The 57,671-nt window shown below is 39.1% G+C and carries 43 protein-coding genes, 1 pseudogene and 1 riboswitch; of the genes and pseudogenes, 13 read left to right on the top strand and 31 right to left on the bottom strand.

Going from position 1 to position 57,671, the window contains the following annotated elements; genetic code table 11:
- Positions 1–354: 354 nt before the first annotated feature.
- Complete coding sequence (locus GHC26_RS02025) at positions 355–4,914, bottom strand: S-layer homology domain-containing protein (protein ID WP_163969570.1); 4,560 nt, start codon at positions 4,912–4,914, stop codon at positions 355–357.
- Positions 4,915–5,459: 545 nt separating this feature from the next.
- On the opposite strand from GHC26_RS02025, the gene GHC26_RS02020 reads away from it, so the two are divergent.
- The 5 genes from GHC26_RS02020 to csaB all read left to right on the top strand — a co-directional run bounded on the left by GHC26_RS02020 (position 5,460) and on the right by csaB (position 12,831).
- Positions 5,460–7,397, top strand: a complete 1,938-nt coding sequence (locus GHC26_RS02020; RefSeq protein ID WP_163969569.1) for an S-layer homology domain-containing protein — start codon at positions 5,460–5,462, stop codon at positions 7,395–7,397.
- Between the two features lie 138 nt (positions 7,398–7,535).
- Positions 7,536–8,270, top strand: a complete 735-nt coding sequence (locus tag GHC26_RS02015; protein ID WP_163969568.1) for a WecB/TagA/CpsF family glycosyltransferase — start codon at positions 7,536–7,538, stop codon at positions 8,268–8,270.
- On the top strand, positions 8,267–9,823 hold the full coding sequence (locus GHC26_RS02010; RefSeq protein ID WP_163969567.1) for a putative polysaccharide biosynthesis protein: 1,557 nt from the start codon (positions 8,267–8,269) through the stop codon (positions 9,821–9,823). The genes GHC26_RS02015 and GHC26_RS02010 overlap by 4 nt, the downstream gene beginning before the upstream one ends.
- A 35-nt stretch (positions 9,824–9,858) precedes the next feature.
- On the top strand, positions 9,859–11,751 hold the full coding sequence (locus tag GHC26_RS02005; protein ID WP_163969566.1) for a DUF5693 family protein: 1,893 nt from the start codon (positions 9,859–9,861) through the stop codon (positions 11,749–11,751).
- The gene (gene csaB / locus GHC26_RS02000; protein WP_163969565.1) at positions 11,752–12,831 is read left to right on the top strand and encodes a polysaccharide pyruvyl transferase CsaB; all 1,080 of its coding nucleotides are present in this window, start codon (positions 11,752–11,754) and stop codon (positions 12,829–12,831) included. It begins immediately after the preceding gene.
- A 19-nt stretch (positions 12,832–12,850) separates the two neighbouring features.
- Here csaB and GHC26_RS01995 read toward each other — a convergent pair whose 3' ends face one another.
- The 22 genes and pseudogenes from GHC26_RS01995 to GHC26_RS01890 form a co-directional block, all read right to left on the bottom strand.
- Entirely contained in the window at positions 12,851–13,903 is a 1,053-nt protein-coding gene (locus GHC26_RS01995; RefSeq protein WP_163969564.1) for a glycosyltransferase family 4 protein, read from the bottom strand.
- Positions 13,904–14,096: 193 nt separating this feature from the next.
- On the bottom strand, positions 14,097–15,716 hold the full coding sequence (locus GHC26_RS01990) for an aryl-sulfate sulfotransferase (RefSeq protein WP_163969563.1): 1,620 nt from the start codon (positions 15,714–15,716) through the stop codon (positions 14,097–14,099).
- 898 nt (positions 15,717–16,614) lie between these two features.
- On the bottom strand, positions 16,615–18,084 hold the full coding sequence (locus GHC26_RS01985) for an APC family permease (protein WP_163969772.1): 1,470 nt from the start codon (positions 18,082–18,084) through the stop codon (positions 16,615–16,617).
- A gap of 689 nt (positions 18,085–18,773) precedes the next feature.
- Positions 18,774–19,100: pseudogene (locus tag GHC26_RS15825) on the bottom strand (HIRAN domain-containing protein); the annotation flags it as partial.
- Between the two features lie 342 nt (positions 19,101–19,442).
- Positions 19,443–19,595 carry a hypothetical protein gene (locus tag GHC26_RS01975; protein ID WP_163969562.1) on the bottom strand — a complete coding sequence of 51 codons (153 nt, stop codon included), beginning with the start codon at positions 19,593–19,595 and terminating at the stop codon, positions 19,443–19,445.
- 537 nt (positions 19,596–20,132) lie between these two features.
- Positions 20,133–21,350: a Zn-dependent hydrolase gene (locus tag GHC26_RS01970; RefSeq protein WP_163969561.1), complete on the bottom strand. Its 1,218-nt coding sequence runs from the start codon at positions 21,348–21,350 to the stop codon at positions 20,133–20,135.
- Entirely contained in the window at positions 21,347–23,023 is a 1,677-nt protein-coding gene (locus tag GHC26_RS01965; protein WP_163969560.1) for an amidohydrolase, read from the bottom strand. Before GHC26_RS01965 ends, GHC26_RS01970 begins: the two co-directional genes overlap by 4 nt.
- A gap of 30 nt (positions 23,024–23,053) precedes the next feature.
- Positions 23,054–24,484: a sodium:solute symporter family protein gene (locus GHC26_RS01960; RefSeq protein WP_163969559.1), complete on the bottom strand. Its 1,431-nt coding sequence runs from the start codon at positions 24,482–24,484 to the stop codon at positions 23,054–23,056.
- 384 nt (positions 24,485–24,868) lie between these two features.
- Complete coding sequence (locus GHC26_RS01955; protein WP_205599187.1) at positions 24,869–25,591, bottom strand: GntR family transcriptional regulator; 723 nt, start codon at positions 25,589–25,591, stop codon at positions 24,869–24,871.
- A gap of 717 nt (positions 25,592–26,308) precedes the next feature.
- A complete protein-coding gene (locus GHC26_RS01950) occupies positions 26,309–26,956 on the bottom strand; it encodes a hypothetical protein (RefSeq protein ID WP_163969557.1) in 648 nt (215 codons plus the stop codon).
- A complete protein-coding gene (locus GHC26_RS01945) occupies positions 26,953–27,624 on the bottom strand; it encodes an ABC transporter ATP-binding protein (RefSeq protein WP_163969556.1) in 672 nt (223 codons plus the stop codon). The genes GHC26_RS01950 and GHC26_RS01945 overlap by 4 nt, the downstream gene beginning before the upstream one ends.
- Positions 27,617–28,423 (bottom strand): ABC transporter permease, encoded by an 807-nt coding sequence (locus GHC26_RS01940; RefSeq protein ID WP_163969555.1) that lies wholly within the window; start codon positions 28,421–28,423, stop codon positions 27,617–27,619. The genes GHC26_RS01945 and GHC26_RS01940 overlap by 8 nt, the downstream gene beginning before the upstream one ends.
- Before the next feature lie 14 nt (positions 28,424–28,437).
- Positions 28,438–29,751 carry a nitrous oxide reductase family maturation protein NosD gene (nosD, locus tag GHC26_RS01935; RefSeq protein WP_163969554.1) on the bottom strand — a complete coding sequence of 438 codons (1,314 nt, stop codon included), beginning with the start codon at positions 29,749–29,751 and terminating at the stop codon, positions 28,438–28,440.
- Entirely contained in the window at positions 29,744–30,310 is a 567-nt protein-coding gene (locus GHC26_RS01930) for a hypothetical protein (protein ID WP_163969553.1), read from the bottom strand. The genes nosD and GHC26_RS01930 overlap by 8 nt, the downstream gene beginning before the upstream one ends.
- Before the next feature lie 110 nt (positions 30,311–30,420).
- Entirely contained in the window at positions 30,421–32,283 is a 1,863-nt protein-coding gene (nosZ, locus tag GHC26_RS01925; protein ID WP_163969552.1) for a Sec-dependent nitrous-oxide reductase, read from the bottom strand.
- A gap of 18 nt (positions 32,284–32,301) precedes the next feature.
- Complete coding sequence (locus tag GHC26_RS01920) at positions 32,302–32,793, bottom strand: cytochrome C (protein WP_163969551.1); 492 nt, start codon at positions 32,791–32,793, stop codon at positions 32,302–32,304.
- 702 nt (positions 32,794–33,495) lie between these two features.
- Entirely contained in the window at positions 33,496–33,636 is a 141-nt protein-coding gene (locus tag GHC26_RS01915; RefSeq protein ID WP_163969550.1) for a hypothetical protein, read from the bottom strand.
- Positions 33,637–33,813: a hypothetical protein gene (locus tag GHC26_RS01910; protein WP_163969549.1), complete on the bottom strand. Its 177-nt coding sequence runs from the start codon at positions 33,811–33,813 to the stop codon at positions 33,637–33,639. It abuts the gene before it with no gap.
- Positions 33,810–34,373, bottom strand: a complete 564-nt coding sequence (locus GHC26_RS01905; protein ID WP_163969548.1) for a hypothetical protein — start codon at positions 34,371–34,373, stop codon at positions 33,810–33,812. The genes GHC26_RS01910 and GHC26_RS01905 overlap by 4 nt, the downstream gene beginning before the upstream one ends.
- A 758-nt stretch (positions 34,374–35,131) precedes the next feature.
- On the bottom strand, positions 35,132–36,211 hold the full coding sequence (locus GHC26_RS01900) for a glycosyltransferase family 4 protein (RefSeq protein ID WP_163969547.1): 1,080 nt from the start codon (positions 36,209–36,211) through the stop codon (positions 35,132–35,134).
- A gap of 384 nt (positions 36,212–36,595) precedes the next feature.
- Positions 36,596–38,680, bottom strand: coding sequence for an LPXTG cell wall anchor domain-containing protein (locus tag GHC26_RS01895; RefSeq protein WP_163969546.1), 2,085 nt, complete (start codon positions 38,678–38,680; stop codon positions 36,596–36,598).
- 684 nt (positions 38,681–39,364) lie between these two features.
- On the bottom strand, positions 39,365–41,431 hold the full coding sequence (locus tag GHC26_RS01890) for an O-antigen ligase family protein (RefSeq protein ID WP_163969545.1): 2,067 nt from the start codon (positions 41,429–41,431) through the stop codon (positions 39,365–39,367).
- Between the two features lie 183 nt (positions 41,432–41,614).
- A riboswitch (TPP riboswitch) is annotated at positions 41,615–41,724 on the top strand.
- Between the two features lie 200 nt (positions 41,725–41,924).
- Here GHC26_RS01890 and GHC26_RS01885 point away from each other — a divergent pair.
- The 7 genes from GHC26_RS01885 (at position 41,925) to GHC26_RS01855 (ending at position 46,832) form a co-directional block, all read left to right on the top strand.
- The gene (locus tag GHC26_RS01885; protein ID WP_163969544.1) at positions 41,925–42,932 is read left to right on the top strand and encodes an ABC transporter substrate-binding protein; all 1,008 of its coding nucleotides are present in this window, start codon (positions 41,925–41,927) and stop codon (positions 42,930–42,932) included.
- Between the two features lie 189 nt (positions 42,933–43,121).
- Positions 43,122–43,412 (top strand): thiamine-binding protein, encoded by a 291-nt coding sequence (locus tag GHC26_RS01880; protein ID WP_163969543.1) that lies wholly within the window; start codon positions 43,122–43,124, stop codon positions 43,410–43,412.
- Positions 43,409–44,173 carry an ABC transporter permease gene (locus GHC26_RS01875; protein WP_163969542.1) on the top strand — a complete coding sequence of 255 codons (765 nt, stop codon included), beginning with the start codon at positions 43,409–43,411 and terminating at the stop codon, positions 44,171–44,173. The genes GHC26_RS01880 and GHC26_RS01875 overlap by 4 nt, the downstream gene beginning before the upstream one ends.
- On the top strand, positions 44,170–44,898 hold the full coding sequence (locus GHC26_RS01870) for an ABC transporter ATP-binding protein (protein WP_163969541.1): 729 nt from the start codon (positions 44,170–44,172) through the stop codon (positions 44,896–44,898). The genes GHC26_RS01875 and GHC26_RS01870 overlap by 4 nt, the downstream gene beginning before the upstream one ends.
- 68 nt (positions 44,899–44,966) lie before the next feature.
- Positions 44,967–45,371, top strand: coding sequence for a hypothetical protein (locus GHC26_RS01865; RefSeq protein ID WP_163969540.1), 405 nt, complete (start codon positions 44,967–44,969; stop codon positions 45,369–45,371).
- A 228-nt stretch (positions 45,372–45,599) separates the two neighbouring features.
- A complete protein-coding gene (locus GHC26_RS01860) occupies positions 45,600–46,343 on the top strand; it encodes a threonine/serine exporter family protein (protein ID WP_163969539.1) in 744 nt (247 codons plus the stop codon).
- A 42-nt stretch (positions 46,344–46,385) separates the two neighbouring features.
- Positions 46,386–46,832, top strand: a complete 447-nt coding sequence (locus tag GHC26_RS01855) for a threonine/serine exporter family protein (RefSeq protein ID WP_163969538.1) — start codon at positions 46,386–46,388, stop codon at positions 46,830–46,832.
- A gap of 55 nt (positions 46,833–46,887) precedes the next feature.
- On the opposite strand, the gene GHC26_RS01850 is transcribed toward GHC26_RS01855, so the two are convergent.
- From GHC26_RS01850 to GHC26_RS01835, 4 genes are all read right to left on the bottom strand, one after another.
- The gene (locus tag GHC26_RS01850; RefSeq protein ID WP_163969537.1) at positions 46,888–47,208 is read right to left on the bottom strand and encodes a hypothetical protein; all 321 of its coding nucleotides are present in this window, start codon (positions 47,206–47,208) and stop codon (positions 46,888–46,890) included.
- Between the two features lie 750 nt (positions 47,209–47,958).
- The gene (locus tag GHC26_RS01845; protein WP_163969536.1) at positions 47,959–51,021 is read right to left on the bottom strand and encodes an efflux RND transporter permease subunit; all 3,063 of its coding nucleotides are present in this window, start codon (positions 51,019–51,021) and stop codon (positions 47,959–47,961) included.
- Complete coding sequence (locus tag GHC26_RS01840; protein ID WP_163969535.1) at positions 51,018–51,884, bottom strand: efflux RND transporter periplasmic adaptor subunit; 867 nt, start codon at positions 51,882–51,884, stop codon at positions 51,018–51,020. The genes GHC26_RS01845 and GHC26_RS01840 overlap by 4 nt, the downstream gene beginning before the upstream one ends.
- A gap of 6 nt (positions 51,885–51,890) precedes the next feature.
- Positions 51,891–52,775 carry a TetR/AcrR family transcriptional regulator gene (locus tag GHC26_RS01835; protein WP_163969534.1) on the bottom strand — a complete coding sequence of 295 codons (885 nt, stop codon included), beginning with the start codon at positions 52,773–52,775 and terminating at the stop codon, positions 51,891–51,893.
- A 1,338-nt stretch (positions 52,776–54,113) separates the two neighbouring features.
- Here GHC26_RS01835 and GHC26_RS01830 point away from each other — a divergent pair.
- On the top strand, positions 54,114–54,305 hold the full coding sequence (locus tag GHC26_RS01830) for a YjfB family protein (RefSeq protein WP_163969533.1): 192 nt from the start codon (positions 54,114–54,116) through the stop codon (positions 54,303–54,305).
- 51 nt (positions 54,306–54,356) lie between these two features.
- Here GHC26_RS01830 and GHC26_RS01825 read toward each other — a convergent pair whose 3' ends face one another.
- The 4 genes from GHC26_RS01825 to fabZ form a co-directional block, all read right to left on the bottom strand.
- The gene (locus GHC26_RS01825; protein WP_163969532.1) at positions 54,357–54,836 is read right to left on the bottom strand and encodes an RDD family protein; all 480 of its coding nucleotides are present in this window, start codon (positions 54,834–54,836) and stop codon (positions 54,357–54,359) included.
- Between the two features lie 14 nt (positions 54,837–54,850).
- On the bottom strand, positions 54,851–55,849 hold the full coding sequence (gene sppA / locus GHC26_RS01820; protein WP_163969531.1) for a signal peptide peptidase SppA: 999 nt from the start codon (positions 55,847–55,849) through the stop codon (positions 54,851–54,853).
- A 159-nt stretch (positions 55,850–56,008) separates the two neighbouring features.
- Positions 56,009–56,395, bottom strand: coding sequence for a hypothetical protein (locus tag GHC26_RS01815; RefSeq protein ID WP_163969530.1), 387 nt, complete (start codon positions 56,393–56,395; stop codon positions 56,009–56,011).
- A gap of 510 nt (positions 56,396–56,905) precedes the next feature.
- The gene (gene fabZ, locus GHC26_RS01810) at positions 56,906–57,325 is read right to left on the bottom strand and encodes a 3-hydroxyacyl-ACP dehydratase FabZ (RefSeq protein WP_163969529.1); all 420 of its coding nucleotides are present in this window, start codon (positions 57,323–57,325) and stop codon (positions 56,906–56,908) included.
- Positions 57,326–57,671 lie beyond the last annotated feature (346 nt).

Raw genomic sequence — 57,671 nt, 5'->3', positions numbered from 1 at the left:
CTACTACTTTCAAAAAAATAAAAGATTAGTAGGTTATTTTATTACAAATACATACGACTGAATATTGGTAATTAATATATAGTTTGTAATTATTAATAATTGTGTGCTGCAATCCTTAACTGACCTATCGTGTCTTTCATGCGAATATATGAATTTTTTAAATGCGAAAATACACGACAAACTTCGGGGCGTCACTGTGACCTTACGTTACGTTAAAATTCAAAACTAAATTTAGCTTAAAATTAATTTTTGCCCTGCTATCCATTAGTGCATATTCTGTCACTCGCAAAAAAACTCTGTAGAGAACTAACTCTACAGAGCTTTAATAATTTTATCTAAAGTACTTAGAAATTTTTATTGCAAATCTGCTGCTTCATCGCCAGTTCCTGGCTCCGAAGTATTGGTAGATAGTACATCTGAAATACTCTTTAACAATGGTGCTAAATTAGTACCTTCATAACTAGATGCCGCATCAACAATGTTATTTTGAGTAGTTTGTTCTAAACCATCATCACTAATTGCAGCAATTAAATCATCTAAATCAGATACAAATTGAGTAAGTGATTTATCATTAATTGTGATGAAATCATTTAGTGTTTTTTGACGATTAGTAACAATTTTTACATTTTCAAGAATATTAGCTACATCAGAAACAGTTGCATCTCCATTTAGTGCTTTTGAATCAACTACAGCTGTTTTGAAAGCAATTCTCATTTGTGTAGACTCACTTATTCTCGTGGTTACTTGTTTAATACTAGTGAAACCTTCTTCAACTGGTCTTGTTTCGAAAACATCTTGCGCTACTGGGCCAGCAAAGGAATAATCAACGCCTTCTTTATTATACTCTGTTATGAAATCATTATCTACATCATTAATATTTACTCCTAATAAATCACTATATTCTGTTAGTGCATCAAGAGCAGCTTGTTGAGTTGGAGATGCTAGTTCATCAGCATTTAAATCATTTAAAGCTTTAGCAACAAGCGCTTCTTCAGTAACATCAAAGTTAATTACTAGGATATCATCATTATACTGAACGTAAACATTAGCATTTCCTACACCTTTTGCAGTAACATCAAACGTGTCTTCACCTTCAATAAACTCAACGTCTAACACTGCTGTGTCGTCAGTAGTAACTTTGGCATCATTAACTTCATCATCACTGATGACAAATGGGTCTCCAAACTGGTCAGTAGCAGTTAGTTGTAGTCCTACTACACCATTTTCTTCATCATTACCTTCACCATCTAGTGCAATTTGTAACCCTTCAGTTTCTTCATCTGCATCTAGTTCATCAGCATCAACAATAGCTGTTGTTCCAGTTACAGGTGCTGGACTTTCACTGCTGAAGTTTAAAGTGATTGTATCTTCTTTAATGTTAGAAGTTTGAACTTTATAAGTTACTGAACCACTAAATTCTGCTGGTACTGTAATAACTCCTTCAGAATTAATATCAAAGTCTTCTTCATTTATGTCTTCTGATGATTCAATTGTATCAACGAACCAATCTAAATCTTCAGTGTTTACAGCTACCTTATTATCAGAAGAATCATATGCAGTAGCACTTAGCTTAACTTCTTCTAGTCCACCTTCTGTACTATAAAGTGATGCAATATTTTCTTCATTAATTTTAACAGTATCAATTAAATTACCTACTGAGTCTACAATTAAATTAATAGTAGTTTGAACACTATTTTCTGTTTCTGCGTCATTGTCATCGAAAGTAAATGAAACTTCGTCAGCACCTTTAGCTGCACCTGTAAGCGTTACTTTATAGCCTACTATCGCACCTGTCTCATCATCTGTAACTTCTTCGACTTGACCAGCTTGTACATTACCGTTTGCAGAAGAAACTTTTATAGATTGTTCTTCTTCAAGTGCCTTAAATGCTTCATATTGGTCTTCAGGAGTAATTAGTACATCTGTTGACCCTTCTAAAGCAACCGTATTATTTTCAGCAACTGCTGTTAAAGAACTAATTGCACGAGCATCACCTACTTCAACTGTGAACGAGGACGAAACTTCTGATTCAACTTTTGTTAGAGTAACAGTATACTCATCTTTAGAAAGTTCTTCAGCCGCTTTTACTTTAAATGCCACAATTTCATCGGTATTCGTTACAGAAACATCTGCATATTTATCCGCTTCTGTTTCGATTTCATCTTCACTAGCACCACTAGATGTTTGATAAGAAAGAAGGTCTGAAAAAGATACTTCTTCACCCTCAGAATCTTCAATTGTTAACTCATAGTCATCACCATTTAAAACTTCTTCAGTTAGAGTGATTTCTTTACCATCTTGGTCTAAGAAGTTAACGGTTTGATATTTAGCGTATTCATCTTCATCTCCTGCAACAACACCTGTAATAGTTTCTTGGCCAAAACCAATTGTGGTTAGTTCTGCATCAGCAAAATTTAAGACATAATCATAGCGTTCTTCACCGACTGTTAATCTTACATTCACTTCTTGAGCACTTGGTGAGTTTACTGTTAAGCTGGTAACATTTCCATTTTCATCTTCAACAAGTTCTGTAGTTACATTTGAAGGGAATTTCTCAACGTTAATATCGCCATCAGTAGCATCTATTATTTCGTTATGTTTGTTACGGAAAGTTAATTCTTTTTCTACTGTTGTACCTGTCTTTAATTCAGTAGCATCAAATTCTAATTCGTCCATTGAAACAACTTCGTCGTTAATAGTAGTTTCTAATACAATTTCATTTTCAAGAGCAATTGTATTTTCTGCATCAACAGACTCACCCACATAAGGTGTGATACTGTAAGTTCCAGCTTCTGTTGAAGTTGCTTTAATTTCGATGTCCCCATCCTCATTTTCTTCTGCAACAACCGTTACATCATCTGCAGAAAGTTCTTCATCTTCTGTTTGAATATCGAAATTAATATCAGATGCGTTTAAGATTGCACCAGGATTTGGTGAAATAGTTCCTAGTAATTGTTCTTCATGATTATATTTTTCATCACCAGTAACTTCGTCAAAATCTAATGAAGATAATTCAGCATCACCTACTACAAATGTAACTGAACTAGAGAATCTAGCATCTTCTTCATAATAAGCGGTTACCTCATATTCACCAGCATCATCTGGATTGAATTTATAATCATTTGTTATTAGTGCATTCTCCCCATCATCTAAACTTGGGTCTACAACTACACCATTAACTACCCAACGGATTTTATCACTTCTATTAATTGGGAAATCATGGTTGTATTCGTCTTTCGCATTGATAGTTAATTCAGGTGTTTCAGAACCATGTGCAAATTCTGTTGTATCTGCACTTAAGGAGAATGAATCTAATGTATCTTCTTCTGTACCTTCAATTACTGTATACTCTAATGTCGTAGTGAATTCCTGTACATCATCATCTTCACCAACAGTGTTTTTCAATGTAACAACAACTTCGTCCGCTTCTTCAATTTCATGCCCAGTAGTAAAATCATCTGTATTAAAAGTTACTTTGTTATTTTCATATTTCACTTCAGTGTCAATAGTTAATGGCATACCATTAACTGATGCACTATCAATTTCTACACTCGTATCATCAGTTTCAAAAACTTCACCGTATTGGTTTACAAATTGAACTTCAAAATAACCGTTATTTTGAGTTAATTCAGTAGATACTTTTTCAAAACCAGCAATATACTCATCTACAACACGAGCTTGGAAAGTACCTTCATCGAATTTAGCCCAATCAGCAGAAACAGTATATTCAGCCGCATCTTCTAATTCAGTTTCTTCAGCTAGTTCGAATTCTGCTACACCTTCTTCAAGGCTTTCTGCAACATATGTAGCTTCTAGTTCTGTTTCACCTGATACTAGTGTTACTACTTTATCTTCTAAATCTGCTTCTTCAACGTCTTCATCTACAGAAACTTCTACTGTAGTAGCATCTGTTGCTGTTACTTCAGAAACTTGAATTGGTGCTGGAGCTACTTCGATTGGTGCTTCAGGCTCTTCACCTTTAAAGCTAACCAAGTTATAAGATACACCTTTTTCTTGCTCAGTAGTAATTAGGGTAACAATTGTTTGAACTTTTGTTTCTTCAGGAGTTTCTGCAAGTTGGAATGCTGCAACTTGTAATGGAACTTCTTCAACAATAATATCGATAACTTCTAGTCCATTATCAAATTGGAAATCTTCAGGAGAAAGGTCTTCTTCAGATACAGAACCATCTAACACTACTTGCATTGTTGTAGCGTCAATCGCACTTACACTTTCAACTGCTGGAGTTTCTACTTCTGCTTCTCCTGCTTTAATAGCACGATCTAACATTGTTGCGAATTGTGCACGTGAAATTGTTTTTTGAGGAGATAAGAATGTTTCTCCATTTACCTCTTCACCGTTAAGCACTTCATTCTCAACTGCAATTGCAAAATAGTTTTTATCTTCGATTGCCCATGCAGGAATGTCGTCAACATCTGAGAAAGATGATAGGTCTGCTTCACCTTCTAAACCAAATGTTTCTACAAGTGTTTTCACAGCTGCTTGACGAGTAAGCTCTCCACCTGGATTAAATTTATTGCCAGGGATCCCGTCCATATATCCAGCTTCTACAACTGCGTTTACTGCATCTGCATACCAAGCATCATCAGATACATCATTAAACCCAGCAGATTCGCTAGCTTCTAACCCTTTTGCTTTTTTAAGGGTTTGTGCTGCTGATTGACGAGTCATAGCATCGCCAGGGTTGAAATTACCACTTTCATCCCCTTCTAAGATTCCAGCACCTACTAAGTTATAAACAGCGTCTTTGTACCAAGTATTACCAGGATCGTTCTCAACGTCAGGGAAACTAACGCTTTCAGCTGCTACAGCTGCTGGTACAACAGCTGATGCTACTAATGCTGCACTTGCTGTTGTAGCAAATACTTTACGATTTGTCTTTTGTTTAGACATTAATGTATTCCTCCCTACAAGAATTATAATTACTATTATTCTGGGAACATATAAAACTTATGTACTAAGTATTTTGGAAGTGTTTCCAAGAATAATAGATTGTTTGAGCAAATAACCAATGATTCATTTTTTAGTATATGAAATATAAAAATATGAGTCAACTGTCGCGGTCTAATAACTGAGATTTTTGATAGTTTCATGGATCATTTGCTTATGATACTATGATACACCAATCATGTGAAATTTCAACTGGTATAACTCCTATTTTACTAGAAAATATTAGTTGTTTGATCTTAATTTGGTAAGATTTTCTCATTTATGAACTAGTTTACAGTCAATGTATATGTAACCTCTATCTAAAAACCTTTACTTCATAGGTATCTGTGGACCATAAGAGATTATCTCTATAAACCATATTACCTATTACTCTAGATTAATAGTTTCCCTTTTTACTTATTTTCGATATATACAGGTTCTTCGTGTTTGGTCAATATGTTACTATAAGTTTAACTCTAATAGATTGATAGTCAGGGAGGGACCAAACGGTGAAACGTAGGATAAGAACATGTATGACATTCATTCTAACTCTATTCATCCTATTTCCTAGTATTGCTGAAGCAAGCGATGATATCACAGGTCACTGGGCAGAGGATGATTTACGAGTACTTATTGCAGAAGAGATAATGGAAGGATCTCAAGGGAAGTATAACCCGAATGAAAAAATTAGCCGTGCAGCCTTTGCGGCCCTAGTCAAACGAGCTTTGGATTTACCTGAAGCAACTAATACAAAGAGCCCATTTTCAGATGTTGAACCAGATGATTGGTTTTTTGATGAAGTAATTACTGCTAATAAATATGGCATTGTGAATGGAACAGACAAGGGAACATTTAAACCTGAAGAAACAATTAACCGACAAGCAATGGCTGAAATCATTAAAAATGCATTGGATTACAAAGGTATTCAAACAGAGGCAGGAACGCTTTCGTTTAATGATAGCGAAGAAATTGACTCCTGGGCACGTCCTGCGGTGAAACATTTATTAGCCTTTGACATTATTAAGGGAAAACCAGGCAATACATTTGCACCATTAGATGATACTACCCGCGCAGCAGCAGGAACCGTTATTAAACGAATGCTAGATACATTTGAGAATACGGAAGAAGATCCTCCAGAGGAAGAGACAGATCATCAATATAATGAAACGCTTTACGATGTTGATTTTTCCCGTTTTATAGAAATACAAGCTAACGTCTCTCCAAAAGTAGATGGAGCTGGTCGTTTTATTGCAAGTAAAGAATTAGTAGAGTACTATGCAAACTCCTATAATGTTGCCATCGATTCACCTGAATACTTGCAATTTCTTGTATTATCAGAATCAGCAAACCTAGATGCAGAAGAGGTTAACAACAGTATATTAAACGATAAAGGAATTCTCGATGCAAAAGGGGCTGACTTTGTACAGGCTGGTGAAACGTACAATATCAATGAAGCGTATTTGCTAGCACATGCACTGCATGAAACAGGAAATGGAACATCTCCATTATCTGATGGAAGAATTAAAGTAGGAGAAGTAGCTGAAAACAAATGGGCTGTTAATCATCCTGATGGTATCTTTATTGCTACTTATGTCCATGATGAAGAGAATGATCGATACTATTGGGATATTACGCAAAATGATAGCTTTGATATGAAGAAGGCATCTACTATTAAGGAAATATACAATATGTTTGGAATTGATGCTGTTGATGAATATACCGATATTCGCGGTGCTGTTCACGCATACCAAGAAGAGTGGTTTGAACCAAAGGATGCCATTATTGGTGGAGCAAAATTTGTCCGAGAGTATTACATTGATCGTGGACAAGATACTCTCTACAAAATGAGATGGAATCCAGATGAACCAGGTACACATCAATACGCAACACATGTAAGCTGGGCCATCAATCAAACGGATCGAATTAAAGAAGTATATGACAAACTTAATACGTATGAACTCGTATTTGATATTCCAGTTTTCGAAAATCAACCAGACTCATCACCAAAACCAACAGGTGATGCGCAATATGCAGTAAATACGTCATTAGAAGGTGCTATCGGAATTACAAATACAAATGACTTAAACTTTAGAGACTACCCTGTGGTCACAAGTACCAATTTAATCCGCAAGCTTGCAATAGGTACAGAAGTAGAAATAATTGGTGAAAATGGTGGGTGGTATAAAGTGAACGTAGCTGGAGACCAAGGATGGGTTTCTGGTAATTATGTTGACTTAAATGTATTAACCATTACCAATATTAATACATCATTAAATGTGAGAAATGAACCTAACATGAATAGTGACGTAGTGGGATCCCTAGAGAATAACGATGTTGTGGCTAGTTACCTCGATGAAAATGGTAATTTTATAAAAGAAGGTAACTGGTACAAAATTAAATTTAATGGCGAAGAAGCATGGATACATGGTGACTATGTAAGAGAATAAAACGAAGCCCGTAGAGAATTATCTCTACGGGTTATTTATGGCATCCCTTTTTATTTTTAATATATCTACTATTGGTTCCCTCCCTGATATGTTATATAATTAAACAATACTAGTATTTAAATTAAAGGAGAACATCCTATGAAACAGGTAGACCTATTGGGTATCCCATTTCTATATACAAACCTTCAACAATTTGTTTCCTTATTAGACAAGCGTATCCAACAAAAAGAAAAAACGTTTGTTGTGACAGCTAATCCGGAAATGGTAATACTTGCACGAGATGATGCAGCATTTATGAATGTCATCCATCAGGCTACATATATTACTGCTGATGGAATTGGCATTGTAAAGGCGGCAGGTTTATTAAAAAATCCCTTACCTGAACGTGTGACAGGCTATGATACCATGTTACAACTATTAACATTAGCAAACGAAAAACACTATAATGTTTTCCTATTAGGTGCACATGAGAACGTATTACAAACTGTCAAAACTAAAATCGAAATCAACTATCCGGGAATACGTATTGTCGGGGCTCATAATGGATACTTTAACTGGGAAGATAATAATATAGCCGAATCGATAAAATCGGCAAAGCCAGATATTACGTTTGTCGCATTAGGTGTACCAAGACAAGAAAAATGGATTGCAGAAAATCTGCACTCTTTTAAACATGGTGTTTTTATAGGGGTAGGAGGTAGCTTTGATGTTATAGCAGGTACCGTCAAACGTGCACCAGCCTTTTGGCAGAAATTAAATTTAGAATGGTTTTACCGGCTACTGAAACAGCCTAGTCGCTGGAGGCGTATGCTCGCTTTACCTCGCTTTGTCCTATATATTGTAAAGCAAAAAATGAAGGGGCCTTCTTCATGAGTAAGTCCACTTTTGTTAAAAGCACACTTATTTTAACGATTGCTACGTTACTCTCAAAAGTATTAGGTAGTATTTTTCGAATTCCACTACAAAATATTGCCGGAGATGAAGTATTAGGGATCTTTAGTTTAGTCTATCCCGTCTATATGGTTGCACTTATATTATCTGTTGCAGGTATTCCCATCGCCATTTCTAAGCTAATTGCAGAAGCAAGGGTGACAAATGATACTATAGCAATTAGTAATATTTACAAAACAGCCAGTATCTTAGGTCTTTTGCTTGGATTAGTCAGTTTTAGTCTCATCTATGGCTTTTCTAATCCTATTGCACAAGCTTTAGGTGGTACAGAAACGAGATTAGCACTAATTGTAGTGGCTGCAACACTACTGATTGCTCCTTATATGGCTGTGTATCGAGGCTTCTTTCAAGGGTATGAAGATATGCGGCCTACTGCTATTTCACAAGTGATTGAACAGTTTATACGAGTGGTACTGATTCTAGGAATAGCCTATTACTTTGTGATCCAAGGATATACAGATGCCGTTGTTGCTGGTGGTGTCATGGGAGGCTCCATTGTCGGTGCAATCGCTTCTCTAATTTATTTACGTATTCGCTATAACCGTTCCCCGTTAAACGTAAAACGCGAAACGGGATATTCCTTCCGTGTATTTAAAACATGGAGTAAAAAAATATTAACTGTATCCATTCCAATCGCATTTGGAACAATTACAATGGCACTAATCAATTTTGTCGATTCGTTTACTATTTCCTATGCATTACGATCAACAGGGGTGGATTCGAATAATATTACGTATTTGTATGGGATATACGGAAGAGGACTTGCTTTAGTCCAAATCGCAACCGTATTTGCCACTTCCATTATTCTACCACTTATTCCCTTAGTAACGAAAAAGCTAGATCAACAGGATGATGATGGATCGAGAGCGATTATTAATCAGACACATACCATGACACACATGATTTCCTGGCCCGCTGCATTAGGGCTATTTGCCTTAACCCTCCCCTTAAACCTAGCATTATTTACCGATTTTGAAGGGAGCTGGGTCCTTGCTATTATCGGTATTAGTTCGGTATTTACATCCTTTACAATTGTCGGGACAGGCATTTTACAAGGATTAAATTTGGCAAATAAAGCAGCAAGGATCATCGTGGTTGGTGTTATGTTGAAGATATTCTCCAACATATTTTTTATTCAATGGTTTGGATTAGAAGGTGCTGCCTTATCAACCTTGCTGATTTATATGCTATTATTTATCATTAATAGCTTCTATATCTTCCAACGGATAACGTTTACTTTCATCAATAGGGACTACCTTAAAATGGTATTTGCCTCTATTACAATGGGTGCGTTTATTGGAGTTCCTACGTTGTTCTTCCATTTGGAGGAATGGACAAGAATACAGGCAATTTTGTATATCATTTTTGCTATTCTTCTAGGCGCAGTTCTTTACTTCCTACAGTTGTTTATGATGAAAGTAATAGACAAAGCTACACTAAAAGAATTCCCTGTTATTGGCAAAATACTAAAATAAGCGTAACGGAAAATAGACAGAAAGGCGGAAGTAACGTGAAAAAACAGTACTGGATATGGGGAGCTATCATCGTACTCCTTATCATTTCACTACCAGGCCTATATGATCGATGGACTACAGAAACAGAGAATAATACGTATGAAATGGTGCTTCCTTATCACGAAATTGAAGAAGTAGCAATAAATGGGGAGCTAACCATTGATACGGCACTCCACACATTAAAAGAGGCAGGATTAACAACTGTTAGTTTAAACCCGATTACCTTAAATAGCCTAGATGATCAGGATAAACTTGATGTATTAACCAAAAGTCAACTAGAGGATGCTCTCTTATTCACGGACCAAGAGCATAATGTGGATTTGGAAGAAGATGGATTCTATACAACCATCCCAACGGAATCATACTATGATGACATTATCCAATCTCACTTTACTGTTCGTGAAAAGCATATTGGTGATTTACCTCTTTATTTTTTTCCAGAGGAAGAGGATCCTAGTCTGCATGCACAGTTAGGATATGATGAAGGAACCATTGATCAAGTTCAGCAACATGGACTCGAGTATGTTGTCCGTTTAAAAAACGAAGATAGTGACAGGAATAAACAATTGGTACAAGACCTAAGGGAGGCATATGATGAGAATGGCTCCAAGATTTTATTCTCTGGAATGGAGGTTATTGGACACTCCGATACGGGGAAAGTAACAACATGGGCAGAGGAGTTACATGGGATCGGCTACCAATTCTATACCATTGAATTTATGAACCAAAAAGGTCTTACTACCATTGCAAACACTACAAATTATGATGTGGTTCGTCTCCACAGTATTAATTTGAATAACGATACCTTTGAAGAAAACGTAGATCGAATCACCCGAGCTGTTAAAGAACGAAATATACGATCGATCTTTTTACATTTGGAGAAAACAGAGCCAAAAGCTAGTATAGAAGGTGCAGCTGAATTTATCCGAACGGTTCAAATAGAAATGCCAAATCAATTTACTATCGGAACAGCAAAACCTTTTCAACCTATTGATGTACCTGTTTGGATTCAACTTGTCCTTCTATCAGCTGGTATTTTATTTACATATCTTGGAACAAATTATATGACAACAAGCACCAAACTAAGTAGTGCTGTTCTTATCTTTATGGGACTAGTAGCAATAGCTTATTTGTTCACACAGCAGCTTATTTTATTACAGGGCTTTGCCTTAATTATTGCAGTAGTGACACCTGTTTTAGCGATAGTAGCTTCTACAAATCATCATATAAACACTGTCATACAGATAACCAAACAGTATGTAAAAGCTATAGGTATTAGTATTGTAGGAATTATGATTGTGGTAGGTCTGTTAAATGGAAATGCGTTTCTTACTGGGTTTGAGCAATTTAGAGGTGTAAAGGTTGTTTATAGTCTGCCAATCGTACTTTTAGCACTATATTTACTCTGGAGACAAGGTCTAGCACTTGCTAATGGAAAAGTACTAAAACGATATATGAATATGCCTATTAGATACTGGCATTTAGCTGTTATATTTATTGCAGGATTGATAGGGTATTATTATATAAGTCGTACAGGCAACGCTGGAATGGTTAGTGAGTTGGAGATAATTGTTCGACAAAAGTTAGAAGAATATTTATATGTTCGACCAAGGACAAAAGAGTTCTTAATCGGATTTCCATTATACATGTTAGGTCTTTACTTGATACCAATTAAAAATATATGGGGGAAACTACTGCTAATCTTAGGTTCTATTGGGTTTTTGTCAATTGTTAATACATTTACCCATTTACACATTCCATTATATATTTCAATTCTAAGAACAGTTTATAGCCTAATTATTGGGTATATCATTGGCTTAATACTCATTTATCTATATAACGTAATTTATCAATACATCTCAAAACGAATTAAAGTGAGGTCATCGTAAATGCATGTCGTTTTATCTGGATATTATGGTTTCGATAATGTCGGGGACGAAGCCATCTTATTATCCATCATTCAAAGCTTGCGGAAAATACAGCCTGACATCGACATTACGGTGCTTTCGAATAACCCTAACCATACACAAAATGCCTATCAGGTAAAAGCTGTCAATCGCTGGCGTTTAAATGAGGTTCGTCGTATCATCAGCCAAAGTGATGGTCTCATTAGTGGGGGTGGCAGTCTTTTACAGGATGAAACAGGGATGAAAACAATCCCATACTATACAGGGATCATAAAGATTGCAAAGTGGTATAAAAAGCCAGTATTTATTTATGCACAAGGGATGGGACCGTTTAATAAGCCTCTAAGTAGATGGATGGTGCGTACTACCTTAAATAAGGTTCACGGGATTACCGTTCGAGATGAGGATTCTAAGGCCCTGCTAACGACTATTGGGGTGAAAAAAGTCATCCAAGTAGTTCCTGATCCCGTCATCGGACTGGATAATCATTCTTTTACTAGTAGTTGGTTAAACGGACAGGAATTGTCAAGTGACTTTATCACGGTAAGTGTAAGGGATTGGTCATCATCTGTTCCCTATCTGGAAAAGATTGCACAAAGTTTAGATCAGCTTGCACAGAAAGGATACGCTATTGTCTTTATCCCTATGCATGGAAAGATCGATGAGAAAGTTTCGAGGAAAACAGCATCTTATATGCATGCAAAAAGCTTCATTGCACCAGGAGAAGCTTCGATTGAAGAGAAAATAGCAGTTATCAGTGAATCAAATTTATTGATTGGAATGCGTCTACACTCACTTATTTTCTCAGCAATTAGCTATACACCATTTGTGGCACTATCCTATGATCCTAAAATAGATGCTTTTGCAAATATATGCTCATTGCCAGTTGCAGGACACGTGGAAAAAGAGGACTGGAGTGGTGATTCACTAACTATCAGTGCGATGGAGCTTTTAGCAACCGAATATGCTCAACTCGATTCGCTGAAAAGGTTAGTTACTGCGTTACGACAAGGTGCACAAGACACGGCAGCACTTGCGATCAAAACACTAAATGCTAAATAAAAAAAGGGTTAGTTTCCCATTACCGCGTGGGAGAACTAACCCTTTTTGCTAACTTCATTATTGGACGATAATTTTTACCGACAATACCTGTGATTTCGACAACGAGTTCTATCACGATCAAGATCGCAATTAGTAGAAACGTAGATCCCCATACAGTGGCACGGGTGAATAGAACTGCTGCTATACTAAACAAACTGCTCAATGCGTAGATCAAAATGACCGTTTGACGATGGCTAAAGCCTAATTGAATTAAGCAATGATGTAAATGTGATTTATCTGGTGCAGATAGCGGCTTTTTATGGATAATACGACGAATAATTGCGAGTGTCGTATCAAGGATTGGTACCCCAAGGATTATAATTGGCACAATTAACGAGAACACGGCAACATTCTTAAATAGACCCATGACAGCTAGTACACTAACCATGTAGCCTAAAAACAAGGATCCTGTATCACCCATAAAGATTTTCGCTGGATGGAAGTTGTATACAAGAAATCCTAAGGTACTACCTAATAAAATAAAGCCAATTAGAGCAATTAGCATATTCCCCATCGAAATGGCCATTGCAGAAATCGTTAATAGAACAATAGAGGATACACCTGCTGCCAGCCCATCTAGGCCATCGATTAGGTTGATTGCGTTGGTCACACCAACGATCCAAAGTATCGTAATCGGGATCCCGATAAGTCCAAATTCAATTCGCTCCCCAAATGGTAGTGTCATAAATTCAATTTGCACACCACCAAGTACGGTAACGAGTGCTGCGACAACTTGTCCTGTGAATTTTGCCTTTGCCGTTAGTTCATAAAGATCATCGAGCATTCCAATTGCGACGATCAAAATACCTCCCACTAAAATCGGCCAAGCTTTGATTGTTTCTGGAAGGAAAACGAGTACTCCAATCAGAAAACTGATAAAAATGGCTAGACCGCCTAAACGGGGCATAATCTTTTTATGGACTTTTCGATTATTTGGTTGGTCCACTGCTCCAATTTTTATAGCTAGCTTTTTCACAAAAGGTGTGATGCTTAATGCTGCTATAAAAGCAATCACTAGAGCTACATACAGCATTTTAATCCCCCTAATACGTTCCCATTTCAAATCTATATACTTATTTATTGGGCGTTCCATTATTAAAAAAGTTTCATTGTTTCATTTATATATAGGGTCATTCTATTTTATTATATATATTTTTGCCATAAAATCAATACAATATTAGGGTGATCTATGAAGAAATCGTGGCAAAGGCATATTTATTGGTACGTCACTCCTCATACAACCTCATCCGCTCGGCTCGATACGCTTGTCGGTGACTTCCTTCCTCAAAGTCTGAGACGATAATCTCATAGACGACTTCTGCTGGATTTTGATCTGTTACTTCGATAATTCTACTATTTCTTGCGTCTTCATCAGCCTCCACTGTTATATAGCCTGACGTAATAAGGCGGTTAGCAGTGTTTGGTAGAAAATCTGCATCTCCAACTATATTGGAGTAAAAGTTAGTTCCACGTTCTTCCCCAAATGACCATACTTCTTCTATTGCCATGTCCTCATCGTTAATACGATATTGCACTGCACGGCTAAATTCCTCACTGACATCTTTGTTTCCTCTTGTAATCACGATATTATTATCAAACAAGAGATAGTCAGTGGTAGCCTCGTCATTATCTTGATCAGGAATGTTCATGATGGCATGTGGTCCTGCCGGGAATTTAAGAGAGTCACCCTGTGGTTCTAGTAAATATTGTTCGAACTCCTCTGGCCATTTATCATGTGCTGCCATAATCCATTTAATCTCGCCATCTGGATAGCCAATTTTCATTGTTAAGTCTTGATGTCTACTCGAAATGAGCAATGTGTTGTCCGTCTCATCAAGATAAACCGCATTTTGGTGGAACCAATCACCATCAGCAGCAGAAGCTCCGTAATAGTCCTCATAGAAGGATGCTGGGAAAATATCTCGGAAATTGAAATTACGAACAGTTTCCCCTGTTTCCCGATCAATTTCTGTCATTTCATCTTCTATATAATCGGAACTGGTATCGTGTGTAGTCGCTAATAGATTTCCATTTGGTAATTCAATCACATCATGGTGCACAACATTGGTATCCTCATAGTTTTCTAGTTGAACGAGATAGGCGTTTTCCACTTTTCCAAGCATGTCCATTTCTAACAGCTCATTATACTGGTCTTGTCCCTCTTCTTTGGTAATGTAGAGAATATTTCCGTTCTCTAGTCGTTTAAAGACATGTGAATTCCACAAGGTAGAATACCAGCGGACATCTGCATTATGATCCACGCCATACACATAGCGGGTACTTGGCACAATAAAGGTTAAGCCTTCTTCCATTTTGGTTGCGTCTGCCTCGGCTACCTCTGTTGTGAGAAAGTCATCTGGCAATGCCTCTGTTTGGATAGATAGTTCAGTAGTTTGAGTGTCCCCATCTTCTGTTGTCGCTTGGACGGTTACGGTGTTGGTGGAATCCGCATACAAGCCGAGCACAGGAATTTCGTGTTGGGTGTTGAAGTCTGAGAACTCTTTTGAAATATCTGCTTCATCATCTTTTCCTTCCACAGTGATGGTGATCTGTGTTGGATCTTCTGTTTCAAACATGATGAGTGCTGTTAATGGGGTCACTCCATATGGATCCACAGTGATGAGTGGGTTTTCTACTGTATAATCCCCATTTTCGTAGGTCTCGTTCCGTTCGGCGTCGATTTCTTGCTGCTCATTGATTCGTCTTTCATCATAGGTTGTTAATTGGTTTATCGTTTGATTATCTGTCTGATCGTCATTTGTTAATGTTTCATCTTCCATCGTCATGGTAATAGTGATGATCGCGATGACCATGATGATGGTTGCGAGTAGTCCTGCCTTATTCATTTGTATCCCCCTAGAAATGTAATGTATCGTTATTATTTTATCATCTTAGAGGGGTTAGTGGGAGGTTCATTTTTACATAGAGGGCTCTTTTGTTAACTTTGTTGTTTTCTACGTCGCATAATCTGTATGATGTGTTTTAAGAGTTATAGCTATAATTTCCGCTACGGAAATACACTACGCTTTCACCAGGGGCATAAGTGCGACATCTGTTCAACTGGTCGTTTCACAGTGTCTTCTTTACCGCGGGTGGCTGGTGAGCCTCCTCGTGCTACTCGTCTTTAGGGGTCTTACCTATGCCTTTGCTCCCGCAGGAGTCTTCGTGTATTTCCTTCGCTGATTTGTGCATTATAATTCCTATCATTATTGTTACTAATACGATCGTTGATTGGAGCGAAGGACAGTCGACTCCTGCAGGAAAAGCACGTGTCCGAAGACCTGAGCAGGAAGTGATCTTCTTCCGATGTCTAGCTACAGCGCCTACACCCTCGAGGTCTTAAGTCAATCCTCTTTGTGGCAAAAACCGCCACACGAGGCTTGGCTTAAGCTTGGCAGATAAGAAAAAACTTACTGCATAAGTGCAACTAAGGCTTTCGCCACTTGGCGAAAAGCCAAGTTTTCTAATCGGGTGTGACCAAGGCGCTTACGCTTTTCTATAGAAGAGGCTGAGGCCGTGCCTGCGGTAAAGAAGACACTGTGAAAAAGAACAGAGAGAGTTTGAACAGATGTCGCACTTATGCCCGTGGTGAAAGCGACTGTCCCGAAGTGGAAATCAGCGGTTTAAAATTGCTGCGCATAATACATCTTATATGCAAGACGTTTCATACTAGAAAGCAACATTCTTTTAGAAAACAGCCACATAGAAAAAACCAGTAGCCATTTTCGACTACTGGGGTTCTGATTAACTTTCTACCTTCCGATTTTTTGCAACAATTTTCTTGCTTCCTAAAATAAGGTAATTGAGCTGTTCTTTCGGGATTTTATTAAATTCTGTTCGTTTGGCAAAATAGAATATAAATCCTAAGGCGATCCATGCGACTAGTGCAATTCTTGACTCGATTCCTAAGAATGCAGGTGAGCCTGGAATGAGTAGTAAGGCGAGGAACGTGATACTTGCAATCATTCCGAGGACAGCGACAGCCTTTTTCCCAGGTGCAACAACGTGAATTTCCTCATTGAAGCTGGCATCTTTTTTCATTTTAAAGAGCGAAAAGGCAGTAAAACATGTGTAGAAATAAGCTATGGTCACACCAATACTAGACATATCAACGACCCATAATAATGCTTCACGGCCAAACCATGGCGCAAACATCGAGACGATAACGGTAAAAATAATCCCGACATATGGTGTTTCATGTTTCGGATGCAGCTTGGAAAACGCCTCAGGGATAATTTTCGCACGGGACATTGCAAATAAAAGTCGACTAGACGAAATAATAAAGCCGTTTAATCCCGTGAAAACCCCCATCGTTAACGCCGTGACGAGTAAGACTAATCCCATCGTGCCTAGGAGTTCTTGTATCGCGACTCCTGTTCCCCATGCGGCACCTTGTTCGGCAAGTCCTTGCCAAGGCTGTGCCATTGCAGTAGCGATCACCATGAAACTGTATAAAACTGCTGCAAAAAGAATGGCCAATATAATTAACATAAATGCTTTTTTTGAGGAAAAGTGGAATTCCTCCGCAGCCTGTGGGACATTATCAAAGCCAACATAAGCCCAAGGTGCAATCGCAACAATAGATATGATCGCTGCAAATGCAGTTGTTTCAGCAGGGAAAAATGGCTGTACATTAGATAAACCAGCACCAGGCTGTGCCCCAACCATAAAGGTAATTACGACAATACTTAAGATCATGACGCTACAAAAAATAAATTGCATACGCCCTGTTAACCCAGTCCCGCGAATATTTAAAAATCCGAATAGACCTAGCGCAACAGATGCAATAATAATTTCCATGCCATAAACATCCCAGCCTGCAACTTGATATAAATGCAAATTCTCGATTAAAGCTGGGAAGACAAATTTAAACATTAACGCAAATGCCGATGCATTTAAAGCAACAATACATATGTACCCAAGCGTTAGGAACCAGCCACTAATAAAGGCATGTGTCCGTCCCAAACTGATGTAGGAATACGCAAACTCTCCACCAGATACGGGAAAGCTTTTAATGAGAAATCCATAGCTCACCGCAATGACCATCATTAACACAGCACCAATTAAAAACCCTAGAATTACCCCAACTGGCCCTGCAGTAGACATCCAATCAATCGGCGACACAAATGCACCCCAGCCAATCGAAGAACCAAGTGCAATCGCCCACACCCAGTGCGCCTTCAAGGATTTCTTTAACGTAGTCCGTTCTCCCATCTGATTCGGTTCATCACTCATAATTTGTCTCCTTTTAATGAAATTTAATAGATTATATTGATGCATGTTGCACGTTGTATTCGTTTACATGCACCACTACTAGTTATATCAGAGTTTAATTTGTGTCCGCAATTTTCATACAGAGAGGATGGCCGACATATAAAGAAGGATTTGATGTAAAAGGGGGATTTATTCAGGAAATGGAAAATTTCATCGGGTTTTGCGCGAATATGGAGGGGGAGAAGGATTTGGGAGTAAGTCATGGAAAATAGAGTGCACGAGTTTGAATGCTTGTTGCACGAGTTTGAGCACATGCCGCATGAGTTTGAGTGCTTGTTGCATGAGGTTGAGCGCATGTCGCACGAGTTTGAGCACATGTTGTAGGAGTTTATGCGCATGTTGCACGAGTTTATCGCGTCTTCGCATGACTTTAAACACTTCATGCACGAGTTTGGCTCATCTTCGCACGAGTTCACATCATCCTCGCATGACTTCCCACATCTCTTGCACGAGTAACCCACACCCGAAGAAAATATGCTAAGTAATAGTAATAAAATATTGATGATAAGACCCATAACCTAGGTAATAGCACGGTGAACTTGGGTAATAATGAAGAAATTTGAACAAGCATCATGACAATAAAAAACTAGTAAGAACAGATTCCCGCTTACCAGTTTTTAAACTATAGATTAAACTATTTCAACCCGCTCCATAATATCAAATTCCGCACCTTGATATTCCGTAATATCACTTTCCCCGACAAATGAAATATTCACCTTTTGTTGTGGATTTGCATCTATATGAACACCCTCTACTTTCGCTTTGTATGTCCCACTATTTTTAATAACATCATGCATAAAGCCATTATAAAAGGCAGGCACATATCCTAATTTATAAGCGGATTGGGTAGTTATGATAACAACTGCTTTTTCATCTTCGGGATTTATTTCATCTAGTTCAAATATAACTTCGTCTCCCACTTTTAAATCATGTAGGGCATTTTCTCCTTCATAATACCTCCAACCAGCTCAAAAATCGAAATCAAAATGATCTTCTTAACGATAGATTGGTGCAACGAACTCATAAGGATCCGTAGCCAATCTTCCACCAATTTCTCTGTTTTCTGTATCCAATCTCTACGGTATAGTAAAAGTTTTACCACCCGCTCTTTATATATGTCACTCATAATGGAAGTAGGTACTGTATTTAAAATCTTGACTATTTAAAAACTTAACAAAACACCGTTATTCCATTCTAGAAATCTGGAATAAATTTATGTATAATGGATATAGATAAAGAGAGAAGTGTTAGTGACACTTCTCCCTGCAACCTCTACCATCAGGGTGGTGGTTGCCAAATTACTTGTTAGTTTTTCGAGAACCACCCTTCTGCTTGCGACGGCGTAGGGTGGTTTTCTTGTATTTTAAAACGTTTTTCCGAAAGAAATAAGCGCTCACCTCACGCACGATTCCTTTCAAAAATTCACGTAGAAAATCAAGAAATGTATCCATAATCATCACCTCCTTTCCTGAAACGGAAAGAAGAATGACAACCAACCACCCTAACAATATTCAGTTGCAATTTAATTCTACCATATTTCTATTTTAACTATTAAAAAAAATAGCCATGCAGAGATTTCTCCCACAGGGTTTTCACAGTATAGGACAAAATACCAGTCCTTACACGTATTGGAATTGCTACATTTACTCAGCAACTCAGCACCATTGCATGAGTTTAACATGTCTTCGCACGAGTTTGTCCCTTTGTTGCATGAGTTTATCTCGTCCTGGCATGACTTTATGCCGTTGGTGCACGAGTTTGAGCGCATGCTGCATGAGTTTGTGCTGTTCTCGCACGAGATTGGTGCATCCTTGCATGAGTTTTCAGCACCCTTGCACGAGTCTAGCACCTTCATGCACGACTTCAACCTTATCTCGCATGACTTTCCCACTATCCCGCACGACCTCAGCACCAAGCCACACTCAACTCACCTACCAATCAAAAAAATCACGCGGCCAACTCTCTCAACCACGTGATTCCCTTCCATTCTACTGGCTCAAACGCACAATTGCTTCATACAACACATTAACGCCTTGTTCAATATCCTCCCAGCGTGTTTCTTCCTCTTCACAATGGCTTTTTCCATTAATACTTGGAACAAAGATCATGGCAGTGTCTGCGATGTTATGCATATACATGGCATCATGGCCAGCACCGCTTGCCATGCTTCGATACGACACTTCTAAATCACGACATACCTCATCAATCGTCCCAACTACGCGTTCGGAAAAGACAACAGGGGGATGTGTCTTAATTTCATCAATCGTACAGGTCAGCTCATCTTCACTCACAACACGACGAATCAGTTCATGCACTTCCGCAAAGTAAGCATCAAATTGGTCTTCATCCGGACAACGAATATCGATGGTAAATGTTGTCTCACCAGGAACAGCATTGATAATGTCCGGGCTCGTTTTAATTTTCCCAACGGTTGCAACCACGCCATCTGGCTTCCCATTCGCCCAATCGGATAGTGCACGAATCACGCCTGAAGCTGTCACAAGTGAGTCCTTCCGGTAAGACATTGGGGTTGTACCAGAATGATTGGAATCTCCATGGACTGTCACTTCCAGCCATGTAAAACCAGCAATACCAGTGACAACACCTACCGTTTCGTCGTTTACTTCTAAGGTAGGCCCTTGTTCAATATGCATCTCAATAAAGGTTTCGACATTTTTCGGTCTGTTTTCTTCCGCTCCAACAAAACCGATTTTCTGTAATTCCTCTTCAAAACGAAACCCATCCCAATCTGTGCGTGCATAGGTATACGCTTTGGAAAATTCTCCTGTGACCGCACCACTTCCGAGCATTTGTGGAGTGAAGCGAGCACCTTCTTCATTCGTAAAAGCAACCACTTCAATTGGGTTTCGATGGTCGATGCCTTGTCCACGAATCGTCTCCACGACTTCTAGTGCACCAAGCACACCGAGGACCCCATCAAATTTTCCACCTTTAGGAACAGAGTCAATGTGCGAGCCTGCCATGACAACTGCTGCATCTGGGTCCGACCCTTCCAAGCGGCCAATGATATTACCAAAATCATCATAACGAACCGCTAGTCCAATCTCTTTCATCCATTGCATCAATAATTCTCTGCCTTGTCTATTTTCCTCCGACAATGCTAGACGTGTAACACCACCATTAGGGGTTTTGCCGATCTCTGCCATTTCCAGCATTCGTTTTTTTAATCTATCCTGTTGAATCACGTAGCATTCCCACTTTCTGCTAACGTATCACTTGCACCATTCCAAAAAATGAGCTCCCCATTTATAAATGTCGCACTAACGTTGATATCTTTAATTTTCATCGGATCAATAGCTGTTGGGTCTGCATCAAGCACGGCAAAATCAGCTAACTTGCCAACTTCAATGCTTCCCACTTCATCCTCTTGAAAATTCAAACGAGCACCATCAATCGTCATTGTGCGTAACGCTTTTTCCACACTAATGCATTGATCTGCACCAAGCACTTCGCCATCACGCGTCACCCGATTAACGGCAGCCCAAATGGAAAATAACGGTGAAATGGGTGTGATTGGACAATCAGAATGCAAAGTGTACAGTAAATCACGATCTGATGCCTCTTTTAACGGATTAATTCTTACAGCTCGTTCTGGTCCAAGGAAGATATTCTTATGTCTGTCCCCCCAATAATACACATGATTAATGAAAAAAGACCCTGCCACATCCAACCGCTTCATCCGATCCAAATCCTCATCTGTTGCCGTTTGGACATGCTCAATACGATGACGATGATCCGCACGTGGAGCAATCTCTAACGCATTTTCATATGCATCTAAAATCGAGCCAATTGCGTTGTCACCATTGCCATGAATCGTCACGCGGAATCCTCGGCGATGGAGGTCAAGCACTTCATCATTAAAAGCGTCCTGATCATTCAGGAGCTCCCCATAAACCGCTTTATCATTGTAATACGGTTTTCGCAATGCGCCTGTCATCCCTTGAATAGAGCCATCCTGAAAATGCTTGGCACTGTCCAGAACTGCTTTGTGATCGGTACGTGCTTTAATTTCGTCATCTAATTGTTCTCTTGTATACCCTGCAAATGGTGCACCTTCCTGTAATAAGTGATGCAAGACCATATATCGCATTCGCAGTGGATTGTGTCCATTAGCAACTGACCTGATATGTGCTTCATATTCGGCAATCCCTTGGTCGAGACCCACTCCAGCATCAGAGCTTGTGGTAATCCCTTCTGCTAAAAAGTCTTCCGTTGCTTCGCCAATCCAGGCAGCTAATTCATCAATAGATGGATCAGGAATTTTTGCCTGAACAGGTGCTAATGCTGGGAGCTCATGCAATACACCATTCAGCTTTCCGTTTTCGTCACGGCCAAAGTGACCCCCTTTTGGATCAGGGGTATCATCCGTTAACCCAGCAAGCTCCAATGCCTTTGTATTCGCCACTGCAAAGTGAACCGATGTATGTCGCAAAAATACAGGATGATCTGGAACAACAGAGTCTAATTCATCTCGAGTTGGGTGTCGCTTTTCTGCAAGTAAGGTGTCATCATACCCCCATCCCATCACCCATTCGTCTTGTGGGGTATTTTCCGCTAATGCTTTTAATTGTTGTAAAACAGTCGGAATATCACCCGCAAGGGATGAACTACAATCCGCTTGTTTACGAAATTGCGCATACATCAATAAATGGTTATGGGTATCGATAAAGCCTGGGATCAGTGTTTTCCCCTCTAAATCGATCACCTTTGTGTCTGGTGTAACCTTAACTGATGGTTCTGCCTCTTCCCAAACATTTACAATTTTCCCATCTGCTACCGCTACCGAACGTGCTCTTGTGTTTGTCTCATCAAGTGTTAGGATATTCGCATTCTTGATGAGAACATCGATCGTTTCCATCGTTCTACTCCTTCTTTCTGTTTTTGCATATTATTGATTAGTAGGATCTGCTGAATCTAAGTCTTCCCAATAAACTGCGCGTACTTGCTCGGTATTATCGTGTTGTGTCATGAGACTAATCACAACCAAGCTGATAATCGAAACGAGGAACCCAAATACCGTATGGTCAAGGGCAATGCCTAAATATGGCCAACCCAATGTCGCAATAAGTGCTAACCCCATGCTGCCAACAATCCCTGCTTTTGTTGTTCGTTTCCAAAACATAACCGCCAAGAATGGGAATACTAAAACAGTTGCAGATAAGCGTAATGCCCACTGATAGGCAGTGGCAATATCTGTCACAAAATACGATACTAATAACCCTAATAACGAAATAATGACAACCGTGATCCGTGCTGTTTTCATCATTTCCTTATTGCTCGCATTTGGCTTCATTAAGCGCTGATACAAGTCACGTGTTAAATTCGAGCTTCCTTGTAAGATAAAGGATGTCGCACCCGTCATTAATGCTGCTAGTAGTCCAATAAAGACAATTCCCCCAACAGCAGGTGGCAATAACTCAGCCGTTACATAAGAAAATAGTAAGTCAGGATCCATGTCTAATGGCACATACTGACGCGCAATGACCCCAATCGAAAATGGTAAAAAGGAAATCGCACCAGCAATAAGAAAGCCAGTAATCCCTGCTTTTTTCGCCACTGCTTCACTTTCTGAGGCAAAAATACGTTGCCATGTCGATTGCCATACCATGTAAAATGGTGCAACAGACAATGCATATAATAAAATTTCCCCTAATCCATCTGGACCAAGTGGACTTAAATATTCAATTGGTGTGTTGGCGATGGTATCTTGAAATCCACCAGCATACACAATACTTGCGATAAATAGGATGATGATTCCAATAATAACGATAATCGACTGAATCGCGTCGGTTAGTATTGTCGCTGGCAATCCACCTAAAATTGTGAACCCTAAAATTAAGGCAAAGGATAACGCAATCCCAACATTTGGTTCAATTCCTAATGTGATTTGGAAAATAGTAGACATTCCAACCATTTGTAAAGCTAGTGTTGGAACAGAATAGATAAATGCGGATAAAACGGATGGAATGATCCCTGCTCTGCCGCCAAACCGCTCACCAAATAAGTCAGCTAACGTGTAAAGGCGCTGTCTCCGTAATGGACCAGCAAAAGCAACGATCAATAATAGTGATAATAGAATTCCTGGTAGAGCAAATTTGAAAAATCCAGAAAGTCCAACAGTAAAGCCCATTCCGACCCAACCAATAAATACCGCGGCACCACACCACGTACTAATGATGGTTCCCGTAATGCGCCAAAATCCTGTATCCCAACTTCCGATTAAATAGTCATCATAGGTTTTCACCTTGAAAAAATAATAAAATCCCATTGCAAACATAATGACAAAATAAATAACGATATAACTTAAATACCAACTCATGACCTTTGTAGATTCTCCTTTATTTCTGATCCGATTTATTTTATATATGTAACATTTTCCGTTAGTTAGACTATCAGAAATAATCTAGTGTATAATAGGAACTTCTCCTCGAATACAGCAACGAATCCCTCCAGTTTTCGTTCTTGATTTGGTTCGCTGTGTTGGTAAAAAATATTGAAAAATCAGCGAGTATTCGTACTAGTTTACCATCATACCGAAAATAAAGGATATTCTCAACATTGTCATAATGTCCGTACCAGTGAATATTCTGATAAGAGTAGATTAATAGAATAGGTTGTGGAGGGAGGATTTCTGGCTGGGGTTCAGTCATTCCAAAAAACCCAGTTTCAGCACACCTTGCTTGTGCCAAAACTGGATTAACGCTTACATTTGATTTCGTGATAATTTTATTTTAAACGAATACATATCTGAACGGTAATATGCATTTTCAAATTCAACAAAATCCCCGTTCACATCCACTAATTTCCGCTCCGCATTCAACATACTGGAACGGATCGGGATATTCAATAATGCCCCATCTTCTTTCGTTAAGTGAGCCGATTTAATAATTTGATCTGCCGCATATGTATTCACATCTAATTGCCTTTCTAGTAATTCATACAATGATTCTTTATTCAAATCATAGTTTGCTAGTTTTAGACCAATTTCCACAGGATAATAATTTGTCTCAATCCCAATTGGAATATGATTGGCATACCGAACCCGCTTAATATAGTAGGCTTCCGCTAAACCTGTAATCTCACGCAAATGGTTACTCAATGTAACAATCTTGGACTCTATTAATCTCGCGCCAGGATCCATTCCCATCCGCTCAATTGTCTCTGTGGTACTGCTTAGGCTCCCAAGCCAGTCATCAATTGGCTTTAACGCCACAAATGTTCCTTTCCCACGCTTTTTCTCTAATACACCTTCTCGAACTAACTGATCAATACTTTGTCGGACCGTACTACGACTAACATAATACTCATCCATCAGCTCCCGTTCACTCGGGATTTTTCCAATATAAATCCCCTCATATATCTTCTGTTCCAATTCATTTTTCAATTGCAAATGAAGGGGAACCGAATTTGTATAATTTAACGCCATCATTTCACCTCTTCAGGAATTGCTCCTTGATTTGGTTGTGTTATTAGGACTATTATAACATATTCATGAGGGTTCGCGGGAGAATACGAGCGCTGTGGATGAGCTTCGGTTATTATGTGGGGTTCTGGCGAGATGTTTAGTCGCTAGGCTGGAGGTTCGGTTGTTTTTTGCCTGAGGTTCAGTCGTTATGGACAAGGATTCGGTTGTCGTGGCCTTAGGTTCAGTCATCATGCCCAATAATTCAGCCAAACAAGGATATCATTTTAAATAGGCACGAAGCTTTTTCCTTTATAATAAAGGCTAATTAATAGTCAACTTTCTCTAAAAAAATGCTCGTTTCGTCATTTATCAACAGACTTGTTTATAAATCTAGCAAGTCATCCACATCACCGACAACAATCAATCCATTAATTTATCAACTATCAACAGATTTATCCACATTATCCACAGATTAGAATCTAAATATCCATAGCATTTATCCACATTTTTAGAAAGGATGTGAATAAATGCGTGGATATGTTGTGGGAAAGTCTAAATTATATTGAATTGTTGTACGAGTTTATTAGTTTATCTGCACGATTTCGACAGCTTCTCGCACGAGTTGAGCTGTAGGCTGCACGAATTTGCGTGTTTCCCGCACGACTTTATTTGTTCCTCGCACGACTTATGTGCTCCTAACAAGAATTTGACCAGAGGAAAAAATCCTACCCAACAAATCTAGTCATTCATACTAACCAAATCAACCTCCACATCTACTAATCTTTCCTGGATTAATTCTTCCAAATTCTCCTGTGCATCAAATCGTAGTGCTCGTTCATCATAGTCTGGATGCTCCTCTTCAACATTTTCCATGAGCCTTACAATTAGTTGTTCAGCTTCAATAATGACCTCATAACGGTTTTGTTCCCTAGACCAAAATTCTTCTACATCAATTCCGTCCATTATCTGCTCATATTCTTCGTACGACTCTACATCTTGACGAACAGACGCAGCCCGTTCCTCTTGTTCAGACTCATCAGCTTTAACGCCTTCCTCTTCGGCAATTTCATGGATCATTTGATTTCGGATTAACTCCTGTATTGCAACATTTGGGGATATTTCCTCTTCCTCATTGCCATAACCTCCTAAAAAGGCAATTACTTCTAATCGTTTCATTTCGTATAACACATCTTCTCCAGTTATGTCATAATCCCCTATTTGTGCTACAACCGTTTCTGAGGTAAGATCCTCCTCTGAAAGCTTTTCTACAACTTCAGATTTTTCTTCTACCTTTTCTTCTTGATCTTCTTTTTCCTCTGTGGCTTGTGCGCATCCTGAGAGTCCAAAACCAACTAACAGAAACCCAAGCATTATCCATTTTTTCATTCAAAAAAACTCCCTTCATATTGTGCAAAAAAATCTTCTACCGCCATTTTGCTTATCTGTTTGTCATGCATAAATAATACGGCTGTTGCGAGTTCCTTTACTTCGTTCATGTGGTGGGTCGTAAATAAAAGCGTCCGGTCAGCTGTCCCCATTTTTTTCATTAACTGTAAAACGTCCATTCGACCAAATGGATCAAGTCCTGAAGTTGGTTCATCTAAAATAAGCCACTCCGGTTTTCCTAAAAGAGCAACACTTAACCCCACTCGTTGGCGCATCCCTTTGGATAGTTGGTTCATCTGTTTCGCTTTATGTTCCCACATATTGGTATGTCTCAGCACATGTTCCACTTCATGCTTTGGAAGTTTTAATGTATCCGCAACATATTGGACATTTTCTTCTACAGATAGTTGCGTATATAACTGAAATTTCTCAGGTAAATAGGAAAGTTTTCCACTCCAAGCTGCAGGACGATGAACTTCTTTTCCATTGATGGTAATCATCCCTTTTTTTGGCCGATTTAATCCTACAATATTATGTAGCAACGTTGTCTTTCCTGCACCATTTTTACCTATAATTGCAACACGTTCTCCTTTTTCAATTGCAAAATTCGCTTGCTCATAAATAACTTGGAATCGATATTTCTGTGTTGTATCAACTACTTTAATCATGGAAGACACCCTTTCGTTTCAGTCCAACAATAGAACCAATCATTGCAGCTCCAATCCATATGACCGTATTGGATAACAACACGACCCACGGATTTTGAAAGGTAAATTGCTCGTAAATCACACTCAAATTAGACAATTGATATACATTTAATTGGACAAACAAGAAATATTGAACCGCATGAATTGGTGAGAGAAAATAAACGATAGAGAATCCAAGTACGCCATCTAACGAAACAGATGGCACCCAATACATTAGGATAAGATCAAATAAATAAATAAGTCCTAGCCATAGTCCTACAATAAATCCAATTAACGTTAGCTTTTGATGAATAACAGATCCGAGTAAAACACCAATAGCAATAAAAATGGTGGCAAGTATGATCATCGAAAGTAAAAATACCGCAAATTCTTGAATATTTAATCCATTAAATACCATTTTTGCTGGGATCATCGCAATCAGATATGCCAATGTGATGGTTGGTATGAATACAGAAATGAGAGCAAGAAACTTTTTTAATACAAACTTTTGAATCGGAAGTCCTCGTGCAACCAAAATCGGCAATGTACCTTGATTCTTTTCTAATGCCATCGAAAAGGCACCATAAAAAGTCGCTAAGAGAGGCAGAAAATAGATCGATGTTTGAAATATAGGAATTAAACCTGTTCGAAATGTGACAGGCACATTCATTTCATTGTATTGGAACAAGACAAACCATGCCGTTAGGACAACAAGTCCAGCTGTTAATAACAACAAAGAACTTCTGTAAAGCTCTTTCCACTCTTTTATTATTTGCACCATTTTACTGCCTCCCTTCAAGTTGTTTTCCAACGCTTCTGAAGCTTCCATAAAAACATTCCTATTAAAAGTACAACCAATACTATATATGGAATGGAGGATATCGAAGTACTTTGGTTGATTGGAAAGAAATCCTCGACTTTCCCTTCTTCTGAACCAAAAAACTTATGTGACTTTTCGTAAAGTGCTAGTGCAGGACTATCTAAAAATAGTGCACCAAGTGGCTGTTCTGCTAGTACTTTTCCATAAGAAGATTGATAGGTATAGGTATCATCCCCGATTCCATCTTGATCGAGATCCACTATTGTATAATCAGACCACGCATTTCCAATACCTTGATCACTCCATTGATTCGCATCTTTGCCACCATTTGAACTATAGGGAAGATTATTTTGGAGAATTTGATTACCTGTTAAGACATTTTCCTTTGAACTAGCCCATATATCGAGCCCAATCCGATTATTGATAATTTGATTGTTTTTTAACGTATTTCCCTTAGACTGATCCATGAAAATTCCTTTTTGATTAAAATGAATAGAATTGTTTTCCAGTTCAATATTGTCTGCCGTTTGTAGCAGAATGCCAAAAGACTGTAATCCATGATGATCGTAAAATATATTTTCCTTTAACGTAATATCTTCTGAATACATAATGGCTGCACCACCAGTATTTTCATAGAATTCATTTTGGTAAAAATCATTATGATCTGAATACATATAATGAAGTCCGTAACGATTGTTAAAAATATGATTTCCTGTAATCTCGTTATTTTCAGCAAATGAGAAGTATATTCCATCTCTCGTATCGTGAATAGAATTATCTTGAATAAGGTTATCTGAGGAATGGAATAAATGAATACCATTTCCACGACGGGATTGATTTACTGATTGATTTCCGACAATGGCGTTCCCAATTAATTCATTATGGTTACTTTCCTCTAGATAGATACCATGCAGTGTTTGTTCGATTGTGATGTCCTTTATTCGATTATGATCAGAAAGAATTTTAATCCCCGCGTAATCATGGTCTAATATCATTCCACTTTCTCTTATTGTTATATTTTCTAATGTGATTCCGTCATGATTGATGGTGATGACATCGCCTGTTCCTGTGCCTTTAATAACCGTATTTTCAGCACCTTTTAATACAATTGACTTATCAATGACGACATCCCCTTCATACACTTGGTTTTTTAGCTGGATGACATCTCCAACAGACGCTTCCTTTATTAGTTCATTTAATGAAATAGTGGGTTCTGCCTTCATGATTAAGGGATCCATTATTAACCCAATGAAACAAATCAATGTGATACCCATTAGTCGTTTAAACATGGCGTTCTTTTCCTTTCCATAATACGATTAGTAATATAATAATGGCGATTGTACAGAGAACTGCTCCATACGAAAAAAATGAAAAGGTTTCAAAGTTTGCAAGTTGGTTCGTTCCAACTATTGGTGGAATAAATGGATCAATGTTAATCGGTGCACTTGGATCTAAGTTGGTTCCAAATGTACGCAACCAACGATATATGTCATAAACGCCAAGCATTGCTAAAACCAATACTACTCCAGTCCAAATCATTAAAGCTGTTCGATTCCGGATGAGAGCAATGATAATGGTTATGAACGCTATTCCTCCTATAATATAAGGAAGATAGTCCAATTCAGGAAATGATGCTTCACTGAATTCTTTCATGCCAATATAATGGTTCAGTGAATTAATAATATCGATTTCCCCGTCCATTTTATATGGGTATACCCAAATATATAATCCTTCTTTATACTGTGGTGCTACTAAACGTAGTGCCCACCATGGAAAAAAGATTGATACCACAAAACATATTCCGGAAATAAATAGCCAAATTACCCCTTTTATATTAATTTGTCCCATATAACCACCCACTCCAATTATTTAAGAGCTTATTAGAAGATTTTGAAGAAAGGTGCAGCCACTTATAGGGCAACACCCTTCAACATCTATCAGGTTTATCTTTCTATTTTTTATTTTGGTTCAACTAGTAAGTATCCGGTCATTTCTTGGTGAAGTGCAGAACAGAAATTCGTACAATAAATTGGGTAGCTACCAGATTTATCTGCTTCAATTGTCAGTGTTTTCGTTTCACCAGGCTGAATTTCAAAGTTTTCGTTATAGCCATTAATTCCCATACCATGTGTGATATCTTCGTCTCTATCAGTGTTGGTAATATGGAAATGGACGGTATCTCCTTCTTTGACTGTTACAGTATCTGGTCGATCAGAATCTGCATCAAAGATAAATCGGGAGCGCATCGCTATACCATAAACATGTACCTCGTCTCCATCACGCTCAATTCGTGTATCCGCTTGATCCCAAACAGCATTTTCTCGGTCTTCGTCTTTATCGTATACTTCTGTTGTATTAATTTTATCTGCGTTAATAATTTGCGCATAGTGTGGTTCTGGTTGTGATGGTGCAGATCCTACTACTTCAATCGTTTCACCACTTATGTCAATTAAGTCCATGCTTTCTGGGTGAGATGGTCCAACAGAAAGATAATGGTCTTTTGCAATTTTATTTAATGAAACGAGCCAATCTCCACCTGGTGCTGCAGTATCTCCTTCAACAGCAGTAAGGTGACCTGGAGAGTAAGATACTTCCTCTTTATCGATTACTTTGCCAGACTCTAGATCCCATTTAACGACTTGTGAATCAATGAATAATGTTGTGTAAGCATTTCCTTTATCATCAAATTGGGTGTGTAGTGGCCCTAATCCAACTTCCACTTCTTTATCGACAACACTTTCATAGGTTAGAATAGGTAATCCTTGTGCTTCCCCTTGGAAATCTTCATTTTCGATAGCTTCAAGTGCTTTTTCAACACTAAACATCGTTGTCGTTGGCGATAATTTTCCACTTGCGATGAAGTGATCTCCATCTGGTGTTACATCAACCCCGTGAGGTGATTTAGGAGCTGGAACTAAGTATACAGATCCAGGGTGCTCCAGTGGATCAAACATTTTAACACCATTCACTTCTTCATAATTTCCTTCTTCTACTTCTTTTGAAATTTGCTCCCAATTAAACATAACAATATAGTCTCTGTCATTTTGAGATGCGTTTATTTCTAATGTTGTCGTTGCTTCCTCTGTGTTATAAGTAGATAGAAAGCCCCAGCCATTTGATTGTCCTTTACCTGCATCGGATAGATCATAAGACCATGGTGGTAACATTACTTGATAGGCAATCTCTAATGAATTATTCTCAAAGTCTGGTTTAACCGCAGACATGACACCTTTATACTCTTCACTAAAATCATCTAATCCGACATATTCATCACCTAATGGAACACTAAATCGAGTTGGTAAGAAAAAGTACTCCGAATTTGGTGTTACAAAAGCGGCACAGTGAGGACCTGAGATATTCGGAATTTCTAGAATATCGGTTGTATGGAATGTTTCCAAATCAACATAAGCTGCACGGTTATTCCCTACATCTGAGGCAAAAAGTGCACGACCATCATATTCTCCTTCTGTTTCAGAAATGGCTGGATGGTGGAAGTCTCCCCATTTGTACCCATTGAGCATTTCCTTTGATTTCTTGTCAAATCCATAACCTGTTGCTGGGTCTGGACTAAATACTGGGACTTGTCGGATTAAACGCATGGAAGGTAAACCATAGACAAATAATTGACCTGAATGTCCCCCAGAAGCCATCATATAATAATCATCCTGCTCACCAGGAGCCACATATACTTTTTCCGCATTTGTTTTATTATCTGCGGATGAGACAGTCTCGGTTTGGTTAAAATCAGTAAAGACAATCATTGCAACTAATAATCCCGCTAAAACTCCTATAATACCTGACATAATTCGTTTTGTATTCATTGTTTGGCACCCCCTAGATTAATTTTCTGCTGCTTGTTTTAGTGCTTCAAGAATTTGTTCACGCTCTTCCTCTTCTAATGGGTTATCAGCTACTACTGTTGACATAACGGCTGATGTTGGTTCTTGCAAAAACTTATCAAGTGATTTACCATGTTTTCCTTCTACTTCGTTATAAGCTTGGGAAAGATCTGGTCCTGTTGTTCCCCCTTCAGCTCCAATTGACTCAACAGCATGACAAGATAAACAACCATTTCGACTTAACGCCTCGGCTTCATCTGGAACCTGTGAAATCGCTTCCGTTTCTTCTGATGCTCCTTCTTCGTTTGCATCGGCGGCTTCATCCGTGTCAGCTGATTCCTCTGTTGCTTCTGCTTCTGTTTCGGTAGAGGCTTCTTCGGCAGTGGAGGCTGAATCAGTTGTATCAGCAGGGCTTCCACTATCAAAGAACAAGTAGCCCACTCCAAAAGCAAGAACAAAACCAACTACAAATATAATGCTGTTCATCTTCATCTTTCTTTCCTCCCTTTTAATTAGATCGTTAATATTGCATGTATCTAGCATAGTGCTGGAGGAGTGGTGATTAATGTGAGTTATATCACGAAAATATTGTGAAATATTTCTGGTATTTGGTTTATTTGTAACGGTGTTGTGAAGATGTGAGGGTGTGTCACGTTTTTGGGGGTTTTTGAGGGAGTGTTAGGCATGGGATAGTATTAAATAAGGCTAAGTTTCTTATAAGTTGATGAGTGTGTTGTAACTTAAGGATACTAGTCGCACGAGTTGAGGTGGTTCTCGCATGACTTTGGAGGTGTGCTGCATGAGTTTGGCTGCTTCTCGCATGAGTTTATGTGCTCCTCGCATGAGTTTGGCTGCTTCTCGCACGACTTTTGAAGTGCGGCGCATGAGTTGGACCTTTCCTTGCATGAATTCAAGATCTCCCCCTTAAACGACTTTAAATAATCCTAATCAAACCTATCCAAAAAACAGGTACTGCATCGACACAGCACCTGCTTCTTTATTAAATATGAATGTCTATTTCTAAATCAACTAGTTGGTCCTAATATAGTTTCTCATATCATTGGTTTATAGAGAAATTCAGTTCTTTTTAACTAATACTGACGTGATGCCATCAAGGTGGTTTTTCCTGTTAAGGAACGAATAATCGCAAGCATTTCCTTCCGTCTGTTGGGTTGAGACTACCCGTTGGCTCCTCTAAAATAATATTATAAAATCGTAAAATAGTATGACACCAAGTCCAAGACGTTGTAGCATCCCTTTTGAATAGGCTTGTATCGACTGATTACGGTCATCCCACAAAGAAACGAGATTAGTTTTTCCTTTATTTTTCATCATCTACTTTCCCCTCACCAAGCGAGACAAAAAATCGCATGTTTTCCCTTCCAGTTTAAGGGTTTCATTTTCGGCTGTATTATCAATTAACTGTTGAGGTGACTCCTCTTCCGCTTGAACAATTGGTGATGCGACCAAAAAGACAAAGGAAAACAATAGACTCCCCATCACCTGTTTCATTTGGCTCTGTCCTTCCATAATGGAATAACAAGTAGTATTAGAACTGCTGCTAACATGAACGCGCCATAGGTGAAATAGCTATTGGTCACAAAGTTTGCGATCGTATTTTCCCCAATCATTGGTGGTACAAATGGTTCTAATTCAATAGGAGCATTAGGATCTAATTCTGTGCCGAATTTTCTTAACCAACGATGCATGTCATAAATACCAACAGCACCACTGACTGCAAATATTCCGATTAAGCCGTAGAGAAACTTTTTATTCCGCAAAACTGCACCGACTACTATTAAGACACTGATTGCAATCACAATGTAGCGTATATATGGTAGTTCTGGGAATGTATCATTACTAAATGGTGTCATGCCAATGTAATGATTTAAGCCATTAACAACATCTATATCACCCTCTAACCCAGTTGGATGAACAATAATATCAAGCCCTTCTGGATATTGTGGTGCGTAAAATTTCATACCCCACCAAGGAACAAAGATTGTCCCAACTAAAATCACTGCAGCGATAACCATTATAATTGCTGACTGATTGGATAGGTTCTTTTTCATTCCAGACACCTCCTAAGATGTTTGGAAAAAGAAAGGGGTAGTCGGTCCCCTTTCCGTTTTCCAGTTAGGGAACCTTATTCAGCAGGTTCCACTAGCCACTCCAAAAGCAAGAACAAAACCAACAACAAATTTAGTACTGTTCATCTTTCTCTTACTTTCCTCCCTTTTGGTTAGATAAATTATTTTTTATTGATCTATGTCTAGCATATTGGGAATTAGATGCTGAACCCGTGATAATTCTCACGTTTTTTGGCGGTAAATGTTTCCGTTATATGGAGTAATTGTAAAGGCTCTGTGAAGATGTGAGGTAATGTCACATAATAGGGGTTTTAGAGGGGATGAGATGGGTTGGGTGGTTTTTTTGGGGAGATGAGGGTTGGGTTGGGTTGGATGGTTTATTGCGCGAGTTCGGGTGCTTGCCGCCCGTGTTTGAGTGCGCGTTGCACGAGTTTGAGTGGATTGTGCACGAGTTGTGTGCGTTCTCGCATGAGTTTGGGTGTTTGTCGCACGAGTTAAGTGGGTTCTTGCACGAGTTTGGGTGCTCGCTGCACGAGTTGAGCGGGTTCCCGCACGAGTTTGGGTGCTCGCTGCACGAGTTGAGTGGGTCTCGAACGAGTTTGGGTGCTCGCTGCACAAGTTCAAGCATATCCCGCATGAGTTCTGCCTAATTAACAAAAATAACAGCACAGAAATTCCATCCATTTACATACTGCCTTTTATCCGACAAAAATAGACAAAACTCGGAGAGTGACAGGCACCTACCCTCGTTGGCGTTTAAATTTATGAAACCACTTTCGCATCGTATGAATGACAGGACGTTTACCGCCGAGGACAATCCCTGCTAGTTCAGCGAAAATGTGTAATAAGCCAATTACAAGAAATGTTACAATGATGGAAGTCATCATACTGGCGTTAGAGAACATGATCGCCATCGCACCGAACAAGACGCTAAATGCATAAATGATAAGAACAGTTTTTCGGTGGCTATAACCAGCCTCAATTAACTGGTAATGGACGTGTTTGTTGTCCGCCATCATAATATTTTCTTTATTATATGCTCTTCTAACGATCGCAAATAACGTATCAAAAATTGGAACGGCCAAGACGATAACTGGAATGATAAAGCCGAACAAAGCGATATTTTTAAACAAACCAAGAATGGACACAACAGCAATCATATACCCAAGAAAATTAGACCCAGTATCCCCCATGTAAATTTTGGCGGGGTAAAAGTTATGATATAAAAAGCCGAGATTTGCACCTATCAAGAGAATACAAAGGTAGGCTGGCAATAGCTGCGAGTCGATGATTGCCATGATCAACATACTAGTTAATGCAATCGTAGTGACCCCTGCTGCTAACCCGTCCAAGCCATCGATTAGGTTAATAGCATTTGTGATTCCGACAATCCAGATGACTGTTATGAGTACACTAACAAAGCCTAAATCCACGACTCCGATAAGTGGTAATGTAATCCGTTCAATAACAAGACCGGAAGAAATTAAAAAAGATGCTGCAATTAATTGGCCACTTAGCTTCACAACTGGCCTAAGCCCAAATCGATCATCTAACCCACCTGTAATCACAATAACGATCGCACCTAATATAATCTCTAATAAGTGTGGGTGGCTCGGACGTAAATAGATCAATCCTAATAGAACACCAAGGAAAATACTTAATCCGCCTAGCCTCGGTGTTATTTTTTTGTGTATTTTTCGATGGTTCGGTATATCCACAACCTTTAATATAAAAGCCAATTTTTTAATAGGATATGTTAATAAATAAGCAGATAAAAGCGCAATGAAAAACGCAATGATCACATCAGTATAATTAGTCATAAAAAATTCTCCTATTATTCGTATTAAATAAGCTCTAACCCATAGCTTACTTAATGAGCGGATACTTCATTCATTCAAAACACATTTCAGTAGAACGCTTCTTCTATATATTTCGAAAATGTTATGTCATTTATGTATGTCCATGCTATATGCCAGGTTATTTTACATTATACCGAAAGCGACTATCAAGAAAAAGCACCCTTGGATAGTTCTTCATGCTAGCACTGTTTTCTTTAATGAGAAGAAGCATAATACTGAAATCCAATTGATCCCGTCCTCTTCTCCTTACCAACCTGCCTTGACTCTCCCTTCCCACACTCTATAAAAAAATAGCAAAGGAACTCCGTTTAGGTAAACGTTCCTCTGCTATATTTCTTACATTCTTTATGCTTTCGTTGCCTTTCTTCCTTTTATCAAGAGAATGACAAGTCCTGCTAGCAACAACACGGCACCTATTAATAAGTAATTATATAGGTTTGTGGCTGTGTTCGGAAGTATCTCTCCATCATTCTCTGTAGAAGCTGCTGCAACATCATTCCCCGATACTTCATAAATACCATACGTACTAAAATGGCTGATTTTCGCCACAACTTCTCCTGTTTCTTTATTGACACTAATGATATGGTCTGGATAATCAATAATATTGGCAGCATCATCAATATACCGTAGAACGAGGTTGTCCCAATTATTTACGTTTGATGGGTCGACATAGAACGTTGCTTCAAATGACTCTGCGAAATCCTCTTCATATTTTTCGGTTAAATCCAAGTAGATACCGAAATCAAAAACAGAACTCAAAGCACCATCATGTTTATCCGTCACATTTTCTAACATTACGTCTAATCGTGCGTGACCAGCTCCAATTTCTTTTAGCTCGTTTGAAGGAATACGAAGCGTCACATCGTCCTTGGAAAGGGATATCGTTTTACCATCCTCATAGGTATCCAGGGCACTTTTTAAAAAGGTTACAATGTTAGCGTCCTGAACGGAAATATCACCATTTAGATCCTTATATTCCTCTATATTTTGTTGATCAAAATAAACATGGCCTGTGACCCCTTTTTCCTCTATTTTCACATTATCACTTGGCGGATCTTCTTGGCCAGATTCGTTTGATTCTGGATTAGATCCTGTGTTGGAATCTGGTTTGGATTCTGAATCTGGTGCCTTATCTGGTGCATCATCTTTTTCTTCTGCCCCACTTCCTGGCACTTCGAAGATTCCATATTCACTAAAGTGGTATACATTCGCAACCACTTCACCTGTTTGCTTGTTGACACTCTCAAATTGGTTTTTATAATTTTTCGCATTGCCATCCTGATCTATATAACGAAGGACTAAATCATCCCAATTCCTGACTTCTGCAGGGTCCACTTGAAAGGTAACTTCCACTGGTTCTGAAAAGTTACGGGTGTATGGACTCATTTCATCCAGGAGAATATTAAATGCAAAAACCGAACTTAGAGCATTTGGATAAAAATAAGAAACATTATCGATTCCCACCCAAACATTGGAATAACCTGAGGTGATCTCTTTTATGACATTAGTCGGAATTGATAATTTCATTTCTCCATTCGTCAGTGTGACGGATTTTCCGTCAGTTAACCCTTCAACAACATCTTCTTCAAAATAGGCACTGTTTGCATTTTCTGCATAAATATCCCCATTTTCATCTTCATATTCTGCTAAGTCCGTTTCAGTATTAAATTCATAATAAACTCGGTCTGTTACACTTCGATTATCTTCTACCTCATCGATTGCATATGTATTCATATGATTAATCTCTGCAACAACCTGACCTGTTTCTTTATTGATGCTGCGGATTTGTTGCTTGGATTTAATATCTTCTCCACTAGGGTGTGTGTATCGAAGCACTAGATTATCCCAATTTGTGACTTCATCTGGATTCACTTGAAATGTGATGGAGATTGGTTCTCCTAGCTGTACTTTACTTTGCCAATTAGTATTGTATATATTAAGATCAATGACGTTGCTTAGCGCATCAAAATAATGATAATGGTATACTTCCGTAATTGAAAAAGTAACGAAATCGTTAGCACCTTTATCATATTCTAGTGCATTTACTGGGATGGATAATGTGGTATCATTGTGATCGAAAATTAAATTTGTTCCATCTGAAAGACCCTCTAATACACTGGTTGGAAAGTTTGCACGTCTCACATCATTTACCACTACATTGGAACCATCATAATACATATCTGCTGTGACACGATTAAAATCGTAATAATAATAAACGTCCCCTGTTACACTATTATAAATTTCATTTGTTACGGCATTATAAACTTGATCTGGAACGCTTGCCACGTACACATCATCTCGTGCACTTTTCCCATCTGTTGTATCTTCAGGCTGATCATCACCTGCCAATGTAACGTTCGTAAAAATCGGTATTAATAATAATACAAATGCGGTTAACCCACTTAGAAATGATAGATTGAACTGTTTCATTGATTCGTCTCCTTCTGCATCTTTTCCTTTTTTTTGCTGCTACCCTCCCATTTTCATAGTCTTAAAGTCTCATAATAAAAATGGTAGATATATACAGTGTAAATGTCAAGATTTTAGAATTTTAGGTTATTTTTCTGCTTTTTCCAGTATCATGTATATTCTATTTTTTTCTAAAAGATATTGCTTTCAGGTAAAACGTCTTGCATATAAGATATATGATGTGCAGTAGCCCTTGCATTACCTGCTACCGCTACGGAAATACACTTCGCTTTCCGTGGGTGGCTGGTGAGCCTCCTCGTGCTAACCGCACTGCGGGGTCTTACCTATGCCGCTGCTCCCACAGGAGTCTCGGTGTATTTCCTTCGCTTATATGGTGCTTTTTGCTTTTCTACTTTATATTTACTGACTAATTCAAGCCTTGATTGGGGCGTAGGACAGTCGACTCCTGCGGAAAAAACAACAGCTGAAGATCCCACAGGAAGCGGTTTTTGCTTCCGAGGAAGCTGAAGCGTTGTCCGCGGCAAAGAAGACACTGTGAAAACGACCAAAGAGAGTTTGAATAGATGTCGCACTTGTGCCCATGGTGAAAGCGACTGTCCGGAGCAGAAATCAACAGCACTACTTTACTGCGCACAATATAGATTATGCGCAGTAGAATACATCAAAGTATACGAAAAGAGTCTTTTAATCTAGTCCATCAACTTCCTGGGCCTCTTCCATTTTCTCTATCGTTTGATCTGTTATTTCGAACTGGCGGCTGTTATGATATTCTCCAATTGGATTCTTTTTAAAAGATTCATATTGCTCCTCTAAATCCGAATATGTGTTAACAGCATGAGTGATTAGTTCTTCGGCCTCACTCCGATCACCTGTCTCCAATCGCTCTCTTGCCAAATCTACCGAAGACGTTATCATTGTTTCGTAAATTTTCGTGTCATATGGATCAACATCGAGTGCTTCATCATAGTAATCCAATGCTTCTTCTGTCAATCCCAGCCTTTCAACCATGACTCCTGCTCGGTACAAAGTCCTGGAGTTATTTGGTTCTAGTTCAATCATTTGGTTCACCGTATCCCGAACATCTTTAACACTCGCTTGATTTTCTGCTGTTAAACGGACATATGTATCACTCAACAAATCTAAATATTGTACATTATAAGGGTTTTGGGATACTGCTTCTACAAGTAGCTCTTTTCGTTCTAGCAGATTGGTAGAATTTTTTGCATTGGTAAACACCTGATCTGCATCCATAAAACGATAGGAAAAGATAAGGGAAACAACGACTAAAATCGAAAAGGCATACATCCCAAATTGTTCATAATATGACGCTTTTTCCTGCTTTTGCTGCTTCTGTTTCACGGGTTTTTTCATTAACCCCATCGTACATAGCCAAAAAACAACAAACCAAACTGTTCCATATGCCAGGTTAAAATCAATAAAGCTATGGATGAAAATGGTTACTATTGCCACTATAACTGCAATATAAGACGTTTTTTCCGTAGCCTGTCGATAGTTTTGATAGATCCTATAAAATAGAAAACTGAAAACGGTTAGCACGATGATTAGTCCAACCCACCCAATATCAATCATAAATTCTAAATATGCATTATGTATTTTATTCGATTGGTATGGGAGCTGCTGGTACTGTTTATACATCGACCCCCAAGCCTGTCCCCCAAAGCCGATAATTGGCGAGTCTTGGCTCATGTTTAACGCATCTTCTGCAAATAACAGACGTTCTCTAGCCGTCGAACTACTACTTATACTGGACACCCGCTCTTGGATCGTGTCTGGCAGCTGTTGATAGACCAATCCTTTATAGGATAAATCGGATATTAATAGAACGGACAATAATAGAATAGCTACAGGTGCTAAAAACCGATATAGTTGTTTTTTATCTATTAAATCAGGGAAATTCGCTCGTTTTCTGGTATATAGTTTTTTCTCTAAAATCAAGATAATTGCAACCATTACACTACTCAATCCTATTAAAAGTACAACAGCAGCTATTCCTGCTTGGAGTGCAGCAGAGCTAATTAACGCAAATACAACGGAAATTCCTGTATATAACAGATATTTCACTTGTAAGGATGGTTTGAGGAAGCAGAGCCCAATTAGCCATGCGATTGGAAAAACAACATACATCCCTCGTGAATACGATTCAATAAAACTGACCATGAAAAGCACTAATGGAATACTATAAAAGATGTAGTGCTTCATCGATTCGTCCCGTCTCAAGAGCATGATTAACGAAAATAAATAGAAAACACTCATCATCATGCCAAACGTATTTGGATATTGAAAAACCCCTGCAAAGCGTTCATTGATAATCGCATCATGGAAATCGAGCCCATTAAAATGATTCAGCATCATATGTATTGCCATCCATACGCCTGTCAGCTGAAAAACGCCTGGGAGTAGCCTCTGGATTTTCGAGTCTTCTCGTACTACCCAATACAGCATAAAGAAGAAGGCTATATAGCTCGTCCATCTCAACAACAATTGCCAAGCACCTAAGGGATTTTCTGCGATGAATAGTGTAATGGCATAACAAAATGGAATGATTGCCATGAACCAAATTGGCTTTAAAGAGGCGATCTCCTTTTTCACCATAAGGATAATCATGAGCATCATAAACAGACTACATAAAATTACTTGAATACCATAAAAATCTTCATCAAAATATAATCCCTTTTCATAAGGGGATAATAGAAAAATAATTGCTAGAAAGAAAAAGATAAACCCCTTCATTGTCATCCTCCAAATCTATCCATAAAATGTAACACACGCACATACTAAGTATATAGAAAAAGATGTACTCAGGGAATAGATATTATATGACTTCAAACCTAATTCTATATGACTAACATCAATCCCATTGCATATTCTCATATTCTATGGCATACTATCTCTGTAACGCGTTACAAAAAATGTATACACATGTAGGGGAGCTAGTATAGCTAGCTGAGATTGCATCCGTTAGATGCGGACCCTTAGAACCTGATCTGGTTGGTACCAGCGGAGGGAACATCGTCAATTTTTCGGCATGGATCATGTTTATGTAAGCATCCAATGCGCTAAAGGACTTCCCTTTGGCGCATTTTTTATTGGTCTAGATCTCTTAGGCGAAATGCGTCAGAAATCCTCAACGCTTTCATACATAACAGCCTTTTTCACCGCCGTAAATCTATGTCCCTCCTGCCTTTACCACCACACTTTTTCATAATCACAAGGAGGAACTATTATGCGAAAACTTTTTAACGGAATGATCTTTACACTACTTGTCTTCACCATGGCAGCTTGTGGCGAGGACGAACCCGAAACGTCGGAGAATTCTGGGGATGATGAACTAACCCCTGTATCATTTGTGTTGGACTGGACACCAAATACCAATCATACTGGCATTTATGTCGCCAAAGAACAAGGATATTTTGAAGAACAAGGACTAGATGTTGAAATCATGCTACCTGGTGAAGCTGGTGCAAATCAATTAATCGCATCTGGCAATGCAGACTTTGGTATAAGCTATCAAGAAGGATTGACAATGGCACGTGCAGAAGGATTACCACTCGTTTCCGTTGCGGCCGTGTTACAGCACAATACAGCAGGCTATGCTTCTCCAGTGGACAAAGGACTCACTTCTCCAGCAGATTTCGAAGGTCGCATTTACGGTGGAAATGGTAGTGATCTAGAAGAGGCAATGATGGGAACAATCATGGAACAAAATGGTGCAGATATTAACGAAGTAGACTTTATTACGATTGGGGATACCGACTTTTTCACAGCAGTAGAACGGGATGTTGACTTTTCGCTTGTATACTATGGCTGGACTGGGATTGAGGCAGAGTTACGCGGAGTTGACTTAAATATGGTCTATCTTGCTGACTTTTCCGAAAAACTAGATTACTATACACCAATTCTAGCAACGAATGAAGAAATGGTAGATGAGGATCCAGAACTCGTTGAAGCGTTCGTTCATGCTGCAGCAAAAGGTTATGAATATGCGATTGATAATCCAGAAGATGCTGCATCCATTTTAATCGAAGCAGAGCCTGATTTAGATCCTGAGTTAGTCAAAAATAGTCAAGAATGGCTTTCTCCACGTTATCAAGATGATGCAGAATCATGGGGCATCCAGGAACAGGATCGTTGGGAAGACTTCTCTGACTGGATGGTGGAAAATGAATTGATTGAAGAACCAATAGACGTGGATCGAGCATTTACCAATGAATTTTTACCAAGTAATGAATAGGGAAAAAGTGCTTTTGTTGTAAGGAAACATGTTAAAACTATTGCGCATAATACATCTTATATGCTTGACGTTTTATACCTGAAGGCAACAATCTATTAGAAAAAAGCCATTCCGTAAGATGCATATTTGAAAAAGAACTGTCTTTAGATAATAGCTTAGGAAAAAAGTCGAAAACAAGGAGGTCGGAACATGGCCAATGCATTAGTTAGTGTGCAGATCATCCCGAAAACTGAAAACCCAAACGATGTCTATCACTTTGTCGATGAAGCAATTGCGGAAATTGATGCAGCATCGGTTACCTATGAAGTACATTCGCTGGAGACAACAATGGAAGGCGATTTGTCGGAGCTTCTTACTGTGATCCAACAAATGAATGAGAAAATGGTTGCCATGGGAGCAAGTAATGTTATATCACAGGTAAAAATCTTGTATCAGCCAGCAGGCATTACAATGGATACGTTAACGGAGAAATACCAATGAAGAAACTGATCCAAAAAGGATGGCGACCGCTCGTTGCCATTCTTCTCTTTCTAGTCATTTGGCAACTGGCAACTCAGGTTTTTTCGATTGAAACGTGGCTGCTCCCAGCACCATCTGATATCGTAATCGAGGCACAAAATGTGATGGACCGCTTTTGGCCACACTTTTTTGCCACCTTACAATTAGCGGTCTTTGGTTTTCTTATTGGCACAACAGTCGGACTTGTGATTGCAACGATCTTGCACCTTATGCCACGGGTGCGTGAAACGTTTTACCCATTTCTCATTTTGTCGCAAAATATGCCAGTTATCGTTTTAGCACCTTTGTTAGTTATTTGGTTCGGGTTCGGTGCTTTACCTAAATTCATCATTATTACATTGGCATGCTTTTTCCCAATTGCCGTATCCGCCTTAAGTGGGTTTCAACAAACGAATCGGGAATTGTTCCATTATATGAAAATGATGGGTGCAACCAAATCACAGCTATTTTGGAAATTGGAACTGCCAAATGCACTGCCATCCGTATTTTCTGGATTAAAAATTGCTGCTACCTATAGTGTGATGGCAGCCGTTATCTCGGAATGGCTAGGCGCACAGGAAGGGATCGGCGTATTTATGACAATAGCTACGTCATCTTACAAAACAGCGAGTGTATTTGTCGCAATCTTCATTGTTATGGTCATTAGTCTTACCTTTTTCGGGGTAATCCAATTACTCGAAAAGTTTCTCATCCGTTGGCAACAGAAAGGAGAAGAGGGATGACACTAGAGATCCAAACCATTTCAAAGTCATTTGATACTAAACAAGTCCTTGATGACATATCCTTTTCCGTGAATGCGGGAGAATTTGTTTCCCTGATTGGACCCTCTGGTAGTGGGAAAAGTACGATTTTCCACTTGATTGGTGGACTACTCAAACCAGATCATGGTGACATCGTGCTAGATGATCAAGTTATTACCAATCAAACTGGTCATATTAGTTACATGCCACAACAGTCTTCTCTTTTTCCATGGCGAACGGTGTTGGACAACGTACTTTTAGGACAAGAATTACAAGGGGAAAAAGATACAGAGAGAGCTATGATGATGCTTGAAAAAGCAGGACTCGGTGATGTCGTGCATGCCTATCCAAACCAGCTGTCTGGCGGGATGAAGCAGCGTGCGGCGTTTATCCGAGCATTGCTTAGTCCACAGTCATTACTGTTGTTAGATGAACCATTTTCTGCACTGGATGAATTTACCCGTCTGGATATGCAAAAATGGCTGTTATCCATTTGGGAGGAATACGAACGATCTGTGTTATTTATTACGCACAATATCGACGAGGCGTTATTTTTATCTGATAAAATTATTATATTATCGGCAAATCCAGCTATTATTAAAGCAACATTTACAATCCCTTTTGCAAGGCCGCGAAGTGAAGAACTATTACTATCAGCTGAATTCCTTGATTGGAAAAGACGTTTAACAGAAGCAATTCAAGCGTAATGTCCGATTGACAGGTGGCTTCGTTATAGTACACTAAAGGAAAATGAGTGGAGAGGAGTACGTGAAAAGTGAGTACCACTATTTTTGTATTAGCGGCAGTTCTTGCTGTCATTCCTATTTTAGCAATCGTCAAAGTGAATTTAGAGCGGATTAAAGAAAATCCAGAAAAAGTAGAAAAAGCAAGGACTAATCTTTTTATTGGTGTAGCCATTAGTGAGACCATCCCTATTTTGTTAATTGTATATGGACTCATCACGATGACACCAGTCGGGACGATGGAAGAATTGTATCTCCCAGGACTCATTATTATTGTGTTAATGGCATTTGCAGCATTTTTTATTTTTCTGCAACGTAGTGTCGGAACTAACGATGAAACAAAGGGTATCGTTACGAACTTTTCATTGATTAGCTTGGTTCTCGTAAACGCTATACCCATTATATCGCTTGTAGGCCTGTTCATGATGGCACCATAATGGAATGAATTATTAGAAAAACTCGCATTCGCTCGTCTTTTAGCGAAGGTGCTAGTTTTTCTTATACTTGGAACGTTAAAAGTTTAGCTACGTCGAGTCCACTTCTTGGCTAAAATTTTATACTTTCCTAAGGTGCATAGAAAAGTGCTTCTACCATCGATAGAAGCACTTTTTTTGTGCAAGCTGTTTGCATTATAATAAGTATGAGAATCGAAAGTAGGTGGACATATGGAAAATAGTACGATGATTGCAAAGGTTTGTATGCTTGCAGGGAAAATCATGTTAAAAAGTGGGGCAGAAACCTATCGAGTAGAGGATACGATGAGTCGAATCGCTCATGCGTTTGGTCTGGAAAATGCACAAAGTTATGCAACGCCCACAGGTATTAATTTTTCTCCTGATAGTGCAGAAGCCACAAACTTTATGCGCATATCTAAGCGTGCCACTGATTTACATAAAATCGATGAGGTCAATACGATTTCTCGAAACGTAACAGCTGGAGAGCTTAGCTTAGATGAAGCACTGATGCGACTCCAAGATGTCGATAAAGCGTCCTTGTCGTTTCCAGGATGGATACAGATTATAGCGGCAACGTTTGTTAGTGGCAGTTTCACCATTATGTTTGGAGGAACATGGCCTGATTTTATCCCAGCCTGTATTGCAGGTGGACTTGGATTTGCGGGAATGCTTGCCTTCGCGCGTTTAGTGGATACTGGATTTATTGCGGAGTTTTTCGCGTCTTTTATTATCGGAGTTAGTGCGTTTCTGTTTATCTACTACGGTTTTGGTGCAAGTTTGAATAAAATTATCATTGGTGCGGTGATGCCGCTTGTCCCTGGTCTTCATATCACCAATGCTGTGAGAGATTTAATGGCTGGTCATTTGGTTGCTGGGGTTTCGAAAGGAGTGGAAGCCATTTTAACCGCTTTTGCCATTGGTGCTGGGGTTGCCGTTGTATTTGGTATATTTTAACGTAAGTGGAGCGGTAAGTTTATCTGGGAAGGAGATTAAACAATGACAATCATAGAACAACTGATAACAAGTTTTATTGCCGCTGCAGGGTTTGGTATCCTGTTTAATGCACCACGCCAATCCTTGATCCAATGCGGACTGATAGGGATGTTTGGTTGGATTTTATATTACATGTTAGTAGATGCGGGAATGGATGTCGTGCCAGCAACCATTTTTGGTGCAATGCTTGTGGCTGTCCTTAGTCAAATTGCATCAAGAGTTTTTAAGACGCCAATTATTATTTTTAATGTATCTGGAATTATCCCACTTGTCCCAGGTGGAATCGCCTATGATGCCATGCGTCACTTTGTGGAAAATGACTATTTTACCGCTGTCCAATTATCAGCAAAAGTCATGTTACTCGCTGGTGGGATTGCGATTGGATTAATGTTTTCAGAGGTAGCCAATCAGGTGATCCGAAAAATAGTTTGGAAGGTGCAAGGACGGTAAGTTGTAGAAAAACACACGATCATCATCAGGTATGATAGCATCGTGTGCTTTCGCGTTATTCCGATATGACAATATTTTCCTTTGATTTATTATCAGGCGAAGCAGCATTTAACATTAGGAAAATAGCTGATAAAATGTGTAATATCCAACCTACAAATGGAATCCATCCAATACAAGACGTGACAATACCGAGAATACTACCTGTTATTTTGCCTTCATCCTTTGTCGTTAAAATTAATGTAACAATATGTAAAACTAACATAATACCTAACGGCGTCCAATAAAATCCTACTACGATGGATCCACCCAAAATTGGAATACCAAGCAGTGCCTCTAATCCACCTGTCACCCATTTTAAAACCCGTGAAGCCGACATCCTTTTCACCTCCATTTTTGTATAAACGTATAACGAAACATGATTCATCGTATGCGTCTATTTTACGTGAAATTCCTTTCCACATAATCATTTATCTTATTATACCATTATTTGGTGGGGGGTTGTATAGGGTTGGGTGGGGGTGCTTGAGGCACGTGGTGCACGAGTTTCTGGTGCACTCACAAAAAAGTTGATGTGTCTCTTGTTGGATTTACTTTCTTGCTTGTTGAATTAAGGCATAGGTGTGCTCTGTTACCTTTTTATGACTTCACTTGCTGATTCAGTCACTGACAATGCCTCTCTGTTACCTTTTCACAACTTCACTTGCTGATTCAGTCACTGACAATGCTTCTCTATTACTTTTTACGACCTCTCTCACTCAACTGGTCACTGAAAAGAGGTCTCGATTAACCTTTCCTTCTTTCCTTGCTGATTTTCACATTGACAAACCTCCTCAATTAAATCTTTCTTCTTTTCATGCTGAATTTCACTCTGAAAAGCAGCCTCAATTAAATTTTTCCTTCTTTCCATGCTTACTTTCAAATCGACAAGCCGTCTCAGTTAACTTTCCCCTTTTTTTAAATGATTTTTTTATCCAGAACCGATTTCGTTTCAATTATTAATATTATCTCGATTATATGTGCATCTATAAGTGCTCTCGCTAAACTTTCAAAGCAAATTTTGAAACTTCAGGACGACACCCCCCCACACGCACAATAAAAGCTCCCAGCCAACACTGGGAGCCTCATCTTATGCTTCTTTTTTCTTACGTCTTAGAACTTTATTCGTTAAATCATCAAATAATGTATAGACGACTGGAATCAATAGGAGCGTGAAGATACTTGAGATTCCAAGACCGAATATAATGGTTACGGCTAATGGTTGTTGCATTTCCGCACCTTCTCCTAGTGCTAATGCTAATGGAACCATCGCTAGGATTGTCGTTAAGGTTGTCATTAAGATTGGGCGTAAACGAGATTGACCTGCTTCCAATATTGCTTCATAGCGGTCCATCCCTTTATCCCGCAGTATATTAATGTAATCCACTAAGACAATCGAGTTGTTTACGACAATACCCGCGAGCATAATGATCCCGATAAAGGCTGGGATACTTAATGGTAATCCTGTTACAAATAGTCCAACCATAACACCAATAACGGTTGCTGGCATCGAGAACATAATAATTAATGGGAATAGGAAGTTCTCAAATTGAATAGCCATCACCGCGTACACTAGGAAGATCGAGAAGACTAGCGCTAATGCTAAGTCAGCAAATGACTCTGCCATATCTTCTGCCTGACCACCGATGGAATAGCTATATCCTTCTGGCATACTTAACTCCCCTAATGCTGATTCCACATCACTTACAACACTTGCTAAGTCACGATCCACCACTTGGCTGGATACGTTCATTTGTGCCTGTTGATTTTGCCGCATTAAAGCAGCAGGTCCTTGCATCTCTTGGAAAACAGCTACCTCATCTAATGGAATCACCGCACCAGTTGGGGATTGAATTTTCATGTCCTGTAAATCACTAATGGTGCTACGTTCATTCTCTGGATAAAGCATTGTCACATCCATTTCATTGCCATCTTCCCGATATTGGGTGGCAACTTGGCCTGTGAACTGTAATTGAATTTGGCCTGTAATTTGATCTCTAGTTACCCCATAACTTGCTGCTTTTTCATCGTCAATGGTGATCGTTAACTGTGGTACCCCTTCATCTGCTGCTGATTCTGGGTTGTGGATACCTTCAACCGTTTCCATTTGGGCAACAACCTGATCGGCTAACTCGTTTAAGACTTCATGTTCTGGACCGTTTAGTTGAACCTGGATTGGGTCTCCCATACTCATTCCGCTTTCCATTGAGTTTACCGTGATTTCTGCACCTGCAATGTTTTGTACATCCTCATCAATTTGTTGAACAATTTCTGATGTGGATTCCTCACGTTCACTGGATGGGATTAATTGGATCGTGTACGTGGCACTGTTGCCACTTCCACCAAATCCACCGCCACCAACACTGACAAAGTCTGTATCGATGACAGCATCATAGGCTGTTAGCTTTTCATTAACTTGATTCACAATTCCTTCTGTATGCGCTAAAGAACTGCCTGTTTCCGTTTCTACTCGAATTTCAATTTGACCTTGGTCTGCTGCTGGCATAAACGATGCACCAATTAACGGTATTAAGGCTAAGCTTCCGATAATAGCGACAATCGTTCCGAAAATAGTTGTTTTCCGGAAGCGCAAGACACCTTTCAATACACTTTTATATGCATTGGTTACTCGTTGTAGTATACGATTAAACCAATAGCGACGGCCTTTTTCTGGATCTGCTAAGGCTTTCGATAATAATTTAGACGACAGCATTGGCACTAACGTGATCGCAACAACTAGTGCTGCAATTAGAGAAAATGCTACCGCTAGAGCTAATGGTGTAAATAAGTCAGACGCAATTCCTCCCACGAACACAATCGGTAAAAAGACAACCAATGTTGTGGTGGTAGATGCGATAACAGCTGGTGCTAGCTCGGAAGCACCTTTTATGGCAGAGTCGACTAAGTTATACCCCCGTTGCCGGTATGTGAAAATATGTTCTAAGATGACAATCGAGCTATCAACCATCATCCCGAGTCCAAGTGCTAGACCACCTAATGTTAAGACATTCAACGTTTCACCTGTAAAGTACATTAAGGTAAACGTGGAAATAACAGCAATTGGAATGGAAACACCAATGACAATCGTTGCTCGAATACTTTTTAAGAATAAAAGTAGAACAAAGATCGAGATGGCACCACCAATTAAAATATTTTTCACAACCGAATCAATCGATAGTTCAATAAACTCGGACGTATCGATCACCACGTCTAAGTTGACATCTGATGGAAGGTCACCCTGGATTTCTTCCATGCCATCTTTAATATTGTTTGCTACATCTACGGTATTTCCATCGGTTTTCTTCATGATGGATAACACAATCGATGGTTCTCCGTTGACAAGTGTTGTGGAAGATGATTCTTTGTAGGTATCCTCGACACTGGCAACGTCATCTACATGAATCGTTGCACCTGTTTCAGTTTGAATAATCGTATTTTCAATATCCCGTATCGATTCAAACTCTCCTGTCACACGTAGCTGTAAGTCTTGAGTACCTTTTTCTACTGCCCCACCTGAGGATGATTGGTTGGCACTATTTAATGCCTGAATGATCATTTGCGGGTTAACTCCGTATTGTTGCATACTGGCTTGGTTAAGCTCTAGTTGGATTTCGCGTTCTTTTGCACCTTCAACCGTTACCGATGCAACGCCACCTTGACGCTCGAAATAGGGAACAATTTGATCATTTGCTAATTCGGTTAAAGCGGCAGCATCTTTTCCTGTTAAACTAACCCACATCACAGGCATCTGCTCTGGACTAAACCGCATGACATTTGGTTCGCCTGCACGTTCTGGTAAAAAGCCTTTTACTTGATCGATGCTTTCCCGCACATCAAGCAAGGCTTGGTCCAGATCGACATCTGTATTAAACATCATTAACACAAGGGATGAACCTGATTGGGATTGAGATTGAACCGTTTCAATTCCTTCGACAGAGCTGACGGAGGATTCGATTGGCCTTGAGACTAAATTTTCAACTTCTTGTGGAGCGGCATCTTCATATGTCGTTGCTACTACCGCAACAGGTAAATCAATTTGTGGAAATAAATCAACCACTAACCCGCGAAGGGATACGATTCCTAATGCGATAACAGCTAATACGATCATAATGACACCGACTGGACGTTTTACGGATGTATTAACTAGCTTCAAGACTCATTCCCCTCTTCTGTCACGTTCACTTTCGATTGATCGGAAAGGGTTAATTGACCATTTGTCACCACTTGGTCCCCTTCCGCAATAGTATCGCCTTCAATGGCCGTTTTGTCTGATTGTGTTTCCGTGATCGTTACCGCTGCTTTGTTCGCGACATCATCTTCAATCACATACACAAATGTTTCATCACTTTCTTCGACAATTGCTTCTGTCGGGACAATTATGGCATCTGTTACACGACTTTCTGGTACCGTTAATTCAGCTACCATGCCTGGCAATACATCTCCCTCTTCATTGTCGATCGTTGCTTCCACTGGATAAAGACCTGTATCATCTGGCATTTTATCAATCGTTGTAATTTCTGCTTCATATTCATTTTCACCGATGACTACTTTATGAATAGCTTCTTTTTCAAAAAGATCTCGAACACCAGCAGTTACACTAAATTGTAATTTCATCGTATCCAAATCAGCAATGACAGCTAATGGTTCCTCGCTTGTAGCCATTGCACCTTCTTCTGCCGTTAAATTAATAATTTCACCGTCTTCTGGTGCATAAATCGTTTGATTTCCAGCTGCAGTTTGAATGGTTGCAATTACATCATCTTCTTCTATGATATCCCCGTTTTCTACCTCTAGCGTATCAACCTCACCAGGAGTTTGAACCATAATTGGTGTTGCTGTATTAGGGGCGGTTCGACCATAAACCGACTTCTGGATAATCAAATCACTCACGGTCACTTCTTCTGTTTCGACTGGGATGACTGGTTCTGCTTCTTCCTCATTTGCGTCTTCTTCTTGATTACAGGCAGCAAGTACAAGTAATGACAATAGTGTTATTCCTATGATCCATTTTTTCATTGCTGTCTAACTCCTCTCTTTATCTAAAAGTTCTATATTCAATAATGCAGCAATTTGCTTACAATCTTCTATTAAAGCTGGGATGGTCTGCATATGTGCCAGCATTCCTTGTATCACAATGGACTGTGGCTTTTCCTTGTTTACCTCTTTCTCGATTATTGCTAATGCATCAGAAATTTGTTGTTGTTTAGCTTTTGTTAGATTTACGAATTTTATTTTTTCTCTTAGGGTTTCCAACCTTTTTTCGATAGACGCATTGCTAGCACTTTTTTTATATTCGAATGGTATATCGGTTTCTGTAAGGAGTGGGATTTCATTTCGTGCTATCATTCCTTCTATTAGGTCATCTAATCGATTCATCAGATAAGTACTTACTTTTTGTGGTTCAATCTCCAGTTGATCCATGACAATCCATTTAAAATAACCAATCATCAACCCTTCTAATTGAATGGCAACATCCGTAAAATAACGTTCTCGTTTTTCCCCATATATTGCTTGTAAATTTTTCCTAATCCAAGCATAGTTGTCCATCTTCATCTGGCGAATCATCCGGTCTATATCTTCTCCGATCGTTATATTTTCTCGGACCATCATAATAATAAAATCCTTATAATGATAAACATAATCCGTGATGACTCCAATTTGCTTGGTAAAGCTTATTTTCGGAGGGTCTTTTTCCTGGATAACCATTTCCAACTGCTCATTAAGTTTCGTATGATAGTAGTGAAAAGCTGACTGAATAAAGTCTTCTTTGGATGTGAAATACAAGTAAAAGGCACCTTTTGAGACTCCTGCAGTTGTTGCAATCTCTTGAATCGATGTTTGATGATAGCCTTTCTCAGCAAACAAAGCCATTCCCGTTTCCATCAATATTCGTTCTTTCTCCTTCATATCAACACCTAGTTTCGTTATACGGATTCACCTAGCAGTATGTTTCAAGTTGATTTAAAAAACATTAGTTTCTAACAGATTGTTGTTTTCTAGTATGAACATCTCGCATATAAGATGGATTATTCGCAATAAATGTTTAGCATGTCTTCCTTAATTCTTTATAAAGTGAGTGCTATACCTACGCTGTGGAAAATACTCGCTTTCACCATGGGCACAAGGGCAACATCTGTTCAAACTCCCAATGGTCGTTTTCACAGTGTTTACTTTCCCTCGGGGAACGCTTCAGCCTCCTCATGGAAAAACGTAAGCGCCTTGGTCACACCCGATTAGAAAACTTGGCTTTTCGCCAAGTGGCGAAAGCCTTAGTTGCACTTATGCAGTAAGTTTTTTCTTATCTGCCAAGCTTAAGCCGAGCCTCGGCGTGGCGTATTATGCCCGTGATGAGGATTGACTTAAGACCTCGAGGGTGTAGGCGCTGGCCGATGAATACGCCACGTCCTTATGTCTATCGGCACTAGGACGTCCTGTCCGTCGAAGTTAGACATCGCGAGCAAAAAGCGCTCGCTGTGGGGTCTTCAGACTGTTCCTTTTCCCGTAGGAGTCTCGCATTTTCCACAGCTTCGAATAGTTTTCTAAATTAAAAAGACACAATATTGACAATGTCTATCATTTGCTTCGATCAACTGTTATATTGTCAATGGTAATGATGTAGCACAACTTAGCGGAGGAAAAACACGAAGACTCCTGCGGGAAGTGGGAGATCGGTGAGACCCCACAGGACGCTAATCCGAGGAGGCTCACCACTCCCCCGCGGTAAAGTAGACACTGTGAAAACGAATAGTTTGAACAGATGTCGCACTTATGCCCCTGGTGAAAGCGTAGTGTTTTTCCGTAGCGAAGCTATGTGCACATCCAAATTATTGCGCACAATATAGAAGGTGCGACGTAGAAAACAATGTATTTGAGAAGTATCAAATAATTTATCAACACGGTTGACTGACCAGTCAGTCAATCCTTGTTATAATATTTCATGCACACTTACACATAATACCGCTTCTCTATAGTTGGTGCAAGGAAAACCTTTCGACAGTAATTGGTTTGGAACCTTATGAAACTGTCGAATATTGGAAAATGGTATGCTATACTATAAATGCGTGTTCAAATAGGAGGATTAAAAGGACCGAGAAGTTCAAGGCAGTGTAGCTTTGAGTAACGGAATGTATGCATTTAATACATGAGTAACGGAAAAGCAAGCTAACAGAAACACCGATGTGTCATTTTCACCGGACTTTTTGAACAACCTCTATAAAAGAAATATGCTTAGGGGAGGCTATACATATGGATGTTGCAGCGATGTCAATGGTCATGTCCACACATCAAGTTCGTACAGATGCCAGTCTGAAAGTAATGGACAATATAAAAGATGTTGCCGAACAACAAAGTAATCAATTACTCGACATGCTCGAGCAAAATCAAGCACCTGAAGCCGCTCACCCATCACTTGGTAATATGATTGATGTGAAAGCATAATACGGTAAGAGAAGAGCTAAGAAGTAATGTAACTTACTCCTTAGCTCTTTTTTAGTTCGTATGAATAACACGTGTGTCGCCAAACATGTCATGGATTCCTTGCTTTTCATTTGTAAAAGCGACAACAATATATAGAAGTGACATAAAGAAGAATACGCGATGAATAAAGCGACCAACTACTTCTCGAAAAAGCAAATCACTCCACGTTAATTCTTCTTGATCCTGTCGAATAACTTTTAGTCCAAATATCATTTTTCCTAGTGTTTGGTTAAAATACTTAGTCATCAACACAAAATAAAGATAGAAAATAACGGCCCCTAAAATAGCATTCAACGTCCAATACCCTATTTCAATCGCTATCCCATCATTGATGAATTTTAATGGGGTCAATAGGATGCCGCTAAGACTAAATATAATGATTAGATCAGCCAGATAAGCCCAAAAACGCATCCAGAATCCTGCATAGCGCAGTGTAGGTGCTAACTTTTCTTGCGTTGTTTCTTCCTGAGTATCATTTATCTGTTCATCCATGTGACGACACCCCCTTATTTAGAATATAAGTACATAGCACGTGGACCATCTGCTTGGCGAATCATTTCCAATAAACCATTTATTTCAGCACGTTCGCCAAAAAGACTTTGCGCAGATGCCATGAAAAGCTCGTTAAATCCTGGATTGGTTCGATATCGAATAACGTTTGTATCCCCCAACTCAAAGTCCTCTTCCATCATCTCTACTGTTTCATCAAATGAGCCTAATGCATCAACAAGGCCAACATCCATCGCCTGTGATCCAGTATAGACACGTCCATCCCCTAATTCACGTACTCGTTGTTCAGACATGTCACGTCCATCCACAATCACTTGGACAAAGTCTGCATACATTTCATCGACCATCGATTGTAAAATCTCTTCTTCATCATCCGTCATGTCACGAGAAGTGGACATGATGTCTTTATATTCACCACTTTTAATCGTATTGAAATCAATTCCCCACTCTTCTGCTAGATCTGCAAAGTTAATGCTTTCCATAATGACACCAATTGAGCCAGTAAGTGTTGCAGGGTTAGCAACAATTTTGTCAGCTGGTGCTGATATGTAATAGCCCCCAGAGGCAGCAGTATTACCCATGGATACATAAACTGGTTTATTATATTCTTCCTGTACCTCTACTACCTTATCATGTACTTCTGCACTTTCTACAACGCCACCACCAGGTGTATTGATGCGCAAAATAATACCATCAACGGAAGGGTCTTGTCCTGCTTCTTCTAACATTTTCAGGAAACGTTGATGGTTATACGCTAACTGATTAAGAAGTGAGGTGCCACCACCAGTATCCTGGATGACGCCTTCCACATCGAGTACTGCAATTTTATTTTGACTTGTTCCCTCTTGAATTACTTCTTCCTCAAATAATGTATCTGGTACATTAAATACATTTTCAAAGTTGGCTGTTGCGATGCTGGAGAAAAATTGAAACCCAACTGAAACAACAAACAAGCCAACTGCTATAAGTAAGGCAATCCAACGTTTTCCATTCATTCGTAAATCCTCCTTCATTTTTCATGCATATAAAAAATGGTATCGTAAAATAGGAAAAAATTCCATAAGTAGAGGTGAAATTAGAAATACTTTTTATTATTTTCAGCGTGGTTGCAGTAAAAAATCCCCCGATTACTCAGGGGATTTTATGCTTATCCTTTATTGATCGTCATCATTGTTGTTATTATCATCTGTACCCATGTCAGTGTTATCTTCATTAGCTTCATTGTCTTCATTTAAATTGTCGCCATTGCCGTTGGTATCAGTACCTTCGTCTTGGTTTCCATTTTCATTTAAGCCTTCGTTCCCCTCATCATCTAGAAGCTCACCATCTTCATCCAACAATTCATCTTCTTCATTACCTTCATTATCCCCATTACCTTCATTGTCTCCATTCCCTTCGTCATCAGGGTTCAATGGCGCCTCTTCTTCATCAATAGGAGCATCCTCATCAACTGGATCCTCTCCATCATCTGTTCCACATGCAGTCATTAATGCTAATGCAAATACTGGTGCTCCTAGTTTTATTAACCATTTTTTCGTCATATAAGGTTTCCTCCTTTAGAATGTTCATTATCGCTTTTAGGTTAACCATTCTAAGCAAAGTCATACTTGAATTTTTGCTTTGTTATCACTATTTTTTCCATTTATTACGTTTCTAAACAAATATCGACAATTTTCTTTTAAAACTTATTGGAATTATGTATGCGTTTCGAGGGTAATCTATAATAAAAATCCCATGCTTTTTTGTTAGCATAGGATTGGTATTTTCGGTTATTGAGATGGTCCATCAGGATTTGCTTGTGCATGATTTAAAAATCGCAACAAGGTGTGTTGTCGAGGTAAAATGCATTTCTATCTCCCTTGATATTCGGTCAAAACAGTATTTACTCCTAAAAAGTTGATAATTACATCGAGAAGCACAATCTGGAACAATACTCACTTCTAGATGCCTGATAATTGGATACTTCACCGAAACAAAATCCGCTTCCAAATGCACTGGAATTGCATCGAGATGTGTTGTCGAAATACCGAGATGCGCTTCACCAACAAACCTTATTTTATTGCAAATGTAATTTCGCCTTCACAGGCAACTTCGCCATCGACAGTAGCAATTCCTTTTCCTTTTCCAATCGGACCTTTTACCCGCGTAATTTCTACTTCTAGGCGGAGCTGATCGCCTGGCTTTACTTCGCGTTTGAATCGAAATTTATCAACGCCAGCTAAAAAACCAAGCTTCCCTTTATTCTCATCCATGCCTAATACACCAATAGCACCAACTTGTGCGAGTGCTTCCACCATTAATACACCGGGCATTACTGCATATTCAGGAAAATGGCCTTGAAAGAATGGTTCATTAGCGGTAACATTTTTAATTCCAACAACGCGCTTCCCTTCTTCCATTTCGATTACTTTATCCACTAACAAGAACGGATAGCGGTGTGGAATTGTCTCTTTTATTTGTTCAATGTCCATATTAGCACTCCTTTTTATGTATTGATTTTATTACTCCTCATAATCCATTTGCTGTTTCTTTCATCACCTAAGCCGTGATCTTCCTCAGTTTGATCCATGTTTGTGGGTATTTTACTTACTCCTCCCACAAGATGTCTTAGCTTAGGTGCTTTTGTTTTTCTATCGAGTCATATTGTTTTATCTATAGGCCCTTTTCTTATTCTATGTTGTTTTTTATGTCGCATAATCTATATTGTGCGCAATAGTTTTAATATGTTTTCTTATCATCCTTTATAGGATGAGTGGTTAACTACCGCAGCGGAAAACACTCGCTTTCCTCGGGGAACGCTTCAGCCTCCTCGCGAGC

Source organism: Oceanobacillus halotolerans (assembly GCF_010993955.1).
Taxonomy (GTDB): Bacteria; Bacillota; Bacilli; order Bacillales; family Amphibacillaceae; genus Oceanibacillus_A; species Oceanibacillus_A halotolerans.
Note: the sequence above shows the minus strand (reverse complement) of the source record. Positions and strands in the feature narration are given on the sequence as shown.

Bases quoted from the DNA above. Each gene is read 5' to 3' on its own strand.
- GHC26_RS01990 (WP_163969563.1), bottom strand. From the start codon at position 15,716: ATGAATAAGGCAGGACTACTCGCAACCATCATCATGGTCATCGCGATC.
- nosZ (WP_163969552.1), bottom strand. From the start codon at position 32,283: ATGAATACAAAACGAATTATGTCAGGTATTATAGGAGTTTTAGCGGGA.
- GHC26_RS01900 (WP_163969547.1), bottom strand. From the start codon at position 36,211: ATGACTAATTATACTGATGTGATCATTGCGTTTTTCATTGCGCTTTTA.
- GHC26_RS01960 (WP_163969559.1), bottom strand. From the start codon at position 24,484: ATGAGTTGGTATTTAAGTTATATCGTTATTTATTTTGTCATTATGTTT.
- GHC26_RS01815 (WP_163969530.1), bottom strand. From the start codon at position 56,395: ATGACGAAAAAATGGTTAATAAAACTAGGAGCACCAGTATTTGCATTA.
- GHC26_RS01825 (WP_163969532.1), bottom strand. From the start codon at position 54,836: ATGGATGAACAGATAAATGATACTCAGGAAGAAACAACGCAAGAAAAG.
- GHC26_RS01890 (WP_163969545.1), bottom strand. From the start codon at position 41,431: ATGAAGGGGTTTATCTTTTTCTTTCTAGCAATTATTTTTCTATTATCC.
- GHC26_RS01945 (WP_163969556.1), bottom strand. From the start codon at position 27,624: ATGATTAAAGTAGTTGATACAACACAGAAATATCGATTCCAAGTTATT.
- GHC26_RS01885 (WP_163969544.1), top strand. From the start codon at position 41,925: ATGCGAAAACTTTTTAACGGAATGATCTTTACACTACTTGTCTTCACC.
- GHC26_RS01850 (WP_163969537.1), bottom strand. From the start codon at position 47,208: ATGTCGGCTTCACGGGTTTTAAAATGGGTGACAGGTGGATTAGAGGCA.
- GHC26_RS01940 (WP_163969555.1), bottom strand. From the start codon at position 28,423: ATGGTGCAAATAATAAAAGAGTGGAAAGAGCTTTACAGAAGTTCTTTG.
- GHC26_RS01875 (WP_163969542.1), top strand. From the start codon at position 43,409: ATGAAGAAACTGATCCAAAAAGGATGGCGACCGCTCGTTGCCATTCTT.
- GHC26_RS01830 (WP_163969533.1), top strand. From the start codon at position 54,114: ATGGATGTTGCAGCGATGTCAATGGTCATGTCCACACATCAAGTTCGT.
- GHC26_RS01965 (WP_163969560.1), bottom strand. From the start codon at position 23,023: ATGGAAACGATCGATGTTCTCATCAAGAATGCGAATATCCTAACACTT.
- GHC26_RS01910 (WP_163969549.1), bottom strand. From the start codon at position 33,813: ATGAAACAGGTGATGGGGAGTCTATTGTTTTCCTTTGTCTTTTTGGTC.
- GHC26_RS01880 (WP_163969543.1), top strand. From the start codon at position 43,122: ATGGCCAATGCATTAGTTAGTGTGCAGATCATCCCGAAAACTGAAAAC.
- GHC26_RS01975 (WP_163969562.1), bottom strand. From the start codon at position 19,595: ATGGATACATTTCTTGATTTTCTACGTGAATTTTTGAAAGGAATCGTG.
- GHC26_RS01835 (WP_163969534.1), bottom strand. From the start codon at position 52,775: ATGAAGGAGAAAGAACGAATATTGATGGAAACGGGAATGGCTTTGTTT.
- GHC26_RS02025 (WP_163969570.1), bottom strand. From the start codon at position 4,914: ATGTCTAAACAAAAGACAAATCGTAAAGTATTTGCTACAACAGCAAGT.
- sppA (WP_163969531.1), bottom strand. From the start codon at position 55,849: ATGAATGGAAAACGTTGGATTGCCTTACTTATAGCAGTTGGCTTGTTT.
- GHC26_RS01915 (WP_163969550.1), bottom strand. From the start codon at position 33,636: ATGATGAAAAATAAAGGAAAAACTAATCTCGTTTCTTTGTGGGATGAC.
- fabZ (WP_163969529.1), bottom strand. From the start codon at position 57,325: ATGGACATTGAACAAATAAAAGAGACAATTCCACACCGCTATCCGTTC.
- GHC26_RS01870 (WP_163969541.1), top strand. From the start codon at position 44,170: ATGACACTAGAGATCCAAACCATTTCAAAGTCATTTGATACTAAACAA.
- GHC26_RS01855 (WP_163969538.1), top strand. From the start codon at position 46,386: ATGACAATCATAGAACAACTGATAACAAGTTTTATTGCCGCTGCAGGG.
- GHC26_RS01995 (WP_163969564.1), bottom strand. From the start codon at position 13,903: ATGCTGTATGTAGCTCTAGTGATTGCTTTTATAGCAGCATTAAGCATC.
- GHC26_RS01930 (WP_163969553.1), bottom strand. From the start codon at position 30,310: ATGGGACAAATTAATATAAAAGGGGTAATTTGGCTATTTATTTCCGGA.
- GHC26_RS01950 (WP_163969557.1), bottom strand. From the start codon at position 26,956: ATGAAAAAATGGATAATGCTTGGGTTTCTGTTAGTTGGTTTTGGACTC.
- nosD (WP_163969554.1), bottom strand. From the start codon at position 29,751: ATGTTTAAACGACTAATGGGTATCACATTGATTTGTTTCATTGGGTTA.
- GHC26_RS01895 (WP_163969546.1), bottom strand. From the start codon at position 38,680: ATGAAACAGTTCAATCTATCATTTCTAAGTGGGTTAACCGCATTTGTA.
- GHC26_RS01905 (WP_163969548.1), bottom strand. From the start codon at position 34,373: ATGAAAAAGAACCTATCCAATCAGTCAGCAATTATAATGGTTATCGCT.
- csaB (WP_163969565.1), top strand. From the start codon at position 11,752: ATGCATGTCGTTTTATCTGGATATTATGGTTTCGATAATGTCGGGGAC.
- GHC26_RS01860 (WP_163969539.1), top strand. From the start codon at position 45,600: ATGGAAAATAGTACGATGATTGCAAAGGTTTGTATGCTTGCAGGGAAA.
- GHC26_RS01920 (WP_163969551.1), bottom strand. From the start codon at position 32,793: ATGAAGATGAACAGCATTATATTTGTAGTTGGTTTTGTTCTTGCTTTT.
- GHC26_RS01955 (WP_205599187.1), bottom strand. From the start codon at position 25,591: ATGGCGTTAAATTATACAAATTCGGTTCCCCTTCATTTGCAATTGAAA.
- GHC26_RS02010 (WP_163969567.1), top strand. From the start codon at position 8,267: ATGAGTAAGTCCACTTTTGTTAAAAGCACACTTATTTTAACGATTGCT.
- GHC26_RS02015 (WP_163969568.1), top strand. From the start codon at position 7,536: ATGAAACAGGTAGACCTATTGGGTATCCCATTTCTATATACAAACCTT.
- GHC26_RS01985 (WP_163969772.1), bottom strand. From the start codon at position 18,084: ATGGGAGAACGGACTACGTTAAAGAAATCCTTGAAGGCGCACTGGGTG.
- GHC26_RS01840 (WP_163969535.1), bottom strand. From the start codon at position 51,884: ATGAAAAAATGGATCATAGGAATAACACTATTGTCATTACTTGTACTT.